Below are 55,604 nucleotides of genomic sequence, written 5' to 3'. Positions count from 1 at the left end.
CCGCCCGCGCCGGCGCCCGCTCCGGCTCCGGCACCGTCCGGGCCCGGCGCGGAGCAGCCGCAGCCCCCGGTGGCGCCCGCCGAGCCCGGCCCGGCTCAGCTCGCGTCCGGGGTGGACGGCGCCCAGCAGGGCACGGAAGGCCGGCAGGCGACCGCCGGGCCGACCGTGGTGGCGCAGGGCGCGGGCGATCAGTCCACCGCCCCGGGTGCCTCCACCGCGGGCACGGGCAACGGCTGATGACCGCGGCCCCGCCCCGGCCCCGGCCTCGGGCCGCAGGCGCGGCCCGATCGCACGCACCGCGGCGCCCCGCGCCCGCGCGCCAGCCCGTCACGGGGAACGCGCTGTACAGCAGGCGGCTGAAGATCGGCAGGCTGCTGCTCGTGCTGGTGCTCGCCGTGGCCACGCTCAAGCTCATCGCCGTGCAGACCGTGCAGGCCGCTGACCTGCGCGCGGCGTCGGCCCGCCAGTCGACCACCGACATCCGCCTGCCCGCCGAACGCGGGGCCATCAGCGACCGCGCCGGCAACCTGCTCGCGTTCAGCGTGGAGGCGCGCGCTCTCGTCACGAACCCGCGGCTCATCGCGTCCACGAAGGGGGCCCAGGCGCAGAGCTATGCCGCCGAGATGGCGACCGCGGTCGCGCAGGCCACCGGCCAGAACGCGGCCGAGCTGTTCGGGCTGCTCACGAGCGACCGCGGTTACGTCGTGCTGGCCCGGCTGGTCGAGCCGGACGTCGCCACCGCGCTGCGGACCCGGTTCAAGGAGATCGCGGAGGAGCGGCGGGAGGACCGGCAATACCCCGCCGGGACGCTCGCGGCAAACGTCGTCGGCGCGGCGAGCTGGAACGCCGACGAGCGCAAGCTGACCGGCCGCATCGGGCTGGAGAGCTCGCAGGACAACGCCCTCGCCGGCTCGGACGGGCTGCGGGTGGTCGACACGGCAGAGGGCAGCAATGCGGTGATCCCGGGGAGCACGCGGTTCGAGCGGCCGGCGACTCAGGGCTCCGACGTTCAGCTGACGCTCGACTCCGACCTCCAGTACACGGTGCAGCGCGCGCTCAGCGACTACGTCACGCGCAGCGGTGCCAAGCCCACGTCCTCGGTCGTGGTGCTCGACGCGCACACGGCCGAGGTGCTCGCGATGGCCAACGCGGAGACGTTCGACCCTCGCGACCTCACCAACGCCTCACCGGAGCAGCTCGGCAACCCCGCCGTGCAGAGCCCGTTCGAGCCGGGCTCGGTCAACAAGATCGTGACGATGGCGGCGGCGCTGGAGTACGGCGTCGCGCATCCGGACGACGTGCTGACCGTGCCGGGCAGCATCCGCGTCGCGGACCGCACGATCCGCGACGCGTGGGACCACGGCACCGAGCGGTACACGCTCACCGGCGTGCTCGCGAAGTCGTCGAACGTCGGCACGATCATGACCGCGCAGAAGGTCGGCGAGGAGCGCTTCGCCGACATGCTCACCCTGTTCGGGCTCGGTAGCCGCACCGGCGTCGGCCTGCCCGGCGAGAGCGCCGGGCAGGTGCCGGCGCGGGAGTCGTGGTCGGGATCGACATTCGGCAACCTGCCGATCGGGCAGGGCCTCTCCGTCACGACCTTGCAGATGGCGGGCATGTACCAGGCCGTCGCCAACGACGGCGTACGCATCCAGCCGCGGATCATCGCCTCCACCACGGGCGCCGACGGCGTCCGTGTCGCGCCGCCGGCCCCGGATCCGGTGCGGGTGGTGTCGCCGGAGACGGCGCAGCAACTGCGGACGATGCTCACCGCCGTCACGCAGGACGCGAGCGGCCAGCGCGGCACCGGCCCGCAGGCGGCGGTGCCCGGCTACCAGGTGGCGGGCAAGACCGGCACGGCGCAGCAGGTCGACCCGGCGTGCGGCTGCTACTCGCGGTCGAAGCACTGGATAACCTTCGCCGGGATGCTGCCCGCCCAGGACCCGCGCTACGTGATCGCGATCATGCTCGACGCCCCGGCCACCGGCACGACCGCAGCACCTCTGTTCCACGACATCGCGACGTACCTGGCACAGCGCGAACGCCTCCCGGTGACCGCAGCCCCACCCCCGATCCAAACCCTGGTAGCCCCCTAGCTCTGCAACTCGCATGCACCCAGACCCCGACTCGCCTGCACCCAGACCCCGACTCGCGGGAATCGGCGCGTCACACCCGCGAGTCGGGGCGTGAGTGCGCGCGAGTCGGGGCGTGAGTGTGCGCGAGTCGGGGTGTGGGTGTGCGCGAGTCGGGGTGTGGGTGTGCGCGAGTCGCTGGAGAGTGTGTGTGAGTTGCGTTGTGCGATCACCGGGCGGAGTTGAGCGGTCACCGGCTGCCTCTGAAGTGCTTCACGGAGGGGGCTCGCCGAGTGGCCTTCGTGGTGCGCTGGGCGGTCTATTCGCGCCGTCGGTACGGGTGGTGCGCGGCTGGGGCGTTTCGGACCCGCCGGTAGCCTTTCGCGACATGTCCCCCGCCACCTCCGCGCCGGCCGCGACGGCCGCCTCGCCGCCGCGTCCGCGGCAGGTGCGGCCGGTCTCGCTGGAGGCCGTGGCGTCCGCGATCGGGCTGCCCGCGCCCGCGCCGGCCGGCGTTTCCGGGGTCAGCGTTTCCGGGGTCACGCTGCGCGCCTCCGACGTGCGGCCCGGTGACCTGTTCGCAGCGCTTCCCGGCTCCCGCGCGCACGGCGCCGACTTCGCGGCCCAGGCGCTCGCCGCCGGCGCCGCAGCCGTGTTCACCGACGCCGCCGGCGCCGCCCGGCCCGGCCACGGCCGCGTTCCCGTGCTCGTCCACCCGCGCCCGCGCGCGGTGCTGGGCTCGGTCGCCGCGCACGTGTACGGCGACCCGACGGCCAGGCTGTCGGTGCTCGGCGTCACCGGCACCAGCGGCAAGACCACCGTGGCGCACCTCGTGGAGGCCGGGCTGGCCGCCGCCGCGCGCCCGGCCGGCGTCGTCGGGACCGTCGGCACCCGGATCGCCGGGCACAAGGTGCCGAGCGCCCTCACCACTCCCGAGGCGCCCGACCTGCAGGCGCTGTTCGCGGTGATGGCCGAGCAGGGCGTCACGGATGTGGCGATGGAGGTCTCCAGCCATGCGCTGGCGCTCTACCGGGTGTCCGGCACCCGGTTCACCGTGGCCGCCTTCACCAACCTTTCGCGCGACCACCTCGACTTCCATCACTCGATGGATGAGTACTTCGAGGCGAAGGCAGCCCTGTTTGACGGCCGCGCCGAGCACAACGTCATCTGCGTCGACGACGAATGGGGCCGCCGGCTCGCCGAAGGCACCCCGGGCGCGGTCACCGTCGCCACCACCGGAGAGGCGGACTGGTGGGCCGTCGGCCGCGCCGTCGACGCCGACGGCGGCCAGAGCTTCACCGCCGTCACGCCCGACGGCACGGAGCTGGAGGTGGGGCTGCGGCTGCCCGGTGCGTTCAACGTCGCGAACGCGCTGGTGGCGCTCGCGAGCCTGGACGCCGTCGGGGTGCCCGCTGCGACGGCCGCCGCCGGGTTCGCCGACCTGGCCGTGCCGGGGCGCATGCAGCGGATCGAGGAGGGGCAGCCGTTCCTGGCGGTCGTCGACTACGCCCACAAGCCGGGCGCCGTCGCCGCGCTGCTGGACGCGCTGCGCCCGCAGGTGCCCGGCCGGCTGATCGTCGTGCTCGGCAGCGGCGGCGACCGCGACCGCGGCAAGCGCCCGACGATGGGCGCCGTCGCCGCGGGCCGTGCCGAGGTGCTGATCGTCACCGACGACAACCCGCGCAGCGAGGACCCCGCCGCGATCCGGGCCGAGATGATCGCGGGCGCCGAGGCCGGACCCGGCCACGGCGAGATCGTCGAGATCGGCGACCGGCAGGCCGCGATCGCGGCCGCGGTGGCCCGGGCGCAGCCGGGCGACGCCGTCGTCGTCGCGGGCAAGGGGCACGAGACGGGCCAGGAAGTCCGAGGCGTTAAGCACCCGTTCGACGACGCCGTGGAGCTCGCGTCGGCACTGCGTGGATCGGGTGGATCGGCGTCGGGTGGATCGGCATCGCGTGGATCGGCATCGCGCGGAACGGCACCGCGGTAGCGGGGCTCGCGCACACGAATGATCGGATACGACCGATGATCAGGACCACGGCATGATCGAGATGCGGCTGGCCGACGTCGCCGCCGTCACCGGAGGGCGGTTGCACCGCGCCGGGGGCGACGTGCGAGTCACCGCGGTCGAGTTCGACTCGCGCGAGATCGCCCCGGGCGGGCTGTTCGTCGCGCTGCCCGGGGAGCGCGTCGACGGGCACGACTATGCCGCCGCCGCGGTGGCCGCGGGTGCCGCGGCGGTGCTCGCGGGCCGGGAGGTCGACGCGCCCGCGGTCGTCGTGCCGCCGGTGGCCCGCCAGAGCGGCACCTACCTAGGCGCCACCGACCCCGACGGCGCCGGCGCCGCGGTGCTCGCCGCGCTCGCCAGGCTGGCCGGGCATTCGGTGGCCGCCCTCCCGGACACGGCGGTCGTCGGGGTGACCGGCAGCTCCGGCAAGACCTCCACGAAGGACCTGCTCGCCGCCGTGCTCGCCCCGCTTGGGCCGACGGTCGCGCCGCCGGGGTCCTTCAACAACGAGCTGGGCCTACCATGGACGGCCCTGCGCGCCGACGCCGCCACCCGCCACCTCGTGCTGGAGTTCTCCGCGCGCGGTCCCGGGCACATCGCCCAGCTCGCCCAGTCGGTGCCGCCGCGGATCGGCGTCGTGCTGAACGTGGGCAGCGCCCACATCGGTGAGTTCGGCTCGGTCGCGGCGATCGCGGCGGCCAAGGGCGAGCTGGTGGAGGCCCTTCCCGCCGACGGAACGGCCGTGCTCAACGGAGACGACCCGGCCGTCGCCGCGATGGCCGCGCGCACCGCGGCGAAGGTGGTCACCGTCGGGCGCGGCGCGAGCGCGGACGTCCGGGCCGAGGACGTCCGGCTCGACGCGGGCCGCGCCCGGTTCACGCTCGTGGCGCCGTCCGGGCGGGCAGCAGTGGAGCTGCGGCTCGTGGGGGAGCACCACGTCGGTAACGCCCTCGCGGCAGCCGCGGTGGCCCTCGAGCTGGGCGGAACGCCGGACGGGGTGGCCGGCGCCCTGAGCGCGGCCGCGCCGGTGTCGCACTGGCGCATGGAGGTCACGGACCGGGACGACGGCGTCACCGTGGTCAACGACGCCTACAACGCCAACGTCGAGTCGATGCGTGCGGCGCTGGCCGCGCTTGTCGCTATCGGCGAGGGCCGTCGCCGTACCTGGGCGGTGCTCGGCCGGATGGCCGAGCTCGGTGAGGAGAGTGCGGCGGCGCACGCGCGGGTCGCGGCCGCGGCCCGGAAGCTCGGGGTGGACGTCCTGGTGGCCGTCGGGACCGGCGAGTACCCGGGCGCCCGCCGCGCCGCGAGCGTCGACGAGGCGCTCGCCCTGCTGGACACCGGGGTCGCACCGGGCGACGTCGTGCTGGTGAAGGCGTCCCGGTCAGCCGGGCTGGAGCGGGTGGCGGAAGGTTTGCTCGCCGGCCGGACGGGAGCGGGGCTGGTGGCCCAGTGAGGGGTGTATTCATCGCCGCAGGGGTGGCCCTCGCGGTGTCGATCATGCTCACGCCGTACCTGATCCGGTTCTTCTCCCGGCAGGGCTTCGGTCAGGAGATCCGCGCCGATGGCCCGCGGACCCACCAGGCGAAGCGCGGCACGCCGACGATGGGCGGGGTCGCGATCCTGCTCGCGATCTGGCTCGGCTACGTGGTCTCGCACCTGCTCACCGGCGAGCCGATCACCGCGTCGGCGCTGCTGGTGCTGTTCCTGACGACGGCGCTGGGGATCGTCGGGTTCCTCGACGACTTCATCAAGCTCCGGCGCGCCCGCAACCTCGGGCTCAACAAGACGTCCAAGATCGTCGGCCAGGTGCTCACGGCCACGATCTTCGGCATCCTCGCGCTGCGCTTCGCCAACGCGGACGGGCTGGCGCCCGCGTCGACCAACCTGTCGTTCGTCCGGGACATCACCGTGCTGTCGTTCGGCACGCTGGGCTTCATCCTCTGGGCGAACCTCGTGGTCGCGGCGTGGTCGAACGGCGTGAACCTCACCGACGGCCTCGACGGCCTCGCCGCGGGCACGTCCGCGATGGTGCTCGCCACCTACACGATCATCGGGTTCTGGCAGTTCCGCAACAACTGCATGATCGTCAGCGCCGCTGGCTGCTACCAGGTGCGCGACCCGCTCGACGTCGCACTCGTCTCCGCCGCGGCCATGGGCGGGTGCATAGGTTTCCTGTGGTGGAACGCCGCTCCGGCCCGGATCTTCATGGGCGACACCGGCTCGCTGGCCCTCGGCGGGCTCGTGGCGGGCCTGTCGATCGTGACGCGCACGGAGCTGCTGCTCGTGGTGATCGGCGGTGTGTTCGTGGTGGAGGCGCTGTCGGTGGCCGTGCAGATCGCCGTGTTCCGCACGACCCGGCGCCGCGTCTTCCGAATGGCGCCGTTCCACCACCACTTCGAGCTGGCCGGCTGGGCCGAGACCACCGTCATCATCCGGTTCTGGCTGCTCGCCGCCATGTGCGCGGCCCTGGGGATCGGGCTCTTCTACCAGGAGTGGCTGACGGCCGCAGCCGGTCTGTAGCCCTCCATGTGAACGCGAGGGACGGTCCGAGCCCGGCCGGGTTGGGGGCGAACGGCCGGGCTCGGACCTGCGGGAGACCGCCGGGCGCACGCCGGCCGAGGCGGCCCGCGCGCTCGACTGCGTGCCGGCCAAGATCAGCCGCATCGAGCTGGGGCAGAGCGGCGTGAGGCTCGGCGACCTCCGGCTGCTGCTGGACTTCTACGGCGCCGACGCCGAGCAGGTCGACTGGCTGGTGGAGCGCCGGCCGACATCCGGAACCGGCTGCGGCAGCTGGCCGCCCAGCTCAGGGAGGGCCGCTCAGCACCCTGAGTAGGCTGCTGTCGTCAGACAGCCCGCTCATGTAAGGAGCGCCCGATGCGCCCCGACGAACCGGACCTCACCGGCGCCGCCTGGTTCAAGAGCAGCTTCTCCGGCGGCAACAACGGGAGTTGCGTGGAGGTGGCGTTCGTGCCGTCTGGCGTCGCCGTACGGGACACGAAGCAGCAGGGCCGGGGGCCGGTGCTCCTGTTCGGCGACGGCGAGTGGGCCGCGTTCCTGGCGGGCGTCGGGGCGGGCGAGTTCGGCACTCGCTGACCCATCCGTCCCGATTGGCCTTCGCGCGGACGGAGTACAGGCCGCGGAATCCGGCCGGAGCAAGGTCCCTAGACTTCCTCCCCACACCGACCGCCCTCGCGATCCGGGGAGTGCGACCGCACGATGAAGCCAGCCGACCTCGCCGGAGCGCGGGTGCTCGTGGCCGGAGCCGGGGTGTCCGGACTCGCGGCCGCAGGCGCCCTCGTCGAGCTGGGCGCCCTGGTCACCGTCACCGATGCGGTCCCCGCCCGCCTGTCCGACCTGCCGCCCGGCGCCGAGCCGGGTGACGATCCCGACGGGGTGCCGCCGGGCACCGCGCTCGTCGTCACCTCTCCCGGCCGCCGCCCCGACCATCCGCTCGTGGCCGCCGCGGCCGCCGCAGGCGCCCCGCTCGTGGGTGAGCCGGAGCTGGCCTGGTGGATCGGGCAGGCCCGCGACACCCCGCCGGTGTGGCTCGCGATCACCGGCACCAACGGCAAGACCACCACCACCGGGATGCTCGCCGCGATCCTGCGCGCCGCCGGCCGCGACGCCATGGCCTGCGGCAACATCGGCTACCCCGTGGTCGACGCCGTGCGCGCGGGCCACGACGTGCTGGCGGTGGAGCTGTCGAGCTTCCAGCTGCACTGGTCGCCGTCGATCCGGCCCTACGCGGGCTGCGTGCTCAACGTCGCCGACGACCACCTCGACTGGCACGGCACGTTCGACGCCTACGCCGCCGCCAAGGCGCGCGTGTTGCAGGCCGAAGTGGCCGTCGCAGGTGTCGACGACCCGGCCGCCGCGGCGCTGCTCGCCGCCGCGCCCGCCCCGCGACGCGTCGGCGTGACGCTGGGGGAGCCGGGGCCCGGCCAGCTCGGTGTGGTCGGCGACACGCTCGTCGACCGCGCTTTCGGCGGCGGTGACCTGGTGGAGGCCGCAGCGGTGCACCCGGGCGGGCCACCCGGGATCACCGACGCCCTCGCCGCCGCCGCGCTCGCCCGCGCCCACGGCGCGGGTCCCGACGCGGTACGGGAAGGCCTCGACGACTTCCGGCCGGGGCCGCACCGCGGCGGGGAGGTCGGCGCGGTCGCGGGTGTGCGCTTCCTCGACGACTCGAAGGCCACCAACCCGCACGCCGCGGAGGCTTCGATCGTGGCGCAGGCGCCCGCGCCGGTCGTCTGGATCGCGGGCGGGTTGCTCAAGGGCGCCTCGGTCGACGACCTCGTCGCCCGGCACGGGCGGGGGCTGCGGGCCGCCGTCGTGATCGGAGCCGACCGTAGCGAGATCGTGTCGGCGCTCGCGCGACACGCGCCCGAGGTCCCGGTCGCCGAGGTCGGAGCAGGTGACGATGGCGCGATGACCGGCGTAATGACCACCGCCGTGCGGCGTGCGGCCGCGTTCGCGCAGCCCGGCGACGTCGTCCTCCTCGCGCCGGCCGCGGCCTCCATGGACCAGTTCGCGGACTACGCCGACCGCGGGCGCGCCTTCGCCGCCGCCGTCGCCGCGCTGGACGGGGCCTCGTGAGTACTCCCCGCGAGACGCGCCCGAGCGCCGCGAAGCCGAGCGCCAAGCCCACCGCCGACGACTCCCCGGCCCCAGCGCGGGGGCTCGGCACGCGGACGCCGCGCCCCCACGGCATCCGCTTCGCGGTCGGGCGCACCGTCACCGCGCTCGGGCTGTGGCTGCGCCGCCCGCTCACGTCGCTGCACCTCGTGCTCGGCGTGTTCGGGCTGCTGACGCTGTTCGGGCTGGTCATGGTGCTCTCGGCGTCGTCGGTGGAGTCCTTCACCGCCGACGGCTCGTCGTACTCCGTGTTCACCCGGCAGCTGATGTTCTGCGTGCCCGGCCTGCTCATGTTCTGGATCGGGCTGCGCGTCTCCCCGCGCAGGCTGCGCGCCTTCGGGCCGTCGACGCTGATCCTCGGCGTTCTCGCGCTCGTGGCGGTGCTCTTCGTCGGCGACGTCCGCAACGGGTCGCGGGCGTGGTTCGCGCTGGGGTCGTTCTCGATCCAGCCGTCGGAGGCGGTCAAGGTCGCGCTGACGCTGTGGGGGGCGCACGTGCTCGTCGCGCGACGCGCCGTGATCCACCGTTGGCGATACGCGATCTCCCCGGTCGTGCCGGTCACCGCGCTGCTGCTGACCCTGCTCGTGCTGCAGCCCGACCTCGGCATGACGATCTCGCTCGGCGTCGTGCTCATCGCCCTGCTGTTCTTCGCGGGTGCGCCGATCCGGCTCCTCCTCGCCCTGAGCAGCGGGGCAATCATCGGGGCCGTCGTGCTGGCGCTCTCGGCCGAGTACCGGCTGGACCGGATCACGGCCTTCCTCTCGCCCGGCGAGACCGACCCGCTCGGCGCCCGGTTCCAGGGCAACCAGGCGCTCTACTCGCTTGCGGACGGCGGGCTGTTCGGCGTCGGGCTCGGGCAGGGCCGCGCCAAGTGGAGCTACCTGCCCAACGCCCACAACGACTTCATCTTCGCGATCGTGGGGGAGGAGCTCGGTTTCATCGGGGCGTTCGCGGTGCTCGCGCTGTTCGCGACGCTTGCCTACACCGGGTTCCGGATCGCGGCGCGCAGCAGCGACCCCTGGCTCAAGATCGTCGTCGCCACGTCGACCACATGGCTCGTGACGCAGGCAGCAATCAACATCAGCTATGTCGTGGGACTGCTGCCGGTGACCGGGCTGCAGCTCCCGTTGATCTCATCGGGAGGCACGTCCCTGGTGGTCACCATGTTCGTCTTCGGCATACTCGCCAACGCGGCGCGCCACGAACCCGAGGCCATCGCTGCCCTCAAACACAACGGCCAGGGCCGCCTCGCCCGGCTGCTGCGGCTCCCGCTGCCCGAGCCGTACCGGGCGCCCGTCCCCCGCCCACCCGCACAGAGAGGACCCGTCCGATGACGTCGGTCGTCGTCGCCGGTGGGGGGAGTGCGGGCCACATCGAGCCCGCGCTCGCCTTCGCCGACGCCGTGCGCAGGCTGCACCCCGACGTCCGGGTCACCGCGCTCGGCACCGAACGCGGCCTCGACACCGCGCTCATCCCCGCCAGGGGTTACCCGCTCGAACTGATCCCACCGGTCCCGCTGCCCCGGAGGCCGAGCCTCGACCTGCTGAAGCTGCCCGGCCGCGTGCACGCCGCGATCTCACGCGTGCGGCGGGTGCTCGACGAGGTCGAGGCCGACGTCGTCGTCGGCTTCGGCGGCTACGTCGCGCTCCCGGCCTACCTCGGCGCGCGCGGGCGCGTGCCGATCGCCGTGCACGAGGCCAACGCCAAGGCCGGCCTGGCCAACAAGGTGGGGGCGCGGTTCGCGGAGCTCGTGGCGGTCGCAGTGCCGGGCACCGGACTGGAGAACGAGCAGGTCGTCGGGATGCCGCTGCGCCGCTCGATCACCGGTCTCGACCGCGCGGCGCTGCGCACGCAGGGGCGCAAGTTCTTCGGGCTTCCGCCGCAGGGCCCGGTGCTGCTCGTCTTCGGCGGTTCGCAGGGCGCCCGCACGCTGAACAACGCCATCGCCGACGCGCTGCCCGACCTGCTGCACGCCGGGATCTCGGTGCTGCACGCGCACGGCCGGGGCGGTGAGCCCGCGCCCCCGGCCCGGGGCTACGTCGCGCTGCCGTACATCGAGCGCATGGACCTGGCCTACGCCGCCGCCGACGCGGTGCTCGGCCGCTGCGGGATGACCACGGTGGCCGAGGTCACCGCGGTCGGGCTCCCCGCCGTCTACGTGCCGCTGCCGCACGGCAACGGGGAGCAGGCGCTCAACGCCAGACCCGTTGTCGCGGCGGGCGGGGGCATCCTCGTCGACGACGCCGAGATGGACGGCGACCGGGCCGTCGACGAGCTGATCCCGCTGCTGACCAACCCACGGCGGCTCGCCGCGATGAGCCGTGCCGCGCGCGCGTCCGGGCACGGCGACGCCGACCAGCGACTGGCGCGGCTGGTGCTAGACCTCGTGCGCGGGCACGGGGGCGGGGCCGGCGACCCCGTCACCGAGGTCATCCCGATCGACCCGCGTACATGGCGCGGGAGGTGAAGGGCGTGACCGATCCAGACGTGACGCCTCTCGCCGAGCGGGTGCACCTCATCGGGATCGGCGGCGCCGGGATGAGCGGCATCGCGCGGATCCTGCTGGCAAGGGGCGCGGCCGTCTCGGGCTCGGACGCGAAGGACTCCCGCGTGGTGCTGGCGCTGCGGGCGCTGGGGGCCGACGTGGCCGTTGGCCACGACCCAGCGCACCTGCCCGCCGCGCCCGCGACCGTCGTGATCTCCTCGGCGATCCGCGCCAGCAACCCCGAGCTGGTCGCCGCCCGCGAGCGCGGGCTCCCCGTGGTGCACCGCGCCGAGGCGCTCGCCGCGCTCACCGGGGGCAGGCGCCTGGCAGCCGTCACCGGCACGGCCGGCAAGACGTCCACCACGTCGATGCTCACGGTCGCGTTGCAGCACTCCGGGTTCGACCCGTCGTTCGCGATCGGCGGCGACCTCGCCGCGTCCGGGTCGGGCGCCCACGAGGGCACCGGGGACGTCTTCGTCGTGGAGGCCGACGAGAGCGACGCGTCGTTCCTCGCGTTCTCGCCCGAGGTCGCCGTCGTCACCAACGTGGAGGCCGACCACCTCGACCACTACGGCAGCGCCGAGGCCTACGTGGCCGCGTTCTCCGACTTCCTCGGGCGGATCGTGCCCGGCGGCGTGCTCGTGACCTGCGTCGACGACCTCGGCGCCGCCGCACTCGCCCGCGTGGCGCAGCAGCGTGGCATCCGGGTGCGCCGCTACGGGCGGGCCGGCGGAGCCGACGCGCAACTCCTGGAGTTCCGCCCGGACGGCGCCGGCTCGCGGGTGGTGCTGCGCCACGACGGCGTCGAGCACCTCCTCCGGCTCGGCGTGCCGGGCGAGCACATGGCGCTCAACGCGCTCGGTGCCCTGCTCGCGGGCGTGGAGCTGGGTGCGGGCCCGAAAGTGCTACTGGAAGGGCTCGCCGCGTTCGACGGGGTGCGGCGCAGGTTCGAGTTCCGGGGCCGCGCGGCCGGGGTGGCGGTGTACGACGACTACGCCCACCACCCGAGCAAGGTGGCGGCCCAGCTGCGCGCGGCCAGGGACGTCACAGGCGGGCAGGGCCGGGTGGTCGTGGCGTTCCAGCCGCACCTCTACTCCCGCACCCGCCAGTTCGCTCATGCGTTCGGGGCGGCGCTCGGGCTCGCCGACGAGGTAATCGTGCTCGAGGTCTACGGCGCCCGGGAGGACCCGGAGCCCGGCGTGAGCGGCGCCCTCGTGGCCGACGCCGTGGCGCTGCCCCGCGAGCACGTGCGCTACGTGCCGCGGTGGGCGGACGTTCCCGCCGTCGTCGCCGAGGTGGCGGTGCCCGGCGACCTCGTGATCACCATGGGCGCCGGTGACGTCACCGTGCTCGCCCCGGAGATCCTGCTCGAGTTGGAGAAACGGGAGCAGGGATGACTCGCCCCGCGCCGCAGCGCACGCGGCGCGCGGTCGCGGAGCGCCCGGCGGCGCGGCCCCCGCGCGGCCCGGTGCGCCCGCCCCCACGGCCCGTCGACCGCGCGCTCTACCGGCGCAGGCGGCTGGCGGCGCTGCTCGCCGGGCTCGTGCTGGTTGTCGGGCTCGGCTTCGCCTGCCGCGTGCTGCTCTACGACGCCGGGCTCGCCGACGTCGAAAACGTGCAGGTGACCGGGGCCACCACGATCCCGGTCGCCGACGTGCTCGCAGCCGCGGCCGTGCAGCAGAACACGCCGCTCGCGGCCGCCGACACGGCCGCCATCGCCTCCCGCGTCGTCGCCCTGCCCGCCGTTGCCGCGGTGGAGGTCGGGCGCTCGTGGCCGCACACCGTCACCGTGGCGATCACCGAGCGCGTGCCGGTCGCCACGGCCGGCCCGCCCGGCCGCCTGATGCTCGTGGACCGCACCGGCGTCGTCTATCAGGCACCCCCGCCCGCCGGGCTGCCCCACATGGAAGGGCCCGCCACGTCCGGCAGTCCCGCGACGGTCGCCGCGGTCGCCGTGCTGGCTGCGCTGCCCGACGCCCTCCGGACGCAGGTGGAGACCGTGCGCGCGACCGTGGCCGTCGCCGGCGCACCGGGACAGGTGACGCTCGGGCTGAGCGGGAACCGCGAGGTCCGCTGGGGTGACGCCGACCGCGCGGCCGAGAAGGCCGCCGTGCTCGTCGCGCTGCTCACCCAACCCGGGCAGGTATACGACGTCACAAGCCCCGACCTCCCCACGGTCCGGCGGTAGTCTCCCCCGTGTTCCCCGGACGACGACCCGGATGGGGGCTGGCGACTGCGCGGCGCGCCTGCTGGACCGAGGCCGAAACGCGACCTAGCGTTTGCCTGCGTTGGCCCGGACCTCCGGGGACGGACCCGAGCTGGACTGGAAGGTGCGCCATATGACGCCCCCGCACAACTACCTGGCCGTGATCAAGGTCGTCGGCATCGGTGGCGGCGGCGTGAACGCCGTCAACCGCATGATCGAGGTCGGCCTGAAGGGCGTCGAGTTCATCGCGGTGAACACGGACGCGCAGGCCCTCCTCATGTCCGACGCCGACGTCAAGCTCGACATCGGGAGGGAGCTGACCCGCGGTCTCGGGGCGGGCGCCAACCCGGAGGTCGGGCGCAAGGCCGCCGAGGACCACCGTGAGGAGATCGAGGAGGTCCTCAAGGGGGCCGACATGGTCTTCGTCACCGCGGGCGAGGGCGGCGGCACGGGCACGGGTGGGGCGCCGGTCATCGCGTCGATCGCGCGCAAGCTCGGCGCGCTGACGATCGGCGTGGTCACCCGCCCGTTCACGTTCGAGGGCCGGCGGCGCGCGAACCAGGCCGAAGAGGGCATCCAGTCGCTGCGCAACGAGTGCGACACGCTCATCGTGATCCCGAACGACCGGCTGCTGCAGCTCGGCGACGTGGGCGTCTCGCTGATGGACGCCTTCCGCTCCGCCGACGAGGTGCTGCTCTCCGGTGTGCAGGGCATCACGAACCTCATCACCACGCCCGGCCTGATCAACCTCGACTTCGCCGACGTCAAGTCCGTGATGTCCGGGGCGGGCAGCGCCCTCATGGGCATCGGGTCCTCCCGAGGTGAGGGGCGGGCCATCCAGGCGGCGGGCAAGGCGATCAACTCGCCACTGCTCGAGGCGTCCATGGACGGCGCGCAGGGCGTGCTGCTCTCCATCGCGGGTGGCTCCGACCTCGGCCTGTTCGAGATCAACGAGGCCGCCTCGCTGGTGCAGGAGGCCGCGCACCCCGAGGCCAACATCATCTTCGGCACGGTGATCGACGACTCCCTCGGCGACGAGGTGCGGGTCACGGTCATCGCTGCCGGCTTCGAGGCGGGCGGGCCGACGCACAAGAAGCTGGAGCCCACCGCGTTCCGCTCGCCGGAGAAGCCGTCGTCGGGGGTGATCGCGCCGGGTGTGAGCGGCAGCACCTCCACGGGCAACGGCCACGGCAACGGCTCGGCGCCCCAGGAGCCGGCGCGGCCCGCGGCTCCGGCGCCCGCCGCCGCCTCGTCCGGCGGCACCGCGCCGCCGCCGAGCGCGCCTGCTCCGGCACCGGCGCCCGTCGCATCGCCGCACCAGTCCGGCACGCTGCCTCCCGCCGCGCCGTCGCCGGGATCGGTTGCCGCCTCCGGAGCTCCATACGCGCCGCCCGCGCCGCGCCAGCCGGCGATGGCACGCCGGGAGTACGGCTACGACACCACGGAGCCGGTGCGCCAGCAGCCGTCGCCCGCGGCGCCGCCCACCGTGGTCGAGCGGCCCGCCCCGAACTACACCCAGCCGATGGACGCCGTGGACCTCGACGACGACGTGGACGTCCCCCCGTTCATGAAGCGCTGAGCCGCGTGCGCGTCCGCCGCGTCGTCAGTACCCGGGAGGGCGGTCGCTCACGGGCTCCGTACTCCTCGTTCAACCTGTCCGCCGGCGTCGGCGACGACCCGGCGGCCGTGGCCCTCAACCGCGGCAGGTTGCGCCAGGAGCTCGGCGTGCCGGTGGTGTTCCTCGGGCAGGTGCACGGCACGCGGGTCGAGACGGTCGAGGCCGCGCCCGGACCGGACGCACCCGACGTCCCGGACACCGACGCCGCCGTCACCGCGGTTCCCGGCATCGGGCTCGCGGTGCTCGCCGCCGACTGCGTGCCGGTGCTGCTCGCCGACCCGCAGGCCGGTGTCGTCGGCGCCGCCCACGCCGGGCGGGTGGGTGCCGCGTCCGGCGTGCTGCCCGCCACCGTCGCCGCCATGGAGGCGCTGGGCGCCCGCCCGCCGAACATGGAGGTGCTGCTCGGCCCCGCCATCTGCGGCGGCTGCTACGAGGTGCCCGCCGCGATGCGCGCCGAGGTCGACGCCCAGCTACCGGGCAGCGCCGTGCGCACTCGCCGCGGCACCCCCGGCATCGACCTCAGGGCAGGCCTGTACCACCAGCTCGTCGAGCTCGGCGTCGGGCGTATCGGCGGCGACCCCCGCTGCACCCTGGAGAGCCGCGAGCTCTTCAGCCACCGCCGCGACGCCCGCACCGGACGGCAGGCCGGGATCATCTGGCTCGACTCACGCTGAGACCCTGTGGCTGTGGGCGCGGACCGGATTGACAACCAGGTGGACGACCAGAACGACCGCAGGGCCGAGCTGGCGGAGCGGCTCGCTGCCGTCCGCGCCCGCATCGCGGCCGCGTGCGTCGCCGCCGGCCGGTCACCCGATGAGGTGGCTCTGCTGGCCGTCACGAAGACGGTGCCCGCCGCCGACGTCGCGCTCCTGCTCGACCTGGGCGTCACCGCGCTCGGTGAGAACCGGGTCCAGGAGGCCGCCGCCAAGGTGCGGGAGGTCGCGCGACTGCGTCCCGACGCGGCGCCGCGCTGGCACGTGGTGGGCGGGCTGCAGCGGAACAAGGCCCGCGAGGTGGTCCGCTGGGCCGACCGGGTGGAATCGGTGGACTCCGAGCGCCTCGCCGACGCCCTCGACCGTGCCGTACGGCGCGAGCAGGAGACCGGTCGGCGAGCAGGCCCGTTACCCGTTCTTGTCCAGTTCAGCGTCGACGGCGACCCGGAACGGGGTGGCGTGCCCCGCAGCGGCCTCCTGCAGCTCGCCGAACACGTCGCCACGTGCGCCGGGCTGCAGCTCGACGGGCTGATGGCCGTGGCGCCGCTCGGCGCGGACCCGGATGCGGCATTCGCTGAGGTCGAGTCGGCCGCTGACCTGCTGCGCTCGGAGTTTCCGCAGGCCAGGACGTTGTCGGCGGGGATGAGCGGAGATCTGGAGGCGGCCGTTCGCCACGGATCGGTGGTCGTGCGTGTCGGAACGGCTCTTGTGGGGGAACGACCGATAACCTCGCGGTGATGGTTCGGTCGCACGGGCAGCGGCCGGCCGTCGAGGGCAGTCGATGATGGGAGCGCGAATGGGCGCGATGTACCGGCTCAAGGCCTACTTCGGCATGGTGCCCGCCGAGGAGATGGGCGCCTACGTCGACGACTCCGCCGCCGACCGGTACGCGGACCATCGCCGGCCCGAGCGCACCGTTCGCGAGTACGCCGACGAGCGCTGGGACGACCGCTTCACCTACGACGACGAGCCGGAGCGCGCCGACCGGTTCGACCGGCCGGAGCGGATGGACCGCCACGAGCGGCCCGACCGGACCGACCGGACCGACCGCTACGACGACGACCGGGACCGGCGCCCGCCGCGCCCGATGGTCCCCGAGCGGCCGCGCGCCGGTGGCGGGCCGGGCCCGTCTGCGGTGCGGGGGGCGCTCGCCATCGACCCCGAGTCCGTGCTGCGCGAGCCGGTCCGTCCGGTCCCGTCCGTGGTCCCTGAGCAGCGGGAACGTCCCGTCGCAGGCGCCGCTGCGCTCGCCCGCATCACCACGCTGCAGCCCCGTAGCTATCGCGAGGCCCGCACGATCGGCGAGCGCTACCGGGCCGGCCAGCCCGTGATCATGAACCTCACCGAGCTCGACGCCGCGGAGGCCAAGCGCCTCGTGGACTTCGCCGCCGGGCTCGTCTTCGCGCTCCACGGCGGCTTCGACAAGGTGACCAACCGGGTCTTCCTGCTCACTCCCGCCGACGTCGAGGTCTCCGCCGACGACGCCAGGATGCTGGCCGAACGGGGCATCCTCCGGGCCGACTAGACGGCCTGGTGGCAGCCCCGTGACGGGCCGGTGACGGCTCGGCGCGCACGGGGACGGGGGCAGGTGAGGACGACTACGATCCGGGGCTGTGCCCCTCGCCATCCAGTTCGTCCTCTACTACGTGCTCTTCTTCTTCTGGCTCCTGCTGATCGGCCGGATCGTGGTGGAGCTCGTGCGCAGCTTCGCGCGCCAGTGGGTGCCGGCGGGCCCCAGCGCAGTCGCTCTCGAGCTGATCTTCACAGCCACCGACCCGCCTGTGAAGTTGTTGCGGAGAGTGATCCCCGTCGTTCGAATCGGCGGCGTGGGACTGGACCTGTCGATTATGGTTCTACTGCTGGTGGTGTTCATACTGATGAACGTTGCCCAGCCGACGCCGATGTGAGCCCCAGTCACACGGTGCCGCCGCCGAGGACTGCATGAGGTGATCCGATGCCGCTGACGCCCGCCGACGTTCACAACGTCGCGTTCAGCAAGCCCCCTATCGGTAAGAGGGGGTACAACGAGGACGAGGTCGACGCGTTCCTCGACCTGGTCGAGGCCGAACTGGCTCGCCTGATCGAGGAGAACGAGGACCTGCGCGAGCAGGTTTCTCAGCTCGAGCAGCGCCTCGGGAACGCACAGGCCGATCTGGAGGACGCGCGTGCGCGCCCACCTGCGCCGATGTCGGCGCCGGTGTCGCCGCCAACGCAACAGATCCAGCGTCCTGTCGAACCGCCGCCCATGCGGATGGAGCCACCGCGAGGCATGGGTGGACCGCTGGGCGACACCGGTGAGCAGGGCGACCACCACGTTCAGGTGGCCAAGGTCCTGAGCATGGCCCAGGAGATGGCAGAGCGGCTCACCGCCGAGGCCAAGTCCGAGGCCGACGCGATGCTCACCGACGCGCGCACCAAGTCCGAGCAGCTGCTCTCGGAGGCGCGCTCCAAGTCCGACGGACTCGTCAACGACGCCCGCGCGCGGGCCGAGACGATGCTGAACGACGCCCGTACCAGGGCGGAGACCCTGGAGCGGCAGTCGCGCGACAAGGCCGCCACGCTGGTCGGCGAGGCCGAGCGCAAACAGGCCGAGATCATCGGCACGATCACGCGCGACAAGTCCGTGCTCGAGAAGAAGATCGACGAGCTGCGCACGTTCGAGCGCGAGTACCGCACCCGCCTCAAGACATACCTGGAGTCCCAGCTCAGGGACCTAGGGGAGCGCGGGTCGGCTGCTCCTGCCGACAGCCGGGCCAGCTCCAACGGCGGGTATGCCGCCACCGGCTACGGCCAGCGCGCCGACGCCGGGAGCTGAGTCCGAACTACCCGGGGGGTGCGCCGGAGACGTGCCGCACCTCCGCACACGGAGTGAATCGTGCTGCTGCTGGTCCTGATCCTCGTCCTGATCGCCTTCAGCCTGCTGGTTGTGGCGCTGTTGTCCGGCAGCGTCCTGTGGGCCTGGGTGTCCGTCGGCGTCAGCGTTGCCGCCGCGGCGGTGCTGCTCATCGACTATCTGCAGCGCCGCAGCGCGGTGAAGGCCGGTGCCCAGGCCGGCGCGGTCTCCGCGCCGCCCATGACCGGCTCCGCGGACGTGGAGCCGGTCACGGAGGTGCTGCCGGTGATCCCCCGGTCCGGTGCTCCCGCGGCCGGGGACGAGGCCGTGAACGGTGACCAGCAGGACTCCACCGCCGTGTTCGATCAACGGGCGGACTCCGCGCAGACCGTCGTGATGCCGGTCGTGCAACCGTCCGCCTCTACTGATCGACCGTCCGGCGCTTCTCACGGAACTACCTCATCGGGCGGTGATTCATCACCGACCGTAACCACCGGTGGGCCCAGTCGTTCACCATCGGGTCCTCGATCAGGTGAGGCGGCTGACGCGCCCGCTGCCCCGGACGGCGGCGCGGGCAGCGCCACGGAAGCGGCCTCGGTGAGCCCGGCGAGCGAGAAGCCGGCCGCCGGCGCCGGCGCTGGCGCTGATGCCACCGTCGCCGTGGACGGCAACGGCACCACGCCCGAGGCCTCGGCTCCGGCACAGGAGCCGGCCGCCAAGGAGGTCGGCGCGACCAGTGCGACCGGTGCGACCAGTACGGCCGGTGCCGCGGGAGAGGCCGCGGGCGAGCCCGAGGGCGCCGCAGCCGACGCCGACCCACCGGAGGAGCCGCACGACCCGGCGGCAGCCGCGGTCGTGGCCGGGCTCGACAACGAGGTGCTGGTGATCGACGAGCAGCCGCGCTACCACGTCCCCGGCTGCCGGGCACTCGGCGGCAGGGCGCTGATCCCGCTGCCCGCGCGCGAGGCCGTGGAACTGGGCTTCACGCCGTGCGGCTGGTGCAGCCCCGAGCGCACCCTCGCCGCGCAGCACGCCGCCGCGCGCTGAGAGCACGGCCGGGCCGCGGAATACCGGCTGGCACGCGGGCGCTAGGCTTGATGTACAGGCACCGATCCGGCCATCACCGGGGAGCCTCCGGAAGAAACGGGTACCACACCCGGAGTAGAACCGGACGGGAGCGGCCCGTCACAGCCGTCCGATGAGAGGTCCTCCGTTGGCGTACGCGCCGGGGAGGGCAAGCGGGGTGGTACCGCGGCGCTCGCCAGAGCTTCGTCCCCGTGCCGGCAGCACGACGAGCCACGCACGAGGAGCACCACCGATGTCCCAGTCGGCGTCCCAGCCCGGTTACCCCACGGTCCCCGCGCACCCGTCGTTCCCCGCCATGGAGCACGAGGTCCTCGACGCGTGGCAGGCCGACGGCACGTTCGCCGCCTCCGTCGAGGCGCGTCCGACGGGCGAGAACGGCAGCAACGAGTTCGTCTTCTACGACGGCCCGCCGTTCGCCAACGGCCTGCCGCACTACGGCCACCTGCTGACCGGCTACGTCAAGGACGTCGTGCCGCGCTACCAGACGATGCGCGGCAAGCACGTCGAGCGCCGCTTCGGCTGGGACACCCACGGCCTGCCCGCCGAGGTCGAGGCCGAGCACCAGTTGGGCATCAAGGACAAGTCCGAGATCGAGGCGATGGGCGTCGCGGCCTTCAACGAGGCCTGCCGCACCTCTGTGCTGCGCTATACCGACGAGTGGCGCGAGTACGTCACCCGCCAGGCCAGGTGGGTCGACTTCGACAACGACTACAAGACGCTCGACCTGGACTACATGGAAAGCGTCATGTGGGCCTTCAAGACCCTGTGGGACAAGGGTCTGGTCTACCAGGGCTTCCGCGTCCTCTGGTACTGCTGGCACGACGGCACCCCGCTCTCGGCCACCGAGACCAAGATGGACGACGTCTACCTCGACCGGCAGGACCCCGCCGTCACGGTGGGCCTGCGCCTCTCGACCAGCGACGAGACCCGTGGCGAGGAGATCGACCCCGGCGACGAGCTCGACGGGGCGCTCGCCCTCATCTGGACCACCACCCCGTGGACGCTCCCGTCGAACCTCGCGATGGCCGTCCACCCCGACGTCGACTACGTGCTGGTCCGCGCCGAGTCCGGCGAGCGCTACGTCCTTGCTGCGGCCCGGCTCGCGCACTACGCGCGTGAGCTCGGCGAGGAGCCCGAGGTGCTGCGCACGCTGAAGGGCACCGAGCTGATCGGCCGGTCCTACAGCCCGCCGTTCGACTTCTTCGCCGGCTGGGAGAACGCCCACCGGATCCTCGCCGCCGACTACGTCACGACCGACGACGGCACCGGCATCGTCCACATCGCGCCGGCGTTCGGTGAGGAGGACAAGGTCGTCACCGACGCGGCCGACATCGAGGCCGTCGTGCCGGTCGACACCCGCGGCGAGTTCGACTCGCGGGTGCCCCCGTACGAGGGCATGCAGGTGTTCGACGCGAACGCGCAGATCATCCGCGACCTGCGCGACGGCACCGCCCCCTACGTGCAGGGTGTGCTGCTGCGCCACGAGACCTACGACCACCCGTACCCGCACTGCTGGCGCTGCGGCAACCCGCTCATCCAGCGTGCGGTCGACTCATGGTTCGTTGAGGTCACGAAGTTCCGTGACCGGATGGTCGAGCTGAACCAGCAGATCACGTGGGTGCCCGAGCACGTCCGCGACGGGCAGTTCGGCAAGTGGCTGGAGGGCGCCCGCGACTGGTCGATCTCCCGCAACCGGTACTGGGGCAGCCCCATCCCGGTGTGGGTGTCGGACGACCCGGCCTACCCGCGCACCGACGTCTACGGCTCGCTCGACGAGCTGGAGCGCGACTTCGGCGTGCGGCCCCACGACCTGCACCGCCCGTACATCGACGAGCTGACCAGGCCCAACCCCGACGACCCGACGGGGCGCTCGACCATGCGCCGGGTGCCGGAGGTGCTCGACTGCTGGTTCGAGTCGGGCTCGATGCCGTTCGCGCAGGTGCACTACCCGTTCGAGAACCGCGACTGGTTCGAGCACCACTACCCGGGCGACTTCATCGTCGAGTACAACGGGCAGACCCGCGGCTGGTTCTACACGCTGCACGTCCTGGCCACGGCGCTGTTCGACCGGCCGTCGTTCCGGTCGTGCGTCGCGCACGGCATCGTGCTGGGCGACGACGGGCTCAAGATGTCGAAGTCGCGGCGTAACTACCCCGACGTCAACGAGGTGTTCGAGCGCGACGGCTCCGACGCCATGCGCTGGTTCCTCATGGCGAGCCCGATCCTGCGTGGCGGAAACCTGGTCGTCACCGAGCAGGGCATCCGCGAGGGCGTCCGTCAGGCGATCCTGCCGCTCTGGAACACCTGGTACTTCCTGTCCCTGTACGCGGGGGCGGCGGGCCGGCAGGGCAGCTTCCGCACCGACTCGACGCACGTACTCGACCGGTACGTGCTCGCGCGCACCGCGGCGCTCGTCGACGACGTCACCGCGGCCATGGACGTCTACGACATCGCCGGCGCCTGCGAGCGGGTGCGCGACCACGCCGAGGCGCTCACCAACTGGTACGTGCGGCGCTCACGAGACCGGTTCTGGGAGGGCGATGCCGACGCGATCGACACCCTGCACACCGTGCTGGAGGTGACCAGCCGGGTCGCCGCGCCGCTGCTGCCGCTCACCATGGAGAAGGTGTGGCAGGGCCTCACCGGCGGGCGGTCGGTGCACCTGGCCGACTGGCCGTCGTCGGGGGAGCTGCCCCACGATCCCGCGCTGGTCGCAGCCATGGACCGGGTGCGGCAGGTGGCGTCGTCGGCGCTGTCGCTACGCAAGGCCCGCGGGCTGCGCGTGCGGCTTCCGCTCGCCCGGCTGACCGTCGCCGCTCCCGACGTGGAGGCGCTCGCCCCGTTCACCGACATCCTCCGCGATGAGGTGAACGGCAAGGAGGTCGTGCTCACCACCGACGTCGCCGAGTACGGCCGGTTCGACGTGGCCGTCAACGCGCGTGTAACCGGGCCGCGGCTGGGTGGGGACACGCAGAAGGTGATCCGCGCGGTCAAGGCGGGGGAGTGGGCGCGGGGCGACAACGGCACGATCACGGCCGCCGGGATCGAGCTGCTCGAAGGCGAGTTCACCGAGAAGCTCGTGGCAGCCGACCCTGTGTCCACGGCCGCGCTGCCGGGCTTCACCGGACTCGTCGTGCTCGACACCGTGGTCACCCCGGAGCTGGCCGCCGAGGGGACGGCCCGCGACGTCGTGCGGGTCGTGCAGCAGGCGCGTCGCGAAGCCGGGTTCGAGGTGTCCGACCGGATCGCGCTCACCCTCAACGGCCCGGCCGCCGTGCTCGACGCCGTGCGCACCCACGAGGAGTTCGTGGCAGGCGAGGTGCTGGCCACCTCGGTGACCTACACCGAGGTGCCGGACCCGACCCTGACGGGCCAGGTAACAGCCCCCGACGGCTCGACCGCCGAGATCCGCACCCTGGTAGCAAAGTCCTGACCCCCGCGAGTCGCCGCAAAAGTGCGAGCGAGTCGCCGGAGAACTGCGAGCGAGTCGCGCGGAAAGTGCGAGCGAGTCGCTGAAAAGCTGAGCGCGAGTTGCGGGCGTGTCGCGGCGTGAAGGTCGCCATCCGCGTCCGGCCGGGGGCGCGCGCCGAGCACGTCGGCGGGCGCTGGGACGGCCCGCGCGGCCCCGCGCTGCTCGTCTCCGTGCGGGCACGGGCCGTGGAGGGCGCGGCCAACACCGCGGTGGTCGCGGCGGTCGCGGCGGCGTTCGGGATCCGGCGGGCCGATGTCGAGCTCGTCTCCGGGGCCCGTGGCCGGGACAAGGTGCTGGCGCTCACCGGCGACGAGCCCGCTCTGCGGGCCCGTCTCGTCCAGCTCCTGGCCTAGAACTTGTCCTCAAAGAGCCCAGCGACTCGCTCGCACTTTTCCAGCGACTCGCTCGCAGTTTCGCAGCGACTCGCGGGGGTGGGGGTCAGAGGAGGAACAGGGCTGCGGCCACCAGGACTGCCACGCCCGTTGCTCCGTGCATGCCGTATGCCAGGCGCTTGCTGCCTCCGCCCCGCAGCACGATCACCGCGTCCGCGAACGGGGTGACGGCGGCGGCCAGCAGCAGCCAGCCCACCACCTGCGTCTGCCCGAGCGCGAGCGGCACCAGGATCACGAGCCCGGACACGATGTCCCGCACGCCCTTCACGTTGAGCCAGCCGTTCGCGCCCTCGGCTGGCCACTCGCGCAGGCCGAACGTGCTCGCGCTTGCTTGTGGGGCCAGGAGGTAGCGCGTCCCGATCAGGATGATGCCGACCCCGATCACGCAGGCGAGGACGGTGGCGGCGATGGTGACGAACATGTACTCCTCCGATTTTCTATCAATCTCCTAGCACTGCTAGCAACGCGGTCGACGCTAACACGAGCGCCGCTCGACCCGCTAGCGGTGCTAGATTTGCTGTCATGTCCGTGCAGCAGCGCCGCGAGCGCGAGCGTGCCCGCCGCCACGACCTGATCGTCAGCGCCGCCCGTGAGCTGGCCGAGGCCGAGGGGTGGGACGCCGTCACCACCCGGCGGCTGTCGGAGAAGATCGAGTACAGCCAGCCCGTCCTCTACAGCCACTTCTCCGGCAAGGACGCGATCGCCGCCGCTGTCGCGCTGGAGGGTTTCGCCGAGCTGGCGGACGCGCTCGCCTCCGCCCGCACCGGCGCAGGCGCCCCGCGGGAGGCCCTGGCCCGAGTCTTCGCCGCCTACGCCGCGTTCGCCTACGCCAACCCCGCGCTCTACGACGCCATGTTCACCCTCGCCACCGACCTGCCGTTCGCGCAGCCCACCACGCCGGCACCGCTGCAGGCCGCGTTCACGCAGTTCTACGAGGTGCTCGCACCGCTGGTGGGCGACCGCGAGGCGGGCACGTTCACAGAGGTTGCCTGGAGCGCGCTGCACGGGCTGGTGACGCTCGAACGCGGCGGCCGGCTGTCCGTGGGCCGGCGGGACGAGCGCCTTGAGCTGCTGGTGGAGCAGTTCCTGATCCCACTGGGATGACGAGGGCATACTCGGCCCGGTGGGTGAGGCAGCGGCGGTCTGGGCGGAGCGTCAGGAAGGCCGGGGCGTCCCGCCGGAGATCCTGGCCAAGGCGGACACGAACCCGTGGCACCACGAGGTCCGCGACTTCGCCGCACCTACGGAGCCCGTCGACACCCCGTCCCGGCGCGCGGCCCTCGAGCTCCTCGGGACCGGTGGCACCGTGCTCGACGTGGGCTGCGGCGGAGGGGCGGCGGCGTTCGCGCTGGTCGAGCGCGCCACCCACGTCACAGGGGCCGACCAGCAGCAGGACATGCTCGACGCCTTCGCCACGGAGGCGCAGGCCCGCGGGGTGCCCCACCGCACGGTTCTCGGGCGCTGGCCGGACATCGCGGCCGCCGCGGGCACGGCCGACGTGGTGGTTTCCCACCACGTGCTCCACAACGTTGTCGACCTGCCGCCGTTCCTGCTCGCGCTCACCGCGGCGGCCGGGCGCGGGGTTGTCGTCGAGATGATGGGCGAGCACCCGATGGCCTGGCTCGACCCGCTCTGGGAGCGGTTCCACGGCCTGCACCGCCCGCCGTCCGCCACCACGGACGACGCCGTCGCGGTGCTGCGGGAGCTCGGGATCGAGCCCGCGGTGTGGCGGTGGGAGCGCGTCGCCCCTCCACGGCAGGACCCGGTGTGGGTGACGCGGCGGCTGTGCCTTCCCGCGACGGCCGTGCCCGAGGTCGGCGCAGCGCTCGACGGCCTCGTCCGGCCACGGCTGGCCGCCACACTCTCCTGGCCCGCCGGCTGAGCGTCCCGATTCAGCCCGTGTGCAGCCGGACGTCGCCCGAACCGCCGTCCACGGTGATCATGCGCGGCGACGACGGGTCGACGGGCACGGTCACCGCACGCTCGCCGGAACGCGTCCAGGCCGACACCCGGTAGCTCGCCCCGGCCGGAACGACCACGTCGACCTCCCCGCTCGTCGCGTCCACCTGCACCGACTGCGGCGGCTGTAGCAGCTCCAGCCGCACGTCACCCGTGATCGACTCGGCCCGCACCGTGTCGCTGCCCAGGCCCATCGCCGTGATCTCGCCCCAGATACTCGTGACGTCGACGGGGCCGCTGACGTCGAACAGCGCGATGTCGCCGCTCTCCCGGTCGACGCGGACCGGGCCCGTCAGCCCGCGTGCGGTGACGTCGCCGGACATGCCGCTCACCACCAGCTCGAACGACGGCGGCAGCTCGACCGCGTACGCGACGTCGCAGCTGGAAGCGAGCATGGCGTTGCAGTCGACGGCGAGACGCACGCCCGCGGGCGTCGACTCCTCCACCAGGTCGGGCTGCCCGAGCCCGTGGCGCACCACGGTGTGCACGCGGACCTGCCCGTCGGTGCTCGGCACCACGGTGAGGTCGGCGTCGGTGTCGACCGTGAAGCGGTCGGCGAGCGGCGTGAGCACCGAGGTCGACTCGATGGTGCCGCTCACGATCTGGGAGAACAGCTGCACAGCGCCCGTGCCGATCACGACGACGACCAGCAGCACGGCGGCGGCGACCACCCCGCGGCGTGGGTGCGCCGGCGCCGTCGCTGGAGCGGGCGCGGTCACTGGTCCTCCAGGTATCGCAGCACCGCGAGCACCCGGCGGTGGTCGGCCGGTGCCGCCGGAAGGGCGAACTTCCCGAAGATCCCGCTGATGTGCTTCTCCACCGCACCCTCGCTGACCACCAGTGCCCCGGCGATCCCGGCGTTGGAGCGGCCCTCGGCCATCAGCGCGAGCACCTCACGCTCGCGGGGGGTGAGCGCCGCAAGCGGGCCGACCCGGCGCGCCCGCGCGAAGAGCTGCGAGACCACCTCCGGGTCCAGCGCCGTGCCGCCCGCCCGCACGCGGTGCAGCGCCTCGACGAACGACTCGACGTCGGCGACGCGGTCCTTGAGCAGGTAGCCGACGCCGCGGGTGTCGCCCGCCAGCAGCTCGGTGGCGTAGCGCTCCTCGACGTACTGCGAGAGCACGAGCACCGCCACCGACGGCCAGCGCGACCGGATGACGAGGGCCGCGCGCAGGCCCTCGTCCGAGTGCGTCGGGGGCATCCGGACGTCGGCGACCACCACGTCCGGCGGGTCGGCGGCCACCGCCCGCAGCAGCTCCTCCCCGTCGCCGACGGCCCCGACCACGGCGAAACCGGACTCGGCCAGCAGCCGGCACATGCCCTCGCGCAGCAGCACGGAGTCCTCGGCGACCGTGACGCGGGGAGCCGCGACCGCCGTCACCTGGTCAGCCCGGTGACGGCGCAGGGCAGCTCGACGGTCAACACCGTCGGTCCACCCACGGGGGAGTCGACGCCGAGCTGGCCGTCCACCCCGGAGACGCGGTCGGCGAGCCCGCGCAGGCCGGTGCCGCGCTCCGGGTCGGCCCCGCCCACGCCGTCGTCGGAGATCGTGATCCAGACCGGCCCGGTGCCCTCGCGCTGCACCGCCACCGTGGCCCGTGTGGCGTGGGAGTGCCGGGCGACGTTGGTGAGCCCTTCGGCGACCACGAAGTAGCCGATGGCCTCGACGGTGGCGTTGGGACGCTCCGGCAGCTCGACTGTGAGGTCGACCGGCACCGGGCAGCGCGCCGCCACCGCCGACAATGCGGCGTCGAGGCCGCGGTCGGTGAGCACCGGCGGATGCAGCCCGCGGATCAGCCCGCGCAGGTCGGTGACGGCCTCCTTCGCCTGCTGGTGCGCGTCGGCGAGCAGGTCGCCGACGGCGGCCGGATCCTGCTTGTAGCGGGCCATGGCCCGGCCCAGCGTCATCGCGAGCGCCACGAGCTGCTGCTGAGTGCCGTCGTGCAGGTCGCGTTCCAGGCGGCGCCGCTCGGCCTCCCCTGCGTCGACGACCCGGGCGCGGCTGCGCTCCAGCTCGTCCACGCGCCGGGCGAGCGCGCCGGGCACCGAACCGAGCAGCGACCGGGCGACGGCGATGTCGAGGGCGGCGAGCGCCCGCAGCACGGCAGGCGCGAGCAGGAGCAGCCCGAGCCCGACCGCCGCGAGCAGGGCCCGGCCGCCGGCGGTGTCGGAGAGGGGGACGCCGAAGGTGACGGTGCCGCCCGTCGGCAGCAGCCACGTGAGCAGCGGCATCGCGAGCAGCGCGACCGCACCCGTGAGCAGCAGGTACACGACGCCGGCCGTGAGCAGGCCCATCGGCGCGGCGAGCGCCTGGTGCGCGGCGCGGCGGCGCACGCCGGGGTCGCGCCACAGGTCGCCCCCGTAGCGCAGGGGGTTGCGCCGCCACGGCGGCATCGGCTGCTCGGGGATGTCCACGCCGAGCAACAGCCGGTAGCGAGCGCGCTCGATGCGCGCCATCGCCATGCTCAGCCACGCCGTGATGATCCACACCGGCAGCCCGAGCAGGGCGAACGGCATGAGGAGCACAGTGACGAACAAGCCGCTGAGCAGCACGAACGCGTAGGCCGAACCGACCACGGCGTCGAGGAGCAGGTGGGCGGCGGCGAGCCAGGTGGACGGCGCCAGCAGGGCGCGCACCGGGTCCGGCCGCTGCCCCGCCGCACGCACCGTCGGCATCGAGATGACCATGCGGTCAGGCTAGGCAGCGGCCAGTCCGGGGCACCATCCCGCAGGTCCCCGACGCAGGGTGGGGACAACCCCCCGTTCCGGGGGAGTTCGGCCGCGCCGTTCCCCTCCCTCTGGGAACGCTGTCACCTGCGCCGATACGGTGTGGCGGGCGGAGGTGGGCATGGCGAGCCTTGAGGTGCTGCTCGGCATCGGGGCCGCGGTCCTGCTGGTCGGCGTGTTCGCCGTGACCGCCTCGGTGCGGCTGGGGCTGCCCTCCCTCCTGCTCTACCTGGCGATCGGCATCCTGCTCGGCGAGTCCGTGCTCGGCATCCAGTTCTCCGACGCCGCGCTCACCGAGTCGATCGGGCTCGCCGCGTTGGTGCTGATTCTCGTTGAGGGCGGGCTCACTACGCGGTGGGAGGCGGTGCGGCCGTCCCTTGGTCTCGGCATTGCGCTCTCCACCGTCGCGGTGGCCGTGAGCATCGGTGTGGTCGGGGTGGCGCTGCACCTGCTGCTGCACCTGGACTGGCGCGCCGCGTTCCTGTGGGGCGCGGTGCTGTCCTCCACCGACGCGGCCGCGGTGTTCAGCGTGCTGCGCAGCGTCGGCGTGTCGCCGCGGCTCGCGGGCGCACTCGAGCTGGAGTCCGGCATGAACGACGCGCCGGTCGTGCTGGCGGTGATCCTCCTGGCCTCCGGCGACCCCTTGACGTGGCTCACGCCGCTGCTGGTGATCTACGAGCTGGCCGCGGGCGGCGCCATCGGGGCGGTGCTCGGGCGGGCCGGGGCCTGGGTGCTGCGCCGCGTCGCGCTGCCGGCTACCGGCCTGTACCCGCTGGCCGCGATCGCGGTGTGCCTGCTCGCCTTCTCGGCGGGCCAGCTCGCGCACGCGTCCGGCCTGCTCGCCACGTACGTCGCCGCGCTCGTGCTGGGCAACTCCGACCTGCCGCACCGCGGCGGCGTGCGCTCCTTCGCCGAGGGCACCGGCTGGCTCGCCCAGATCGGGCTGTTCGTGCTGCTCGGGCTCTTCGCCTCCCCACTGCGGCTGGTCGACGCGGTGGTGCCTGCCCTGGTCGCCGGCCTGGTGCTGTTCGTCGCGGCGCGCCCGCTGTCGGTGCTGGCGGCCGCGCTGCCGTTCCGCCTGCCGTGGCGGGAGCAGGCGTTCCTGTCGTGGGCGGGGCTGCGCGGGGCGGTGCCGATCGTGCTGGCGCTGATCGCCGTCACCGAGGGCGCCCCCACCGGGCTCGCCCTGGTGGACGTCGTGTTCGTGCTGGTCGTCGTGCTGACCCTGCTGCAGGGCACAACGCTGCCGTGGGTGGCGCGACAACTCGGTGTGGCCCGGCCGGCGCAACCGCGGGAGCTCTCCGTCGAGGTCGCACCGCTCGAGGAGCTGAGCGCCGACCTGCTGCAGGTGTACATCCCCGTCGGCTCGCAGTTGCGCGGCGTGTACCTGCGGGAGCTGCGGCTGCCGCGTGGGGCCACCGTCAGCCTCGTGGTGCGTGCGGGGGAGGGGTTCACCCCGACCGGCGGTACCCGGCTGCGTGAGCGCGACCAGCTGCTGGTGGTCGCGGCCGGCGGCGTGCGGCAGGCGGCCGAGGCCCGGATCCGGGCCGTCGACCGGCGCGGGCGGCTCGCGCGGTGGTACGCCGAGCCGGAGGGCGAGCCGGATAAGGGATGATGTGAGGCGTGAGCGAACTCCCCGCGTCCTCGGACGAGCCCGGCGGCCCGGGAACGAGCGGCTCGGCGACGATCGCCCCCGCCCTCGCCTCCAAAGTGCGGCTGCTCGCCATCATCGCGCCCCTGGTGCTCGCCGCCGACATCATCACGAAGGTCGTCGCGGTGGCCGAGCTGGAGGGCCGGGCGCCGGTCGAGCTACTCGGCGGGCTGGTGTACCTGCAGCTCATCCGCAACCCTGGAGCGGCGTTCTCGTTCGCCACGGGCTACACCTGGCTCCTCACGGTCATCGCCATCGCCGTGGTCGTCGTGATCATCCGGGTCTCGCGGCGGCTGCGCTCCACGGGCTGGGCCATCGCGCTCGGCCTGGTGCTGGGCGGGGCGCTCGGCAACCTCACCGACCGCATCTTTCGCTCACCCGGCCCGCTGCAGGGCCACGTCGTCGACGTCGTGTCCGTCTTCGCCACCGACGGGCGCGTCTTCCCGGTGTTCAACCTCGCCGACTCCTCCATCGTGTGCGGCGGGGTGTTGCTCGTGTTGATGGCCCTGCTCGGCCGCGAGCTCGACGGCACCCGCTCCGGCACGCAGAGCGCCGAGGAGCGGAACGGGCCCGCCGGTGACTGACACCCGCCAGCTCCCCGTACCGGACGGCCTCGACGGCATGCGTGTCGACGCCGGGCTGTCGCGGCTGCTCGGCCTCTCGCGCACGGCCGTAGCCGCGCTGGCGGAGGACGGCCGGGTGGCCCTGGACGGGCGCGCGGCCGGCAAGTCCGACCGGCTTTCGGCCGGGTCGTGGCTGGAGGTGGAGCTGCCGGAGCCGGATGCGCCCGCCGTGATCGTCGGCGACGAGGAGGTCGTGGCCGGGCTCACCGTGCTGCACGCCGACGACGAGATCATCGTGGTCGACAAGCCGGTGGGGGTGGCCGCCCACCCCAGCCCCGGCTGGACCGGGCCCACCGTCGTCGGCGGGCTCGCCGCGCTCGGCTACCGGGTCTCGACCTCCGGGGCGGCCGAGCGGCAGGGCATCGTGCACCGGCTCGACGTCGGCACCACCGGCGTGATGGCCGTCGCGGCGTCCGAGCACGCCTACACCGTGCTCAAGCGGGCGTTCAAGGAACGCACGGTCGACAAGCGCTACCACGCCGTGGCCCAGGGCCACCCCGACCCCTCGAGCGGCACCATCGACGCCCCGATCGACCGCCACCCGCGCCACGACTACAAGTTCGCCGTCGTGGCGGGCGGCAAGCCGAGCGTCACCCACTACGACACACTCGAGGCGTTCCGCTCCGCGTCGCTGCTCGACGTCCGGCTGGAGACGGGCCGCACCCACCAGATCCGCGTGCACCTCGCGGCGCTGCGCCACCCCTGCGTCGGCGACCTGGCCTACGGCGCCGACCCGGTGCTCGCCAAGCGCCTCGGGCTGCAACGCCAGTGGCTGCACGCCCGCGCGCTGGGCTTCGAGCATCCGGCCGACGGCCGCTGGGTGGAGTTCACGAGCCCCTACCCGGCCGACCTGGACCACGCGTTGCAACAGTTGCGGGACTGAAGGACGCGCCACGTCCGCTCCCGCCCACCCGCGCGCAGCGCTTTCAGCCCCGCCCCCGACACTGGGCGGGGCCACAGGGGGTGGTAGGTGAGCGCGCGAGGGCGGATCGGGGCGCTGCTGGCCTGCGCCGTCGCCGTCCTGCTGGTCGCCTGGTACGCCGGCACGCAGAACGCGGCCCCCGTCCCCGCCCCGGCCGCCGGCGCGGTCCGGCTCGGGCCGGACCCGGGGGAGGACGTCGCCGCCTACCTGGCGCGGATCCCGGCGGACCTGCCCCCCGACGGCGTCGCCGCGCTCGCGCTGGTGCAGCTCCCCGAGCAGCTTTCCATCGGGGACGCGGTCGCGGCCGTCGCCGGGAGCAGCCCGGTAACGGCTGTGCTGCGCGCGCCGATCCCGCGAGTGCAGACGGCGCTGAGGTTCGAGGCGCTCGAGGAAAGGGTCGGCCCCGTGCAGGCGCTGGAGAACGCGCAGGCGCGCGCCCGCCAGCGCGCCGAAGCCGACGCCGCACGGCTCACCGGACGACAGCGGGACGTCGCCGCCGCCGAGGCGAGTCTCCTCGCCGACCCGGCCTGCCGGTGCGTGCTGGCGCTGGTCGTGCGGGCCGACCGGGCCGGCCTGGCGGCGCTCGCGGGGCGTCCGGAGGTGCGGGCCGTGCAGGCCGCGCCGCCGGACGTGACCGCGCGCGAGCTGGCGCTCTCCCCGCTCCTCCCCGAGCAGGTGGAGCGCGCCGACCCGCCCGTCGATGATGGCGGTGTCACTACCCGATGACGTGCTCCCCCGATCAGGGAATGGGGGGATACCCCCGGGTGGACTCGGTGGAGATCCTGATGTCCGTCTCAGCCTCGGGCTGGCACGGTGGGCGCATGACGACGACGGGGGGAACCGGGCCTGGGTCCGGTGGCAGCGCGTGGGCGGGTGAGGCCATCGTCACCACGTGCGTGATCGTCGCACTGCTGCCGCTCGGGTTCCTGCACATCGACGGGATCGGGGCGGTCGATCCGCTGCACGACGTGATCAGCGACTACGTGTTCCGGCCGGGGGGCTATGCGCTGCTGGGCATCGCTGCGCTGAGCCTCGCCGTGGCGACCGTGGTGCTCGCGACGGGGCTGCGCGCGGCCGGTCTGCCCGGCTCCCGCATGCCCGCCCTCCTGCTCGGGAGCGTCGCCGTGGCGTTCGTGCTGGTGGCGGTGTTCCCCACACACGCGCCGGGCGCCTCGGCCGGGCTGGTCTCCACCGTGCACCGCGCCGCGGGCGGATGGGTCTTCGCGGTGCTGCCACCGGCGGTCTGGATGGTGGCGCGCCGGGCCCGTGCCGCCCCGGCGTGGCAGCCCGCGGCGCCCGCGCTGAGCCGGCTCGCGGGGGTGACCGCGGTGCTCAGCGCGTTCTTCCTCCTCAGTCATATTCCGATCGTTATCGCCGGTTCACCGGGATTTCCCCTGATCGGAGGGGTGCAGCGTGTTGTCTTTGCCTCAGTGATGCTGGTGCTGGTTGCTACCGCCCGGGCGACCCGGCTCGCGGTCGACCGCGCCCTGGAGCCCGCTATCCTATCCGGCTCTGAGCTGCCCGACCCTCGGCTGCAAGGTGCGGCATGATTGATGCAGTGGCCGGACCTGGTCTTGCAATAACGCTCGCCCTCATGGGTGCGGTGTGCTTCGCCGGCGCGGCGGTGCTCCAGCACCGAGCAGTCGCAGCCGGGTCCGATCCGACCGCTGACGACCGCCCCGGCAAGGCGATCTCGCTGCGCGGCCTCGTCGAGATCGCGCGCCGGCCCGGCTGGCTCGCCGGGCTCGCCCTCGCCGCATGTGGTTCGGGCCTGCACGCCGCGGCGCTCGTGCTGGCGCCGCTGTCGGTCGTGCAGCCGCTCGGGGTGCTCGCCGTGCCGATCGCGGTGCTGCTCACGGCCCTGCGCCGGAGCCAGCGGCCCGCTCCCGGTGTGATCGTCGGGGTGCTGCTGAGCATCGCGGGTGTCGGGGTGTTCGTCGCCACCGCCGCCGGAACCGCCGTCAGCAGCCCGCCGCCGGGCATGGCCACCCTGTTCGCGAGCCTCGTCGTCGCGGTCATCGTGCTGCTGCTCGCCGGGCTCGGTCTAGCCCGGTCCGGCTGGGTGCGCTGCGTGGCCTGCGCCATGGCGGGCGCGGCGGCGTTCGGGCTGGTCTCGGCGCTCGTCAGGGCCGTGTCGCAGTCGGTGGCGTCCGGTGACGTCGGGCCGCTCCAGCCGCCGGTGCTGGCGGCCGTGGCGGGTGTCGGCGCATCCGTGCTCGTCGGCGGGTGGCTCGTGCAGCAGGCCTTCGGGTCCGGGCCGCCCGAGGTCGTCATCGCGTGCCTCACGGTCGTCGACCCGATCGTGGCCGTCCTGCTCGGCGCCGTGCTGCTGGGCGAAGGCGCCGCCACCCCGCTGGAGACGTGGTTCCTACTCGTCGGCGCGGCGATCACCGCCACCGCCGGGGTCATCTCGCTCGCCCGGCACCACCCCGACGCCGTGGCCGCCCGGGCGTCCCGGGTCGGACCGGGTGCGGCGTCGCACCCTGTGCCGGAAGCCCTCCCGGAAACCCCGCCGCCGACGCTGTGGCGCCGCGCCCAGTCCCTGCACCGCCGGTGATCCTCAGCGCTGGCCACAACCCCGCACCGCACGACCCACTCGAGAGGAACATCTCCGTGAAGCCGCTCCGGATCCTCATCGGCGCCGAGACGTACCCGCCAGACGTCAACGGCGCGGCTCGCTTCGCCGAGCGGCTCGCGACCGGACTCTCCGGCCGCGGGCACGAGGTCCACGTCCTCGCGCCGTCACCGACCGGGCCCGCCATGCGCGAGGTCCGCGACGGCGTCACCGTGCACGGCGTGCGCTCGCACAGCTACTACCAGCACGAGGGCTTCCAGGTCTGCATGCCGTGGCAGGCCTTCCCGGTCGCCACCGCGCTGATGGCCGAGATCGAGCCGGACGTCGTGCACACCAACGCGCACATGGTCGTCGGCCGGGGTGTGGTGCGGGCCGCGCACCGCAGCGGCTACCCGCTCGTCGCCACCAACCACCTGATGCCGGAGAACCTCCTCGGCTATGCGCCGATCCCGCGGTTCCTGCGGCGCATCTACAACGAGCTGGCCTGGCGCGACCTCGGCAGGGTCTTCGGCAAGGCCGCGGTCGTCACCGCACCCACCCCGCGGGCCGTCGAGCTGCTCGTGCGCCGTGCCGGGCTCGTCGACGCGTTCCCGGTGTCCTGCGGCATCGACGCCGACCGCTACCGGGCTCTCCCGCACGTGCCGGGGGACGTCCCGACGGTGCTGTTCGTCGGCCGCCTCGACCAGGAGAAGCGGGTCGACGAGCTGATCAGGGCGTTCGCCGCCCTGCCCGCCGGCGTGCCGGGCCGACTGGAGATCGTGGGCGACGGTGCGCGCCGCGAGGACTGGGGGGCCCTCGCCGACGGCCTGGGCATCGCCGAGCGTGTGACCTTCCGCGGGTTCGTGTCCGAGGACGAGCTCCTCGCCGCGTACGCGGGCGCCGACGTGTTCTGCATGCCGGGTGTCGCCGAGCTGCAGAGCCTCGTGACGCTGGAGTCGATGGCCGCAGGCCTGCCGGTCGTGGCCGCCGACGCGATGGCGCTGCCGCACCTCGTGCGGCCGGGGCGCAACGGCTGGCTCTACACGCCCGGCGACGTGGCCGATCTGAGCACCCGCCTCGCCGCGCTCCTCACCGACCCCGCGCTGCGCCGCCGCATGGGGGCGGTGAGCCGGGAGATCGTGGCCGAGCACGCCATCGCGGCCACGCTGGACACGTTCGAGGGCATCTACGAGAAGATCCTCGGCCGCGACGAGCTGGCGATGCGCCGCGCGGCGTAAGACCCTCAGGTGCGGGCGCAGGCGCGGTCGGCTGCCACGCGTTCCAGCAGGGCCAGCAGCACCTTCGCCGAGGTCTCCCAGCTGTAGCGGGCCGCCTGGTCGCGGGCCGTGGCCGAGCGTGCCTCCCACACGTCCTGGTCGTCGAGCTCGCGCACGGCCCGCACGAAACCGCCCACGTCGTTCGGGGCGACGTACGCCCCGGCGGCCCCCGCCACCTCGCGGAACACCGGGATGTCGCTCACGACGACCGGTGTTCCGAGTGACATGGCCTCGACCAGCGGGATCCCGAAACCCTCGTCCAGCGATGCCGAGACGAGCGCGGTGGCGCCGCGCAGCACCTCGCGGTAGGTCTCGTCGCTCGCGCCGTCGTGGAAGACGAGCTTGCCGCCGGGAGCCAGCGCGGTGAGCCGGGCCCGCTCGTCGGGGGAGATCCGGCTCATCAGGTGCAGCTCGTGGTACGGGAGCAGCGGCATCGCGCTCGCCAGCGTCGCCACGTTCTTGTAGGGCATGAACGACCCCATGTAGACGAGCGCCCCGGCGAGGGGGGCCCGCGGCAGGTCGGCGACGGCGTCCGGCGCGTTCGGCACCACCGTGACCGGCCTGCTGGTGAGCCGGTGCTGCGCGATCAGCGCCGCGGTCGACTCCGAGACGGTGACGACCGCGTCGGCGCGGTTCAGCAGCGCCCGCTGCGGCCACCACGCCATGTGGAACAAGCGCCACAGCAGCCGGATCGGGGCCGCGAACTCCGGCGGCGGCGTGGGGTCGCGGTAGTAGATGAGGTCGTGCAGCGTCAGGACGAGGCCGTAGTCCCGGCCCCAGCTGCCCATCGTCTGCATCGGGGAGAACACGACATCGGCGCCCAGCCGCCGCACCTGCCTGGCCACGAGCGGCTCGACCGCGCTGGTGGGGGAGCTGACGAGGTGCCACTGCACGTCGGGCAGGTGCGCGAGCTGGCGGCGGTCGCTGACGAGCAGCTCCACCGGGTGCAGTTGCGCGAACGCCGCCGCGAGCCCCGCGGTGTAGCGGCTGATGCCGTCGTGCCGGTCGACGCGCACGTACCGGCAGTCGAACAGGACCTTCACGCGAGCACCTTCACGACGCCGGCAGCCCCGCGAGGAACGCCGTGATCTCCCTGGCTACCTCGGCAGGCGCCTCGTAGTGCGCGAGGTGGCCGGTGCCGGGCACGGTGGCCAGCTGCGCGTGCGGGAACCGCATGGTGAGGGCGCGCTGCGTCGGGAGGGGTGCGATGTCGTCGTGGTCGGCGGCGACTAGCAGCGTCGGCACATCGACGTCGGCGGCGAACCCGGCCACGTCGTTCTCCACCGAGGCGTAAAAGGCCTCCAGCAGGGTGCGCCGGTCGGCGAACGTGGAGAAGTAGCGGTCGTGCTCGGCGTGGATCCAGCGGCGCAGGTCGCGGTCGTGGGTGGTGGCCATCGCGACGCTCGCGATCCGCGTCATCAGGGGGTGGCGCAGCAGTGCCGTGCCCAGGCGCTCGGGCAGGGCGGCGGCGAGGCGGTGGTAGGCCACCGTGACCCCCGTCAGCACCCGGCGCGGGCCGGCGAGCGCCGACGCCGCGATCGGGTTGACCAGCACCAGCGCCCGCACCCGTGGCGGTGGGGCCGCGGCCAGCGCCGCCGTGGCGACGATCGAGCCGAACGAGTGGCCGGCGAGCACCGCGTCGCCTGCCGGGGCGACGGCGGCGAGCAGCTCACGCGTCCAGGCGGCGTAGCCGACCACGTCGTGGGGGGTGGTGGGAAGCGGCGGCGAGGCACCGAACCCCGGCAGGTCGGGCACCACGACCTGCGCTCCCGCGAGGTGCGCGACGATCGGCTCCAGGCCGTGGTGGTCGCCGCGGAGGCCGTGCAGGAACACGATCCGGTCCCGCGCGTCGTCGGGGCCGTAGACCCAGAAGCGGGTGCGCCCGCCGAGCACGGGGACCTCGTCGTCGCGGACGGGGACGCCCGCGATGAGCGGCGCGTAGGGGGAGGGGGCAGACATCAGAGCCGAGTCTAGGGCGGCGCCACCGAGTGGTGGCAGCCGTCGACACGCCGGTTGCGGAAAGGTGAGCAGGAGGTTCTCCGCCAGGGTCCGGCGGTGTCGGAGACTGTCGGGCGCCGGGGCTAATCTGAGGCCGTCCCCTGCGGTCCCCGCCGGCCCGCCGTGAGCTCGACGCCGCGTGATCGATCCGCGCCGCCGGCCCGGTGGCGACGGCGGGCCGCCCGAATCGTCGAGCACCGCTCCGGTGGTGCCAGGAGGGAGCTCCCCACCCCATGGCGAGCGGTGCCAGTTCCAGAGGCGGCGACAGTTTCGTCCACCTGCACACGCACACCGAGTTCTCCATGCTCGACGGCGCGGCGCGGCTCGATGACCTGTTCAAGGAAGCCGCGCGCATGGAGATGCCGGCGCTGGCCATGACTGACCACGGCAACGTGTTCGGCGCCTACGAGTTCTGGCGCAAGGCGAAGGCCAACGGGGTCAAGCCGATCATCGGGATGGAGGGCTACCTCTCACCCGGCTCCCGCCACGAGCGCAAGCGCGCCACCCTCGGCGGGCAGCAGGTCAGCGACGACAACCCGGGTGAGATGTACACCCATATGACGCTCCTGGCCGAGAACACGGAGGGCATGCACAACCTCTTCCGGCTCTCGTCGCTGGCGAGCCTCGAGGGCTACTACTACAAGCCCCGCATGGACCGCGAGCTGCTGGAGACCTACGGCAAGGGCATCATCGCCACCACCGGCTGTCCGTCGGGCGAGGTCCAGCGGCTGCTGCAGCAGGACCGCTTCGACGACGCCGTCCAGGCCGCGAGCGACTACCGCGACATCTTCGGCAAGGACAACTTCTTCTGCGAGCTGATGGACCACGGCATCGCGATCGAGAAGCAGGTCCAGGAGGAGCTGTTCCGGCTCAAGAAGTTGCTCGACCTGCCCGGCCTCGCCACCAACGACCTGCACTACACCTACGCCGAGGACGCCAAGCCGCACGAGGTGCTGCTGTGCGTCCAGACGGGCAAGACGCTCGCCGACCCCGGCCGGTTCAAGTTCGACGCGCAGGACTTCTACCTCAAGTCCGCCGCCGAGATGCGCGCCCAGTGGGACCCCCAGTTCCCCGAGGCCTGCGACAACACGCTGCTGGTGGCCGAGCGGGTCAACGTCGACTTCACCGAGGGCCAGGACCTCATGCCGCGCGCCCCCGTCCCCGAGGGGGAGACGGAGGAGAGCTGGCTGGTCAAGGAGGTCGAGCGGGGCCTGCACATGCGGTTCCCGCACGGCGTCACCGAGCGGTACCGCAGGCAGGCCGACTACGAGGTCGGCGTCATCGTCCAGATGGGCTTCCCCGGTTACTTCCTGGTCACCGCCGACCTCATCCAGCACGCCAAGGCAGTCGGCATCCGGTGCGGGCCCGGCCGTGGCTCCGCAGCGGGCTCGCTCGTCGCCTACGCGCTGGGCATCACCGACCTCGACCCCATCAAGCACAAGCTGATCTTCGAGCGGTTCCTCAACCCCGAGCGCATCTCGATGCCCGACATCGACATGGACTTCGACGAGCGCAGGCGTGGCGAGATGATCCGCTACACCACGGAGAAGTACGGCGAGGACCGCATCGCGCAGATCATCACCTACTCCACGATCAAGGCGAAGGCCGCGATCAAGGACTCGGCGCGGGTGCTCTACGGCCAGCCCGGCTACGCGGTGGCCGACCGCATCTCCAAGGCCATGCCGCCCGCGGTGATGGGCAAGGACATCCCACTCTCGGGTGTGTTCGACCCCTCGCACAAGCGCTACTCCGAGGCCACCGAGGTCCGCGCGCTCTACGAGGCCGACGCGCAGGTCAAGGAGATCATCGACACCGCGCGGGGGCTGGAGGGCCTCAAGCGGCAGTGGGGTGTGCACGCGGCCGGCGTGATCATGTCGAGCAAGCCGCTGCTCGACGTCATCCCGATCCAGCGCCGCGAGGCCGACGGCGCCATCATCACGCAGTTCGACATGGGCGCCTGCGAGACGCTCGGGCTGCTCAAGATGGACTTCCTGGGCCTGCGCAACCTCACGATCATCGACGACGCCCTGGAGAACATCGAGCTCAACGGCAAGCCGAAGCTCCTCATCGAGAGCGTCGAGCTCGAGGACCCCAAGACCTACGAGCTGCTCGGACGCGGCGACACCCTCGGGGTGTTCCAGCTCGACGGCGGGCCGATGCGCGACCTGCTGCGACGCATGGCCCCCACCGAGTTCGACGACATCTCCGCCGTCGGCGCGCTCTACCGGCCGGGTCCGATGGGCGCCAACGCCCACAACGACTACGCCGACCGCAAGAACGGCCGGCAAGAGGTCAAGGCGATCCACCCGGAGCTGGCCGAGCCGCTCCGCGACATCCTCGGCGAGACCTACGGCCTGATCGTCTATCAGGAACAGGTCATGGCCATCGCGCAGAAGCTCGCGGGCTACACGCTGGGCAAGGCCGACCTGCTGCGCCGCGCGATGGGCAAGAAGAAGAAGGAGATCCTCGACAAGGAGTACGCGGGTTTCGCCCAGGGCATGAAGGACCACGGCTACTCGGCCGCCGCGGTCAAGACGCTGTGGGACATCCTGCTGCCGTTCTCCGACTACGCCTTCAACCGCGCCCACTCGGCGGCGTACGGCCTGGTCTCCTACTGGACCGCCTACCTCAAGGCCAACTACCCGGCCGAGTACATGGCCGCCGTCCTCACGTCGGTGCGCGACGACAAGGACAAGGCCGCGGTCTACCTTGCCGAGTGCCGCCGCATGGGCATCACCGTGCTCCCGCCCGACGTCAACGACTCCGTGCGCAACTTCGCCCCGGTCGGCGACCACATCCGGTTCGGGCTCGGCGGCATCCGCAACGTCGGCGTCAACGTCGTCGACGCGATCGTGGCGGCCCGCCGGGAGAAGGGCGCGTTCACCGACTTCTCCGACTTCCTGCGCAAGGTCGACGCGGTCGTCTGCAACAAGAAGGTCATCGAGTCGCTGATCAAGGCGGGCGCCTTCGACTCGCTCGGCCACCCGCGCAAGGGCCTGCTGCTCGTGCACGCCGACGCCATCGACGCCGTGATGAGCACCAAGAAGGCCGCGTCGATGGGGCAGTTCGACCTGTTCGGATCCATGGACGGGTCAGGCCCCTCGGAGCTCGACTCGGTGTTCGACGTCAAGGTGCCCGCCGACGAGTGGGACCCGAAGCACCAGCTCGCCGTGGAGCGGGAGATGCTCGGGCTCTACGTCTCCGGCCACCCGCTGCACGGCGTCGAGCAGGTGCTGCTCGCCAAGTCGGACATGTCGATCTCCACGATCCTCGAGGGCAACGTCGCCGACGGCCACCAGGTCACGATCGGCGGCATCCTCACCGGGGTGAACCGGCGGGTCAACAAGAACGGCGAGCCGTGGGCGTCGGCGCAGCTGGAGGACCTCGCCGGTGGCATCGAGGTGCTGTTCTTCCCCCGCTGCTATCAGGTGGTGGGGGTCGACGTCGCCGAGGACGCGATCGTGCTGGTCAAGGCCAGGGTCAACAAGCGCGACGACCGGCTGTCGCTCATCGTCAACGACCTGGCGCTGCCCGACCTCAGCCATGGGCCCGGCGGCGTGGCCGCCCCGGTGAAGGTGAACATCCGCACCGAGCTGTGCACGCCGCAGCGCGTGTCCAAGCTCCGGGACGTGCTGAGCAACCACCCCGGCACGTCCGAGGTGCACCTCTCGCTGGTCAACGGCTCCCGCACCACCGTGCTCCGGCTCGACGACGCGCTGAAGGTCACGCACTCCCCGTCGCTGATGGGCGACCTGAAGGCACTGCTCGGGCCGGGCTGCCTAGGAGGGTCCTGAACGACTCCGCCCGTAGCGAGCGTCGCGCAGTAGGGCCGAGTTGTTCAGGACCCTCCTCAGGTAGCGGCAGGTCACCACTCGGGCGTCCGCTCCTGGCCCACCGGCGTCACGGCCGGAGCGACCGTCGCGAACAGGAAGCCGGCCGCGTAGCCGACCGTGCCGATCACGGCGCCCAATGCCAGCGGGGTGAGCGCCGAGACCACGTTCTGCCCGGTGTGCCGGGTGTGTCAGCCGTTGGAGGCGAGCCGCTGCCAGTGCCGTTGCGCGTCCTGCCCCCAGCGGGCGTGGAGGGTGTCGAAGAGCGCGGCCGCCCGCGCACCCGCCCACTCGGCCGGGAGCAGCTCGCCGGGGAGCTTCGGGTCGAGGAACGGGAACCGCCGCCACGCGTGGACCAGGTGGATCTGGTGGGTGAGCACCTCGGCCGGACCCGACGGGGCGGCCTCGGCGAACGTGTCGAGGAACTCCTCGTAGGCGGCCTCGACCTCCGACAGGTTCCAGGCCTGCTCCACGAGCTGGCGCTGCGCCCCGATCTCCCCGAACGGCCCGACGAACGAGCTGGCGACGGCGGTCAGCTCCAGGTCGGCGATCACGTCCGCGACCTCGCCCTGCTTGCTTGGGTCCGGGCTGAGCCACACGCCCGGCGCGGGGGAGCCGAGACCGGCCCAGGCGAGGCGTGTGCGCAGCCGGTGCCGGAGCTGACGGCGGGCTTCCGGCACGCTCACGAGCAGCACCAACCAGCGGCCGTCCCACGGGCGGGCCGCGGTGCCGAACCCGTAGATCCGCTCGGCGCCGTCGGACAGCAGCGTGCGGCCGTTCTCCGTGAGCGACCAGCGCACCCGCCGGCCCGCGCGGTCGGAGGCGAGCAGGCCCTCGGCGGCGGTGCGGGCGAGCGCCTGGCGCGCCGACTTCGACTCGACGCCCAGCGCACCGAGCACGTCGATGAGCACCTGGGTCCACACGGCGTCGCCGCGGGGGAGGACGAACTCGCCGAGCACCGTGAGCAGCAACGACCGGGCGCTCGTGGCGCCGAGCTCGCGCCGCCGGGACAGCGCGGGGTGCGCGGGCACGGTGTCGGCGGCGGTCGGCATGGGCAATCACATTAGACGGCCCACCGAGGCACGCGGCGCGAGCGGCGCGGATCGGGCCTAGATGGGAGCGCCCTGAACAACTCGGCGCTACTCGGCGTTGTTCAGGACCCTCCTGATCACCGGGCCGGGTGACACCCGACCCGGTACGGAACCGGCCTTCATGATCCACTCGTCCGGGTGTTCCGGAGATGCGTCAGAGGCGCTCACATGACGCGCGCGACGGCGCACGCAAGTCTCTGACCTGCGCCGATCCGCCGCTCACATGAACATGAAATCCAGGGTAACGGGGGCCCGCGGCACCCGGGGACCGGGCGAACGCGACGGAACGGACAGCGTGAGCGTGACGTTGGCCGGGTCGCACGCCCGCCTCCGCCCGCAGCTCCATGCCCGTGCCGTGCTGCCCGACGACGCCCGGAGCCCTGTTCTGATGCCCACCGGGCCGGCCGCCGGCCTCACCGTGGTGGTCGCGGAGCTGGTGGTCCGGTTCGGCTGGCAGGTCACCTGTCTTGTCACCATCGGGGCGGGGCTGCTGCAGATCGCCTTCGCGATGTTCCGCATCGCCCGCTTCGTCCACGCCATCCCACCCGCCGTGGTGCACGGCATGCTCGCCGGGATCGGCCTGTCGATCGCGCTCGCGCAGCTGCACGTCGTGCTCGGTGGTGTCGCACCCGCCAGCCCACCCGCCAGCCCGGTCGAGAGCCTGCTCGCGCTGCCCGGCCAGGCCGCGGCGATGCAGCCGGAGGCGCTCGTCGTCGGCATCCTCGCGACGGCGCTGCTCGTGCTCTGGCCGCGGCTGCCCCGGGTCCGGGCCGTGCCCGCGGCTCTCGTCGCGGTGAGCGCGGCGACCGCGCTGGCGCTGCTCTGGCCGCAAGTGCCGCGAATCGACATGTCTGGTGGCCTCCTCGAGGCCGTCACATTGCCGCCGCTCCTGCCGGGCGTGTGGGCCGGGTTGCCGTGGTTCCCGTTGGTTGGCGCGATGCTGACCGTCACGCTGATCGCGAGCGTCGAGAGCCTGCGCTCCGCCGTGGCCGTCGACCGGTTGCACGATGGCCCGCCGGCCGCACCCGCCCCGCCGGCTCCGCAAGCTCCGCCGGCTGCCATCCCCCGATGTGATCCGGACCGCGAGCTGGTCGGCCAGGGCGCCGCGAACGGACCTGCTGGAAGGTGTGCTGATCGGCCTCGCGCTCGCCGGGTTCCGGACGCTGCATCGCGCGGGGCGCGCCCGCGTCCGGATCGAGGAGCCGACGGGGAGCACCCCCCGGCGGGTGGTCGTGGAGGGCGCACTGAGCTTCCTGTCCGTACCCGCGCTGTCGCGCACGCTCGCCGCCGTGCCGCCCGGCGAACCGGTGCGCGTCGACCTCGTGGTCGACTACCTCGACCACGCCGCCTTCGACCACCTGCACACGTGGACGCGCCGCCATCGCGCCACCGGCACGTGGGTGGAGGTGGTCTCGGAGCCGGTGACCGCGGACGGCCCCGGCACCCCGTTCCCCGGGTACGCGACCTGGTCGCACTGGCAGGAGGCCGACCACCGGCAGCACAGGCCGATCCTCGCGGGCGTCGCCGCCTACCACGCGGAGGGCGCCGAGCTGATGCGCCCGACGCTGCGCGGGATGGCCGACGGGCAGTCCCCGCACGGGCTGCTGCTGACCTGCTCCGACTCCCGCGTTCAGCCGAGTGTGATCACCCGGAGCGGGCCGGGGGACCTGTTCACCGTGCAGAACGTGGGCAACCTCGCGGCGGGAACGGCCGTGGACGCGGCGGTGCAGTACGCGACGGCGGTGCTCGACGTGCCGCTGATCGCCGTGTGCGGGCACTCCGCGTGCGGGGCGATGCGCGGGCTGCTCGACGGCGCAGCCGACGCAGGTGAAGGGGCGCTGACCGAGTGGCTCCGCCACGGCTCGCCCAGCCTCGCCGCGTTGCGCGCAGGCCACCCCGTCGGGCGGGCGGCGCTCGCCGCGGGCTTCGGCGAGGCCGACGCGCTGGCGATGGTCAACGTCGCCGTGCAGCTGGGTGTGCTACGCGCCCAGCACGGCGACCGCGCCCTGCACGGCCTGTTCTTCCACATCCCGACCGCCCGCGTGCTCGTGCTCGACGAGGACACCCATGAGTTCCGGCCACCCGAGCAACACGGGGCGGGCCCGGCCCGGGAGTACCCCGGGTAAATCGGGCGAGCGGCCACACAAGCGGTCGTACCCTGCCGATGTGGCCGCTCCCGCCCTCCCCCCCACGCTGCTCCGGCGTCCGATGCACCCCGGCGACGCAGCCCGCTGGGCCGATCTCCTCGAAGCAGTGGAGGAGGCCGACCGGCGCGGCGAGCACTACGACGCCGTGGACTGCGCGGAGGAGCTGGTCGATCCCGAGCTCGACCTGGACCGCGACACGACCTTCGTGCTCGACGCCGCCGGCGCGCCCGTCGCGTACCAGGTGCTGCGGATGCGGTCCGGCACCGCGCTCGGGGCCCGCGTGGTCACCGACGCCGGCGTGCACCCGGCGCACCGCCGCCAGGGCATCGGCCGGGCGCTGCTCGCCGTGGCGGTGCAGCGGGCGCGGGAGAAGGGCGCGAGCGTCGAGATGCGGGTGGCCGAGACGAGCCCGGGCGCCGTCGCGCTGGCCGAACGCGCCGGGATGACCCCGCTGCGGTGGTGGTCGGAGCTGGTGCGCGACCTCGCCGAGCCCGTTGCACCCGTGGCCCAGCCCGCCGGCCTGACCCTGGTGCCGCTCGCCACAGGTGGCCAGTACCAGGCCGCGCGCTGGGACGAGCCGCTGCGCGCGGCCCACAACGCGGCGTTCGCCGACCACTGGGGATCCACCCCCGTCTCGGCCACGAGATGGGAGTACCAGCGCACCGGCGGCCGCGCCTTCCGGCCCTCCTGCTCCGCCGTGGCGCTCGCCGCCGACGGCACGATCGCCGGGTACGTGCTGGCGTACGAGTACGCGGCGGACACCGAGCGCACCGGGCGCCGCGACCTGTACGTCGGCATGGTGGGCACGCTCGCCGCGTACCGCGGGCAAGGGGTTGCGGGGGCGCTGCTCGCCCACGTGCTCCAGGCCGCCGCCGACTCCGGCTACGACGACTCGTCGCTCACCGTGGACGCCCAGAACGCCACCGGCGCCCTCGGCGTGTACGAGCGGGCCGGCTATCGCCTGCATCGCAGGGAGGTCACGTACTCGCTGCCTGCGGCTACCCTCGCCACTCGTGCCGTTCCCTGACACCCGCCCTCCGCATCCGCTCGCCTGGCTCGAACCGCACGCCGCCGCGCGTCGTGCGGCCGGGCTGCGGCGGGAGCTGCGCCCGCGGGCGGCGGCCGACGGCCTCCTCGACCTCGCGGGCAACGACTACCTCGGCCTCGCCCACCACCCGCGTGTCGTCGAGGGCGCGGTCGCGGCCGTGCGCACGTGGGGCGCCGGTTCCACCGGCTCCCGCCTCGTCACCGGCAGCACGGCCCTGCACGCGGAGCTGGAGGCCGAGCTGGCCGCGTTCTGCGGGGCCGAGGACGCCCTCGTCTTCTCCTCCGGCTACGCCGCGAACCTCGGGGTCATCACGGCGCTGGCCGGGCCGGACTCCCTGATCGTCTCCGACGCCGCCAACCACGCCTCCCTGATCGACTCGTGCCGCCTCTCCCGCGCGCAGGTCGCCGTCGTCCCACACGACGACCCGCAGGCCGTCGACGCGGTGCTGGCCGCCCGGACCACGTCGCGGGCGCTCGTCGTCACCGAGAGCGTGAACAGCGTCGACGGCGGGCTCGCCCCGCTGCGCGAGCTGCACGCGGTGGCCCGGGCGCGGGGCGCCCTTCTCGTCGTGGACGAGGCACACGGGCTCGGCGTCGCCGGTCCGGGCGGGCGCGGGCTGCTCGCCGGGGTGGGGCTCGCGGGCGCCGACGACGTCGTGGTCACCGTGACGCTGTCGAAGGCGCTGGGCAGCCAGGGCGGGGCGGTGCTCGGCCCGGCCGCGGTGATCGCCCACCTCGTCGACGCGGCCCGGACGTTCATCTTCGACACCGGCCTCGCTCCCGCGTCGGTGGGCGCCGCGCTCGCCGCGCTGCGCCTGCTTCGGTCGGAGCCGGGACGGCCCGCTGCGGTGCTGCGCGCGGCCGCCGCGCTGGCCGACGCTGCCGGGGTGCCCGCACCGGCGTCCGCGGTGGTGGCGGTGGTCCTCGGAGATCCGGAGGTGGCTCTGGCAGGCGCGCAGCGGTGTGCCGAGCTGGGCGTGCGCGTGGGCTGCTTCCGGCCGCCGTCGGTGCCGGAGGGCACCAGCCGGCTGCGCCTCACGGCGCGCGCCGACCTGACGGAGGCTGACCTGGTGCGGGCCTGGGCCGCCCTGACGGCGGTGCTCGCTCCGGCAGGCGCCCGATGATCACCGGTGTTCTCGTGGTCACCGGGACCGGGACCGGCGTCGGGAAGACGGTGGTCACGGCCGCCGTTGCCGCGCTCGCCGTCGCTCGCGGCGCTCGTGTCGCCGTGCTCAAGCCCGCGCAGACCGGGATGGCGCCGGGGGAGCCGGGTGACCTGGCGGACGTGCAGCGGCTCGTGCCCGGGGTCGCGACCGTGCGCGAGCTGGCCCGCTACCCCGACCCGCTGGCCCCCGCGACGGCCGCCCGCCGCGCCGGGTCGCCTCCCGTCACACCCGCGGAGGCGGCCGACGAGGCTGCGCAGCTCGCGGACGGGCACGACCTCGTGCTCGTCGAGGGCGCGGGCGGCCTGCTGGTCCGGCTCACCGACGACGGCGGCACACTCGCGGACGTGGCCGCGCTGCTGGCCGCCCCCGTGCTCGTCGTGGCCACGGCCGGCCTCGGCGTGCTCAACAGCGCCGCGCTGACCGCCGAGGCGCTGGAGGCACGCAAGCTCTCGTGCTCCGGTGTGGTGATCGGCGCCTGGCCCGCGGAGCCGGACCTCGCTTCGCGCTGCAACCTCGTGGATCTCCCCGCCGTCACCGGCGCGCGGCTGCTGGGCGCCCTACCTGAGCGCGCCGGCTCGCTTCAGCCGGAGGGTTTCGCGGCTGTCGCTTCTCACAGTCTGGCCCGCGAGCTGGGCGGTGGATGGCAAACTCCCGTCCCGTGACGACCACCGAGACCGGCATCCTCGACACCGCCCGCTCGCAGGTCCTCGAACGCGGCATCGGGCTCGACGAAGCCCAGGTGCTCGAGGTGCTGCGGCTTCCCGACACCGAGCTGGACGGGCTGCTGGAGCTCGCGCACCAGGTACGGATGCGCTGGTGCGGCCCCGAGGTCGAGGTCGAGGGGATCATCTCGCTCAAGACCGGCGGCTGCCCGGAGGACTGCCACTTCTGCTCGCAGTCGGGCCTGTTCGACTCGCCCGTGCGCTCCGCGTGGCTCGACATCCCCTCGCTCGTGGAGGCGGCCAGGCAGACGGCCAAGACCGGGGCCACGGAGTTCTGCATCGTCGCGGCCGTCCGCGGGCCGAACGAGCGCCTGATGGCGCAGGTCGCGGCCGGTATCGCGGCGATCAAGGACGAGATCGACATCAACATCGCCTGCTCGCTCGGCATGCTCACGCCCGAGCAGGTGGAGCAGCTCGCGGCCATGGGTGTGCACCGGTACAACCACAACCTCGAGACCGCGCGGTCGCATTTCCCGAACGTCGTCACCACGCACACCTGGGAGGAGCGCTGGGAGACGCTGCGCCTGGTGCGCGAGGCCGGCATGGAGGTGTGCTGCGGCGGGATCGTCGGGATGGGCGAGACGGTCGAGCAGCGGGCCGAGTTCGCGGCGCAGCTCGCCGCGCTGGAGCCGGACGAGGTGCCGCTCAACTTCCTCAACCCGCGCCCCGGCACCCCGTTCGGCGACCTGGAGCCGCTCGCTGGATCCGACGCGCTGCGCACCGTAGCGGCGTTCCGGCTGGCGCTCCCGCGCACGGTGCTGCGGTTCGCAGGCGGCCGGGAGATCACACTCGGCGACCTGGGCGCGCGCAAGGGGCTGCTCGGCGGGATCAACGCGGTGATCGTGGGCAACTACCTGACGACGCTCGGCCGCCCCGCCGAGGCCGACATCGACCTGCTCGGCGAGCTGCAGATGCCGATCAAAGCGCTCAACGACACCCTGTGATGATCGTCGTCGTGTTCTGCGATCAGTGCGGTGAGCCCGCGACGGCGGACGGCCACGAGCGCTGCGCCGCGCGTCGCGAGCTGGAGCCGCCGCGGTACTGCCCCGACTGTGCGCGGCGGATGGTTGTGCAGGTCACGCCGGTGGGCTGGACGGCCACGTGCAGTCGGCACGGAGTGCGGACATCGGCGTAGCACGATTGCGCTACGGTTGTGCACATGCCCGAGACCATCGGCCAGCGCCAGCTGCGCAACGACAACGCCGAGATCATGCGGCGAGTCGAAGCCGGCGAGAGCTTCGTCATCACGCGCAACGGCACACCCGTCGCCGATCTCATCCCCCGTGCACGCGACCCGAAGCGGCCGCGCTACACCGGCCGGGAGCAGCAGGAGTTCTTCCGGACTCTCCCGCCGATGGACGTCGAGCAGTGGTACCGCGAGCGCGACGAGGCCGACCAGTTCTTCCGAGACGACCGCGTCGAATGACCACGTCGTACGCCCTGCTCGACACATCGGTTCTGATCGACCTCGAGCGGATCGACCTCGGGGTCCACGTCGACTCCGTCCTGGTGACAAGCGCGGTCTGCGTCGGCGAGCTCGCCTCCGGGATTGCCACCGGCCCTGATCCGGACGTCCGGCAGGCTCGGCTGCGGCGAGTTCTCGAACGCTACGAGGTCATGCCGTACGCCGTCGAGGAGGCGAAGCTCTACGGAGTACTGAACGACCGCGTCCGCGCCGTCGGCCGCAACCCGCGCCCACGCCGCTTGAACCTGCAGATCGCCGCCACGGCCGCCGCGGCGCGGATGCCGCTGCTCACCTGCAACCCGGCCGACTTCGTCGGCGTCGCCCCGCTCGTCGATGTGGTGGCGGTAGGCAGGACCGGATAGCCCGTGTCCGGCCCGGCACAGTGGCTCCGACGTCTCTGGCGAAGGCGCCACGAGGGCGTCCGGAGAGAGGAGCCGACCGTGAAGTACATGATCATGTTGTACGGGTCGCAGCGGGACTACGACGTGCTGTCCGGGAAGCCGACCAGCAAGCCCGCGATGACGGCGGAGCAGGTCGCGGCGATGCACGCCTACATGGGAGAGCTGCACGAGGAGCTGGCGAAGACCGGCGAGCTCGTCGACGGGCAGGGGCTGACCGCTCCCGTGCATGCGCGGCGCGTCCACCTCCGCGGCGGGGCGCCCGTCGTGACCGACGGGCCGTACCCGGAGACGCAGGAGGTGCTCGCCGGCTTCACGATCGTCGAGTGCGAGAGCTACGACCGCGCCACCCAGATCGCCGCGCGCTTCGTGGACCCCGACGACGAGGGGCAGTACGTCGACATCCGTCCGGTCGTGGATGGGTTCGAGCAGCTCGACGAGCCGGTGGTGGGGTAGCCACGGGCGCCGGCACCGAGGACGTCGGGGACCTGCTGCGCCACCTCGCGCCGCAGGTCCTCGGCGCGGTCGTGCGCCGCTTCGGGCACTTCGACGCCGCCGAGGACGCCACGCAGGAGGCGCTCCTCGCCGCGGCCCAGCAGTGGCCCGGCGAGGGCAGGCCGGAGAACCCGCGGGCCTGGCTGATCACCGTCGCCTCCCGCAGGCTCACCGACCTGCTGCGCAGCGAGCAGGCCCGGCGTCGCCGTGAAGACACCGTGGCACAGTGGACGCTCCCCAGTGACCTGCTGGCGCCCGCGCCCGAGCGCAGCCCGTCGGACTCCGACGACACGCTCATCCTGCTGTTCCTCTGCTGCCACCCGGCGCTCTCGCCTGCGTCGCAGATCGCGCTGACGCTGCGCGCGGTCGGCGGCCTCACCACGCCGGAGATCGCGCGGGCGTTCCTCGTGCCGGAGGCGACGATGACCCGGCGCATCAGCAGGGCCAAGCAGACCGTCAAGGAGAGCGGCGTGCCGTTCGGGATGCCGGGGGGCGCCGAGCGCGCCGCCCGGCTCGACGCGGTGTTGCACGTGCTCTACCTGATCTTCAACGAGGGCTACGCCACGACATCCGGGCCGAACCTGCAGCGCACCGAGTTGACGGCCGAGGCGATCCGGCTCGCGCGGATGGTCCACCGGTTGCTGCCCGACGACGGCGAGGTGACGGGGCTGCTCGCGCTGATGCTGCTCACCGACGCCCGCAGGCCTGCCCGAACCGGACCGGCAGGGGAGCTGGTGCCGATGGCCGAGCAGGACCGGAGCCTGTGGGACGCGGGCAGCATCGCCGAGGGGGTCGCGCTGGTCACGGCCGCGCTCCCGCGGGGCGACACCGGCTCCTACCAGCTCCAGGCCGCGATCGCCGCCGTCCACGACGAGGCGCCGAGCGCGGACGAGACCGACTGGCCGCAGATCACTGCGCTCTACGAGGTGCTGCTGCAGATCTCCGACAACCCGGTGGTGTCGCTCAACCACGCGGTGGCCGTCGCCATGTCCAGCGGACCGCAGGCCGGGCTGGAGCGGCTCGCGCAGCTCACCGCGGACGGGCGGATCGCCGAGGACCATCGGCTGCACGCCGTGCGCGCCCACCTGCTGGAGATGGCGGGCGAGCGGGACACAGCCCGCGAGTGCTACGAGGCCGCGGCCAGGCGCACGACCAGCCTCCCGCAGCAGCGCTACCTGCACGCGAGGGCGGCGCGCCTCGTCGAGGACGCCTGATCTCCTGAGCGGGCCGCGACCTGATGGTGGAGCATGCTGCGCATGGCGAACTGGGGTGGGCTTCTGCGGGAGGCCGCGAAGATCGGTCTCGACCGGCTGTCGTCGCGGACGTCGGCCCGTGAGTCGAGGCCGCCCGGCCGGGCGCCGGTCCGCACCGCGCCTGCGGCCGAGCGGTCCCGCACGATCGTCTACGCGCCCGACCTCGACGGCGCGGCGGACCCCGGCGAGATCGTCTGGGCCTGGGTGCCGTTCGAGGAGGGCGACGGCCGCGGCAAGGACCGGCCGCTGCTCGTCGTCGGGCGGGAGGGCGGCGACCTGCTCGGCCTGATGCTGTCGAGCCAGCACGACCGGGCCGACGACCGGAACTGGATCTCGGTCGGGTCGGGGGCGTGGGACCGCGAGGGCCGCGAGTCCTTCGTCCGGCTGGACCGGGTGCTGGAGGTCGGTGAGCACGACATCCGGCGCGAAGGCGCCGTGCTCGACCGCGAGCGGTTCGAGTGGGTGGCCGCGCAGCTGAGGGCACGCTTCGGCTGGACCTGACCGGCGCGCCGGCTGGCTCGCTCGTGACTCGCTCCGTCGCACTCCTCGGCCTGTCGATCGGCGGCCTGCGCGCCGGTGTGACCCCGCGGTGGCACGCCGCGCTGGGGCTGGTCTCCGCGACGCTGCTGTTCGGCTCCGCCACCGCCGCCCCGCTCGTCGTCGCCGGTGCCGGGCCTCTCGGCCTGCTCGGTCTCGTCGGCTGGCTGCTCTGGGTCGGATGGGTGGCCGGATACGGGATCGTCCTGGTTCGTCGAGTCTCTGCCCGCGTCAGTGCGAACGAAGGGCTCAGTTGAAGCTGTGCTCCACCGCGTAGGTGCTGATCGGTGCCGGCACCGCGCGCAGCCGCGAGAGCAGGCCCGCCTCCCGCGCCAGCAGCGCCCGCACCATCCGCAGCCGCTCGATGGGCGAGGTCTGTTCGAGCAGGCTCTGGCGGTCGCTGATCGTGAGCAGGCAGTCGGCCGCGAGCACGTGCGGGAGGGTGCCGGGCTCGACGTCGGCGTCGGGCTCGGTCCAGTCACCGGTCTTCCACGCGGTGGAGCAGTAGTGACGGTGGGCGGCTCGGGCGGCGCCCGTGAGCATCGGGGTCAGCTCCGCCGCGAGGCCGGGCGTCTCGGCGTCGGGCACGAACTCGACCGTCGCCATCAGGTACGGCTTCGCCTCGGCGTCGAGGTCGAGGAGCCGGAACCGGCGGGCCCCGTGGGTGACGATGTCAAAACGCCCGTCGGGAAGCCGGCGCACATCGTCCAGCCGCGCCGTGCACCCGACGCCGTGCAGCGCGGCCAGGCCGTCGTCGTCGGGCGTGAAGCCCTCGCGGACGGCGACCACCCCGAACTCCTTCGCCGGCACCGCACCCGTCACGAGATCGACGGTGAGCTGGCGGTAGCGCGGCTCGAAGATGTGCAGCGGCAGCGAGGATCCGGGCATGAGCACCGTGCCCAGGGGGAACAGCGGGAGCGTCTCGGCCACCCGCTTACGGTACGGCGACTCGTGATCCCTCGCCTGGCGGTCGCAGGACGGCGAACGCATCGGTCACCAGAAGGCTGTGGTCGGTGAAGCGGAAGAGCGCGGCGGGGCGTCCCCCGGCCGGTCCTGGCGGGGCGACCTCCCCCGTCGGTTCCAGCAGCCGGCGCCTGGTCAGCACGCGCTGCAGGTTGGTGGCGGAGACCGGGTGCCCCAGCGCGGCCGCATACAGCTCGCGCAGGGCGGAGATCGTGAACTCGCGCGGGGCGAGCGCGAACCCGAGGTTGGTGTAGGAGAGCTTCGCCCGCAGCCGTTCGTGGGCGGCGTCGACGATCGCCGCGTGGTCGAAGGCGGTCGGGGGCAGCGCGGCGAGCGGATGCCACGTGGTGTCGGCAGGCACCACGGGGTCGGCGTCGGACGGCACGAGCCCGAGGAACGCCGTCGCGACCCGCCGCGTGCCCGGCACGCGGTCGGGGTCGCTGAACACCGCGATCTGCTCGATGTGGGTGACCTCGCGGACGTCGACCTTCTCGGCGAGCTGGCGCAGCACCGACCGCTCGACGTCCTCGTCGTCGCGGAGCCTCCCGCCGGGCAGGGCCCACCGGCCGGAGTCGGGCGGGCGCGCGCGCTGCCACGCCAGCACTTGGAGGGCTCCCTCGCGGATCTGGAGCACGGCCGCCAGCACCTCGTGTTCGGTAGGGCGGGCCATGCGCGGATCGTAGGCCGCGGGAGCACGGCGTCACCGCGCCGGTACCGACCGTCCACCGCCGCTCATCGGCATGAACGCCAGATTGCGCCCCGGTGAGTTCCCGGTCACGCGAACTGGGTCGGGGCAGGCGCCCTGCGCTACCATCGCCTTGTTTACGACTTATAGTCGAAAACAGGGGAGGGCACGATGATCGCAAGTCCGAGCGTCGCCGAGCCGCGCGTCGACGGATCCCCGGACGCCTGGCCAGGGGCCGCGTGGGCCGACGAGGTCCGCAGGTTGGCCCGCCGCCGCGGCGCCGTGATCCTGGCGCACAACTACCAGCTCCCCGCGATCCAGGACATCGCCGACCACACCGGTGACTCGCTCGCGCTCTCACGCATCGCGGCGGAGTCCGACGCCTCCACGATCGTGTTCTGTGGCGTCCACTTCATGGCCGAGACCGCCAAGATCCTCAGCCCGCACAAGACGGTGCTCATCCCGGACGCCCGCGCCGGCTGCTCGCTGGCCGACTCCATCACGGCCGACCAGCTCCGGGAGTGGAAGGCCGAGTACCCGGACGCGGTCGTCGTCTCCTATGTGAACACCACCGCGGCGGTGAAGGCCGAGACCGACATCTGCTGCACCTCGTCCAACGCGGTCGAGGTGGTGGCCTCCATCCCGGCCGACCGCGAGGTGCTGTTCCTGCCCGACCAGTTCCTCGGCGCGCACGTCCGCCGGGTGCTGGGCCGGGAGAACATGCACGTCTGGGCGGGGGAGTGCCACGTCCACGCCGGCATCAACGGCGCCACGCTCACCGCGAAGGCGGAGGCGAACCCGGACGCCGAGCTGTTCGTGCACCCGGAGTGCGGCTGCGCCACGTCCGCGCTCTACCTCGCCGGGACGGGCGCCGTGCCCGCCGACCGCGTCAAGATCCTCTCCACCGGCGGGATGCTCGACGCCGCACGTGCGTCGCAGGCCTCGTCCGTGCTCGTCGCGACCGAGATCGGCATGCTGCACCAGCTGCGCAAGGCCGCCCCGGAGATCGACTTCCGCGCCGTGAACGACCGCGCGTCCTGCCGGTACATGAAGATGATCACGCCTGAGAAGCTGCTGCGCGCGCTGCGGGAGGGTCGTGACGAGGTGCACGTCGACCCCGAGCTCGCCGCGCGCGGCCGCGCGGCCGTGCAGCGGATGATCGAGATCGGGCAGCCGGGCGGCGGGGAATGAGCGAGCTCGCGAGCGAATCATGGACGCAGCGCGGCTGGGAGGCGAGCGCGGACCTGGTCGTCGTCGGCTCCGGGGTCGCCGGGCTCACCGCGGCGCTGGACGCCGCTGGGCTGGGGCTGCGGGTCGTCGTCGTCACGAAAGACGCCGCTGACGCCGGGTCGACGCGGTGGGCGCAGGGAGGCGTCGCCGTCGTGCTCGGGGACATGCCCGGGGACAGCGTCGGTGCGCACGTCACCGACACGATCACAGCGGGCGCCGGGCTGGCCGACGCCGCCGCCGTGGCGGAGATCATCGCGGACGGCCCGGCCGCCGTGGCGCGGCTGCGGGCACGGGGCGCGGTCTTCGATCCCGGCCCCGACGGGCGGCTCGCCCGCACGCGGGAGGGCGGGCACTCGGCGTTCCGCGTGGTGCACGCCGGCGGCGACGCCACCGGAGCGGAGGTGGAACGCGCACTGGTCGCGGCGGTGGCCGACCGCAGGCTCCCGCTGCTCACCGGCCACGTCGCCGTCGACGCGCTGCGCGACGAGGACGGCGCTGTCACGGGGCTCGCCGTGCTCGACGACGAGGGACGGCCCGGGGTGTTGCGGGCGCCCGCCGTGCTGCTGGCGAGCGGCGGGTACGGGCAGCTCTACGCGAGCACCACCAACCCGGAGACCGCCACCGGTGACGGGATCGCGCTCGCGTTGCGGGCCGGCGCGACGGCGGCCGACCTGGAGTTCGTGCAGTTCCACCCGACCGTCCTCTACACGGGCCCCGCGGCAGGCCGCAGGCCCCTGATCACCGAGGCGGTGCGCGGCGAGGGCGCTGTCTTGCTCGACCGGGCCGGGCGCCGGTTCATGACCGGGGTGCACCCCCTCGCCGACCTCGCCCCGCGCGACGTCGTGGCCGCGGCGATCACCCGTACGCTCGCCGCGACCGGTACCGACTGCGTCTACCTCGACGCGACCGCGATCCCGGGCTTCGCCGTGCGCTTCCCGACGGTCCACGCCGCGTGCCGGGACGCGGGGGTCGACCCCGCGCGGGAGGCGATCCCGGTCACCCCGGCCGCGCACTACGCCTGCGGCGGCGTCGTCACCGACCTGCACGGGCGGACCGCCGTTCCCGGCCTCTACGCCGCGGGTGAGGTGGCGCGCACCGGGCTGCACGGGGCCAACCGGCTCGCGTCGAACTCGTTGCTCGAAGGGCTCGTCGTGGGCGCCAGAGCGGCCCGGGTGGTGGCCGCGGACCGGCGCACCGCACGCTGGGCCGCTGCGGTCCGGCCCACGCCGGCGATGCCGCTCGCCCCGCGCGAGTCCGTACAGCGGGCGATGACCGCGGCGGCCGGGATCGGCCGCGACGCCGCGGGCCTCGCCGCCGCGTCGGACGCCGTGGAGGCCGCCA

General features: G+C 73.5%; 54 protein-coding genes and 2 pseudogenes (1 of these 56 only partly in view). 46 read left to right on the top strand and 10 right to left on the bottom strand.

Annotation, left to right across the window (positions count from 1 at the left end):
- The 21 genes and pseudogenes from ABD143_RS27790 to ABD143_RS27690 all read left to right on the top strand — a co-directional run.
- Positions 1-237, top strand: a pseudogene (locus ABD143_RS27790) (hypothetical protein); the annotation flags it as partial.
- Positions 237-2,096 (top strand): peptidoglycan D,D-transpeptidase FtsI family protein, encoded by a 1,860-nt coding sequence (locus ABD143_RS27785; RefSeq protein ID WP_343984382.1) that lies wholly within the window; start codon positions 237-239, stop codon positions 2,094-2,096. The pseudogene ABD143_RS27790 and the gene ABD143_RS27785, both read left to right, overlap by 1 nt.
- A 364-nt stretch (positions 2,097-2,460) precedes the next feature.
- Entirely contained in the window at positions 2,461-4,062 is a 1,602-nt protein-coding gene (locus ABD143_RS27780) for a UDP-N-acetylmuramoyl-L-alanyl-D-glutamate--2,6-diaminopimelate ligase (RefSeq protein WP_343984381.1), read from the top strand.
- A 52-nt stretch (positions 4,063-4,114) separates the two neighbouring features.
- Positions 4,115-5,536: a UDP-N-acetylmuramoyl-tripeptide--D-alanyl-D-alanine ligase gene (locus tag ABD143_RS27775; protein WP_343984380.1), complete on the top strand. Its 1,422-nt coding sequence runs from the start codon at positions 4,115-4,117 to the stop codon at positions 5,534-5,536.
- Positions 5,537-5,580: 44 nt separating this feature from the next.
- A complete protein-coding gene (gene mraY, locus ABD143_RS27770; protein ID WP_379659713.1) occupies positions 5,581-6,603 on the top strand; it encodes a phospho-N-acetylmuramoyl-pentapeptide-transferase in 1,023 nt (340 codons plus the stop codon).
- A gap of 67 nt (positions 6,604-6,670) precedes the next feature.
- Entirely contained in the window at positions 6,671-6,916 is a 246-nt protein-coding gene (locus ABD143_RS27765) for a helix-turn-helix domain-containing protein (RefSeq protein WP_343984391.1), read from the top strand.
- 41 nt (positions 6,917-6,957) lie between these two features.
- Positions 6,958-7,176, top strand: a complete 219-nt coding sequence (locus ABD143_RS27760) for a DUF397 domain-containing protein (RefSeq protein ID WP_343984378.1) — start codon at positions 6,958-6,960, stop codon at positions 7,174-7,176.
- A gap of 123 nt (positions 7,177-7,299) precedes the next feature.
- Positions 7,300-8,679 carry a UDP-N-acetylmuramoyl-L-alanine--D-glutamate ligase gene (murD, locus tag ABD143_RS27755; protein WP_343984377.1) on the top strand — a complete coding sequence of 460 codons (1,380 nt, stop codon included), beginning with the start codon at positions 7,300-7,302 and terminating at the stop codon, positions 8,677-8,679.
- The gene (ftsW, locus tag ABD143_RS27750; RefSeq protein ID WP_343984376.1) at positions 8,676-10,052 is read left to right on the top strand and encodes a putative lipid II flippase FtsW; all 1,377 of its coding nucleotides are present in this window, start codon (positions 8,676-8,678) and stop codon (positions 10,050-10,052) included. The genes murD and ftsW overlap by 4 nt, the downstream gene beginning before the upstream one ends.
- Positions 10,049-11,185, top strand: coding sequence for an undecaprenyldiphospho-muramoylpentapeptide beta-N-acetylglucosaminyltransferase (gene murG / locus ABD143_RS27745; protein ID WP_343984375.1), 1,137 nt, complete (start codon positions 10,049-10,051; stop codon positions 11,183-11,185). Before ftsW ends, murG begins: the two co-directional genes overlap by 4 nt.
- A 5-nt stretch (positions 11,186-11,190) precedes the next feature.
- Positions 11,191-12,600, top strand: a complete 1,410-nt coding sequence (gene murC, locus ABD143_RS27740; protein WP_343984374.1) for a UDP-N-acetylmuramate--L-alanine ligase — start codon at positions 11,191-11,193, stop codon at positions 12,598-12,600.
- Complete coding sequence (locus ABD143_RS27735; protein WP_343984373.1) at positions 12,597-13,391, top strand: cell division protein FtsQ/DivIB; 795 nt, start codon at positions 12,597-12,599, stop codon at positions 13,389-13,391. Before murC ends, ABD143_RS27735 begins: the two co-directional genes overlap by 4 nt.
- Positions 13,392-13,542: 151 nt before the next feature.
- Positions 13,543-14,988 (top strand): cell division protein FtsZ, encoded by a 1,446-nt coding sequence (ftsZ, locus tag ABD143_RS27730; protein ID WP_343984372.1) that lies wholly within the window; start codon positions 13,543-13,545, stop codon positions 14,986-14,988.
- Positions 14,989-14,993: 5 nt separating this feature from the next.
- The gene (gene pgeF, locus ABD143_RS27725; RefSeq protein ID WP_343984371.1) at positions 14,994-15,701 is read left to right on the top strand and encodes a peptidoglycan editing factor PgeF; all 708 of its coding nucleotides are present in this window, start codon (positions 14,994-14,996) and stop codon (positions 15,699-15,701) included.
- Positions 15,702-15,707: 6 nt separating this feature from the next.
- Positions 15,708-16,478 (top strand): YggS family pyridoxal phosphate-dependent enzyme, encoded by a 771-nt coding sequence (locus tag ABD143_RS27720; RefSeq protein ID WP_343984370.1) that lies wholly within the window; start codon positions 15,708-15,710, stop codon positions 16,476-16,478.
- A 58-nt stretch (positions 16,479-16,536) separates the two neighbouring features.
- Entirely contained in the window at positions 16,537-17,265 is a 729-nt protein-coding gene (locus tag ABD143_RS27715; RefSeq protein WP_343984369.1) for a cell division protein SepF, read from the top strand.
- An 88-nt stretch (positions 17,266-17,353) separates the two neighbouring features.
- Positions 17,354-17,647, top strand: coding sequence for a YggT family protein (locus ABD143_RS27710; protein WP_343984368.1), 294 nt, complete (start codon positions 17,354-17,356; stop codon positions 17,645-17,647).
- Positions 17,648-17,694: 47 nt separating this feature from the next.
- Positions 17,695-18,555, top strand: a complete 861-nt coding sequence (wag31, locus tag ABD143_RS27705; protein WP_343984367.1) for a DivIVA-like cell division protein Wag31 — start codon at positions 17,695-17,697, stop codon at positions 18,553-18,555.
- Between the two features lie 60 nt (positions 18,556-18,615).
- Positions 18,616-19,620: a hypothetical protein gene (locus tag ABD143_RS27700; RefSeq protein ID WP_343984366.1), complete on the top strand. Its 1,005-nt coding sequence runs from the start codon at positions 18,616-18,618 to the stop codon at positions 19,618-19,620.
- 271 nt (positions 19,621-19,891) lie between these two features.
- Positions 19,892-23,092, top strand: coding sequence for an isoleucine--tRNA ligase (ileS, locus tag ABD143_RS27695; protein ID WP_343984365.1), 3,201 nt, complete (start codon positions 19,892-19,894; stop codon positions 23,090-23,092).
- Positions 23,093-23,208: 116 nt separating this feature from the next.
- Entirely contained in the window at positions 23,209-23,484 is a 276-nt protein-coding gene (locus ABD143_RS27690) for a DUF167 domain-containing protein (protein ID WP_343984364.1), read from the top strand.
- Between the two features lie 85 nt (positions 23,485-23,569).
- Here ABD143_RS27690 and ABD143_RS27685 read toward each other — a convergent pair whose 3' ends face one another.
- A complete protein-coding gene (locus ABD143_RS27685) occupies positions 23,570-23,944 on the bottom strand; it encodes a DUF4267 domain-containing protein (protein WP_343984363.1) in 375 nt (124 codons plus the stop codon).
- Positions 23,945-24,045: 101 nt separating this feature from the next.
- Between ABD143_RS27685 and ABD143_RS27680 the strand changes: the two genes are divergently transcribed.
- Positions 24,046-24,627, top strand: coding sequence for a TetR/AcrR family transcriptional regulator (locus tag ABD143_RS27680; protein WP_343984362.1), 582 nt, complete (start codon positions 24,046-24,048; stop codon positions 24,625-24,627).
- Between the two features lie 19 nt (positions 24,628-24,646).
- Positions 24,647-25,405: a class I SAM-dependent methyltransferase gene (locus ABD143_RS27675; RefSeq protein ID WP_343984361.1), complete on the top strand. Its 759-nt coding sequence runs from the start codon at positions 24,647-24,649 to the stop codon at positions 25,403-25,405.
- Between the two features lie 10 nt (positions 25,406-25,415).
- Here the strand turns inward: ABD143_RS27675 and ABD143_RS27670 are convergent, their stop codons facing one another.
- Genes ABD143_RS27670 through ABD143_RS27660 form a run of 3 tightly spaced genes read right to left on the bottom strand, consistent with a single transcriptional unit; the run spans position 25,416 to position 28,170 of the window.
- Positions 25,416-26,201, bottom strand: a complete 786-nt coding sequence (locus ABD143_RS27670; protein ID WP_343984360.1) for a DUF4097 family beta strand repeat-containing protein — start codon at positions 26,199-26,201, stop codon at positions 25,416-25,418.
- Positions 26,198-26,863, bottom strand: a complete 666-nt coding sequence (locus ABD143_RS27665; RefSeq protein WP_343984359.1) for a response regulator — start codon at positions 26,861-26,863, stop codon at positions 26,198-26,200. The genes ABD143_RS27670 and ABD143_RS27665 overlap by 4 nt, the downstream gene beginning before the upstream one ends.
- A complete protein-coding gene (locus tag ABD143_RS27660) occupies positions 26,860-28,170 on the bottom strand; it encodes a sensor histidine kinase (RefSeq protein WP_343984358.1) in 1,311 nt (436 codons plus the stop codon). The genes ABD143_RS27665 and ABD143_RS27660 overlap by 4 nt, the downstream gene beginning before the upstream one ends.
- A 160-nt stretch (positions 28,171-28,330) precedes the next feature.
- Here ABD143_RS27660 and ABD143_RS27655 point away from each other — a divergent pair, with 160 nt between their 5' ends.
- The 7 genes from ABD143_RS27655 to ABD143_RS27625 all read left to right on the top strand — a co-directional run bounded on the left by ABD143_RS27655 (position 28,331) and on the right by ABD143_RS27625 (position 35,197).
- The gene (locus tag ABD143_RS27655; protein ID WP_343984357.1) at positions 28,331-29,824 is read left to right on the top strand and encodes a potassium/proton antiporter; all 1,494 of its coding nucleotides are present in this window, start codon (positions 28,331-28,333) and stop codon (positions 29,822-29,824) included.
- A gap of 8 nt (positions 29,825-29,832) precedes the next feature.
- Positions 29,833-30,444 (top strand): signal peptidase II, encoded by a 612-nt coding sequence (gene lspA / locus ABD143_RS27650; RefSeq protein ID WP_379659689.1) that lies wholly within the window; start codon positions 29,833-29,835, stop codon positions 30,442-30,444.
- Positions 30,445-30,481: 37 nt separating this feature from the next.
- Positions 30,482-31,366, top strand: a complete 885-nt coding sequence (locus ABD143_RS27645; protein WP_343984389.1) for an RluA family pseudouridine synthase — start codon at positions 30,482-30,484, stop codon at positions 31,364-31,366.
- Between the two features lie 87 nt (positions 31,367-31,453).
- A complete protein-coding gene (locus ABD143_RS27640) occupies positions 31,454-32,131 on the top strand; it encodes a hypothetical protein (protein ID WP_343984356.1) in 678 nt (225 codons plus the stop codon).
- Between the two features lie 95 nt (positions 32,132-32,226).
- A complete protein-coding gene (locus ABD143_RS27635) occupies positions 32,227-32,955 on the top strand; it encodes a DUF998 domain-containing protein (protein ID WP_343984355.1) in 729 nt (242 codons plus the stop codon).
- Entirely contained in the window at positions 32,952-33,962 is a 1,011-nt protein-coding gene (locus ABD143_RS27630; protein ID WP_343984354.1) for a DMT family protein, read from the top strand. Before ABD143_RS27635 ends, ABD143_RS27630 begins: the two co-directional genes overlap by 4 nt.
- Positions 33,963-34,018: 56 nt before the next feature.
- Entirely contained in the window at positions 34,019-35,197 is a 1,179-nt protein-coding gene (locus ABD143_RS27625) for a glycosyltransferase (protein ID WP_343984353.1), read from the top strand.
- 5 nt (positions 35,198-35,202) lie between these two features.
- Here ABD143_RS27625 and ABD143_RS27620 read toward each other — a convergent pair whose 3' ends face one another.
- Together ABD143_RS27620 and ABD143_RS27615 are read right to left on the bottom strand one after the other, a co-directional pair.
- Positions 35,203-36,279, bottom strand: a complete 1,077-nt coding sequence (locus ABD143_RS27620; RefSeq protein WP_343984352.1) for a glycosyltransferase family 4 protein — start codon at positions 36,277-36,279, stop codon at positions 35,203-35,205.
- 10 nt (positions 36,280-36,289) lie between these two features.
- Positions 36,290-37,195 (bottom strand): alpha/beta fold hydrolase, encoded by a 906-nt coding sequence (locus tag ABD143_RS27615; RefSeq protein WP_343984351.1) that lies wholly within the window; start codon positions 37,193-37,195, stop codon positions 36,290-36,292.
- 272 nt (positions 37,196-37,467) lie between these two features.
- Between ABD143_RS27615 and dnaE the strand changes: the two genes are divergently transcribed.
- Positions 37,468-41,028 (top strand): DNA polymerase III subunit alpha, encoded by a 3,561-nt coding sequence (gene dnaE / locus ABD143_RS27610; RefSeq protein WP_343984350.1) that lies wholly within the window; start codon positions 37,468-37,470, stop codon positions 41,026-41,028.
- Positions 41,029-41,099: 71 nt separating this feature from the next.
- Here the strand turns inward: dnaE and ABD143_RS27605 are convergent, their stop codons facing one another.
- Together ABD143_RS27605 and ABD143_RS27600 are read right to left on the bottom strand one after the other, a co-directional pair.
- Positions 41,100-41,231 carry a hypothetical protein gene (locus tag ABD143_RS27605; RefSeq protein ID WP_343984349.1) on the bottom strand — a complete coding sequence of 44 codons (132 nt, stop codon included), beginning with the start codon at positions 41,229-41,231 and terminating at the stop codon, positions 41,100-41,102.
- 24 nt (positions 41,232-41,255) lie between these two features.
- A complete protein-coding gene (locus tag ABD143_RS27600; protein ID WP_343984348.1) occupies positions 41,256-42,116 on the bottom strand; it encodes a PaaX family transcriptional regulator in 861 nt (286 codons plus the stop codon).
- Positions 42,117-42,378: 262 nt separating this feature from the next.
- On the opposite strand from ABD143_RS27600, the pseudogene ABD143_RS38355 reads away from it, so the two are divergent.
- From ABD143_RS38355 to ABD143_RS27535, 13 genes and pseudogenes are all read left to right on the top strand, one after another.
- Positions 42,379-43,104: pseudogene (locus tag ABD143_RS38355) on the top strand (SulP family inorganic anion transporter); the annotation flags it as partial.
- A 121-nt stretch (positions 43,105-43,225) separates the two neighbouring features.
- On the top strand, positions 43,226-44,281 hold the full coding sequence (locus tag ABD143_RS27590; protein WP_343984346.1) for a carbonic anhydrase: 1,056 nt from the start codon (positions 43,226-43,228) through the stop codon (positions 44,279-44,281).
- Between the two features lie 40 nt (positions 44,282-44,321).
- Positions 44,322-45,329, top strand: coding sequence for a GNAT family N-acetyltransferase (locus ABD143_RS27585; protein ID WP_343984345.1), 1,008 nt, complete (start codon positions 44,322-44,324; stop codon positions 45,327-45,329).
- A complete protein-coding gene (locus ABD143_RS27580) occupies positions 45,316-46,473 on the top strand; it encodes an 8-amino-7-oxononanoate synthase (protein WP_343984344.1) in 1,158 nt (385 codons plus the stop codon). The genes ABD143_RS27585 and ABD143_RS27580 overlap by 14 nt, the downstream gene beginning before the upstream one ends.
- The gene (gene bioD / locus ABD143_RS27575) at positions 46,470-47,177 is read left to right on the top strand and encodes a dethiobiotin synthase (RefSeq protein WP_343984343.1); all 708 of its coding nucleotides are present in this window, start codon (positions 46,470-46,472) and stop codon (positions 47,175-47,177) included. The genes ABD143_RS27580 and bioD overlap by 4 nt, the downstream gene beginning before the upstream one ends.
- A complete protein-coding gene (gene bioB, locus ABD143_RS27570; protein WP_343984342.1) occupies positions 47,174-48,181 on the top strand; it encodes a biotin synthase BioB in 1,008 nt (335 codons plus the stop codon). The genes bioD and bioB overlap by 4 nt, the downstream gene beginning before the upstream one ends.
- A complete protein-coding gene (gene bsaP, locus ABD143_RS27565; RefSeq protein WP_343984341.1) occupies positions 48,181-48,372 on the top strand; it encodes a biotin synthase auxiliary protein BsaP in 192 nt (63 codons plus the stop codon). Before bioB ends, bsaP begins: the two co-directional genes overlap by 1 nt.
- A 24-nt stretch (positions 48,373-48,396) precedes the next feature.
- Positions 48,397-48,663, top strand: a complete 267-nt coding sequence (locus ABD143_RS27560) for a type II toxin-antitoxin system Phd/YefM family antitoxin (protein ID WP_343984340.1) — start codon at positions 48,397-48,399, stop codon at positions 48,661-48,663.
- On the top strand, positions 48,660-49,064 hold the full coding sequence (locus ABD143_RS27555; protein ID WP_343984339.1) for a PIN domain-containing protein: 405 nt from the start codon (positions 48,660-48,662) through the stop codon (positions 49,062-49,064). The genes ABD143_RS27560 and ABD143_RS27555 overlap by 4 nt, the downstream gene beginning before the upstream one ends.
- Positions 49,065-49,151: 87 nt before the next feature.
- A complete protein-coding gene (locus ABD143_RS27550) occupies positions 49,152-49,556 on the top strand; it encodes a YciI family protein (RefSeq protein ID WP_343984388.1) in 405 nt (134 codons plus the stop codon).
- A gap of 71 nt (positions 49,557-49,627) precedes the next feature.
- Positions 49,628-50,809: an RNA polymerase sigma factor gene (locus ABD143_RS27545; RefSeq protein WP_379659690.1), complete on the top strand. Its 1,182-nt coding sequence runs from the start codon at positions 49,628-49,630 to the stop codon at positions 50,807-50,809.
- 42 nt (positions 50,810-50,851) lie between these two features.
- Entirely contained in the window at positions 50,852-51,349 is a 498-nt protein-coding gene (locus tag ABD143_RS27540) for a type II toxin-antitoxin system PemK/MazF family toxin (protein ID WP_343984338.1), read from the top strand.
- Positions 51,350-51,372: 23 nt separating this feature from the next.
- Positions 51,373-51,642, top strand: coding sequence for a hypothetical protein (locus ABD143_RS27535; RefSeq protein WP_343984337.1), 270 nt, complete (start codon positions 51,373-51,375; stop codon positions 51,640-51,642).
- Here ABD143_RS27535 and ABD143_RS27530 read toward each other — a convergent pair.
- Positions 51,635-52,315: an LON peptidase substrate-binding domain-containing protein gene (locus ABD143_RS27530; RefSeq protein ID WP_343984336.1), complete on the bottom strand. Its 681-nt coding sequence runs from the start codon at positions 52,313-52,315 to the stop codon at positions 51,635-51,637. The genes ABD143_RS27535 and ABD143_RS27530 overlap by 8 nt on opposite strands.
- Positions 52,316-52,319: 4 nt before the next feature.
- On the bottom strand, positions 52,320-53,018 hold the full coding sequence (locus tag ABD143_RS27525; protein WP_343984335.1) for an NUDIX hydrolase: 699 nt from the start codon (positions 53,016-53,018) through the stop codon (positions 52,320-52,322).
- Between the two features lie 186 nt (positions 53,019-53,204).
- Here ABD143_RS27525 and nadA point away from each other — a divergent pair, with 186 nt between their 5' ends.
- Positions 53,205-54,224 (top strand): quinolinate synthase NadA, encoded by a 1,020-nt coding sequence (gene nadA, locus ABD143_RS27520; protein ID WP_343984334.1) that lies wholly within the window; start codon positions 53,205-53,207, stop codon positions 54,222-54,224.
- A protein-coding gene (locus tag ABD143_RS27515) for an L-aspartate oxidase (RefSeq protein WP_343984333.1) crosses the window boundary here: on the top strand, positions 54,221-55,604 show its 5' portion. It continues 236 nt past the right edge of the window; the window shows 1,384 of its 1,620 coding nt (coding positions 1-1,384); it begins with the start codon at positions 54,221-54,223; its stop codon lies off the right edge, out of view. The genes nadA and ABD143_RS27515 overlap by 4 nt, the downstream gene beginning before the upstream one ends.

It is taken from the genome of Pseudonocardia aurantiaca, assembly GCF_039526725.1.
Classification (GTDB): domain Bacteria; phylum Actinomycetota; class Actinomycetes; order Mycobacteriales; family Pseudonocardiaceae; genus Pseudonocardia; species Pseudonocardia aurantiaca.
The sequence above is the reverse complement of the archived record's forward strand: the minus strand, read 5'-3'. Positions and strand labels throughout refer to the sequence as shown.

Coding starts and splice junctions, on each gene's coding strand:
- ABD143_RS27635 (WP_343984355.1), top strand. CDS start 32,227: ATGACGACGACGGGGGGAACCGGGCCTGGGTCCGGTGGCAGCGCGTGG.
- bioD (WP_343984343.1), top strand. CDS start 46,470: ATGATCACCGGTGTTCTCGTGGTCACCGGGACCGGGACCGGCGTCGGG.
- ABD143_RS27655 (WP_343984357.1), top strand. CDS start 28,331: ATGGCGAGCCTTGAGGTGCTGCTCGGCATCGGGGCCGCGGTCCTGCTG.
- ABD143_RS27630 (WP_343984354.1), top strand. CDS start 32,952: ATGATTGATGCAGTGGCCGGACCTGGTCTTGCAATAACGCTCGCCCTC.
- nadA (WP_343984334.1), top strand. CDS start 53,205: ATGATCGCAAGTCCGAGCGTCGCCGAGCCGCGCGTCGACGGATCCCCG.
- ABD143_RS27550 (WP_343984388.1), top strand. CDS start 49,152: ATGATCATGTTGTACGGGTCGCAGCGGGACTACGACGTGCTGTCCGGG.
- ABD143_RS27735 (WP_343984373.1), top strand. CDS start 12,597: ATGACTCGCCCCGCGCCGCAGCGCACGCGGCGCGCGGTCGCGGAGCGC.
- ABD143_RS27685 (WP_343984363.1), bottom strand. CDS start 23,944: ATGTTCGTCACCATCGCCGCCACCGTCCTCGCCTGCGTGATCGGGGTC.
- ABD143_RS27715 (WP_343984369.1), top strand. CDS start 16,537: ATGGGCGCGATGTACCGGCTCAAGGCCTACTTCGGCATGGTGCCCGCC.
- mraY (WP_379659713.1), top strand. CDS start 5,581: ATGCTCACGCCGTACCTGATCCGGTTCTTCTCCCGGCAGGGCTTCGGT.
- ABD143_RS27780 (WP_343984381.1), top strand. CDS start 2,461: ATGTCCCCCGCCACCTCCGCGCCGGCCGCGACGGCCGCCTCGCCGCCG.
- ABD143_RS27560 (WP_343984340.1), top strand. CDS start 48,397: ATGCCCGAGACCATCGGCCAGCGCCAGCTGCGCAACGACAACGCCGAG.
- ABD143_RS27600 (WP_343984348.1), bottom strand. CDS start 42,116: ATGCCGACCGCCGCCGACACCGTGCCCGCGCACCCCGCGCTGTCCCGG.
- wag31 (WP_343984367.1), top strand. CDS start 17,695: ATGCCGCTGACGCCCGCCGACGTTCACAACGTCGCGTTCAGCAAGCCC.
- ABD143_RS27680 (WP_343984362.1), top strand. CDS start 24,046: ATGTCCGTGCAGCAGCGCCGCGAGCGCGAGCGTGCCCGCCGCCACGAC.
- ABD143_RS27775 (WP_343984380.1), top strand. CDS start 4,115: ATGATCGAGATGCGGCTGGCCGACGTCGCCGCCGTCACCGGAGGGCGG.
- murG (WP_343984375.1), top strand. CDS start 10,049: ATGACGTCGGTCGTCGTCGCCGGTGGGGGGAGTGCGGGCCACATCGAG.
- ABD143_RS27555 (WP_343984339.1), top strand. CDS start 48,660: ATGACCACGTCGTACGCCCTGCTCGACACATCGGTTCTGATCGACCTC.
- ABD143_RS27540 (WP_343984338.1), top strand. CDS start 50,852: ATGGCGAACTGGGGTGGGCTTCTGCGGGAGGCCGCGAAGATCGGTCTC.
- ftsZ (WP_343984372.1), top strand. CDS start 13,543: ATGACGCCCCCGCACAACTACCTGGCCGTGATCAAGGTCGTCGGCATC.
- bsaP (WP_343984341.1), top strand. CDS start 48,181: ATGATCGTCGTCGTGTTCTGCGATCAGTGCGGTGAGCCCGCGACGGCG.
- ABD143_RS27760 (WP_343984378.1), top strand. CDS start 6,958: ATGCGCCCCGACGAACCGGACCTCACCGGCGCCGCCTGGTTCAAGAGC.
- ileS (WP_343984365.1), top strand. CDS start 19,892: ATGTCCCAGTCGGCGTCCCAGCCCGGTTACCCCACGGTCCCCGCGCAC.
- ABD143_RS27525 (WP_343984335.1), bottom strand. CDS start 53,018: ATGGCCCGCCCTACCGAACACGAGGTGCTGGCGGCCGTGCTCCAGATC.
- dnaE (WP_343984350.1), top strand. CDS start 37,468: ATGGCGAGCGGTGCCAGTTCCAGAGGCGGCGACAGTTTCGTCCACCTG.
- murD (WP_343984377.1), top strand. CDS start 7,300: ATGAAGCCAGCCGACCTCGCCGGAGCGCGGGTGCTCGTGGCCGGAGCC.
- ABD143_RS27615 (WP_343984351.1), bottom strand. CDS start 37,195: ATGTCTGCCCCCTCCCCCTACGCGCCGCTCATCGCGGGCGTCCCCGTC.
- ABD143_RS27785 (WP_343984382.1), top strand. CDS start 237: ATGACCGCGGCCCCGCCCCGGCCCCGGCCTCGGGCCGCAGGCGCGGCC.
- ABD143_RS27645 (WP_343984389.1), top strand. CDS start 30,482: ATGCGTGTCGACGCCGGGCTGTCGCGGCTGCTCGGCCTCTCGCGCACG.
- ABD143_RS27660 (WP_343984358.1), bottom strand. CDS start 28,170: ATGGTCATCTCGATGCCGACGGTGCGTGCGGCGGGGCAGCGGCCGGAC.